Annotated in this window: 58 protein-coding genes, 1 pseudogene and 1 riboswitch (1 of these 60 running past the window's edge); of the genes and pseudogenes, 54 read left to right on the forward strand and 5 right to left on the reverse strand. The window is 66.7% G+C overall.

The genetic code is table 11. The features are described from left to right. The 3 genes and pseudogenes from C7H84_RS12215 to msrQ form a co-directional block, all read left to right on the forward strand. Positions 1–136 (forward strand): annotated as a pseudogene (locus C7H84_RS12215) (c-type cytochrome biogenesis protein CcsB); the annotation flags it as partial. 158 nt (positions 137–294) lie between these two features. Then, a complete protein-coding gene (gene msrP, locus C7H84_RS12220) occupies positions 295–1,290 on the forward strand; it encodes a protein-methionine-sulfoxide reductase catalytic subunit MsrP (protein ID WP_121859043.1) in 996 nt (331 codons plus the stop codon). Between the two features lie 20 nt (positions 1,291–1,310). Beyond that, positions 1,311–2,000, forward strand: a complete 690-nt coding sequence (gene msrQ, locus C7H84_RS12225; protein ID WP_121859044.1) for a protein-methionine-sulfoxide reductase heme-binding subunit MsrQ — start codon at positions 1,311–1,313, stop codon at positions 1,998–2,000. Between the two features lie 95 nt (positions 2,001–2,095). Here the strand turns inward: msrQ and C7H84_RS12230 are convergent, their stop codons facing one another. Then, a complete protein-coding gene (locus C7H84_RS12230; protein ID WP_121859045.1) occupies positions 2,096–2,374 on the reverse strand; it encodes a lipoprotein in 279 nt (92 codons plus the stop codon). 36 nt (positions 2,375–2,410) lie between these two features. Between C7H84_RS12230 and cyaY the strand changes: the two genes are divergently transcribed. Next, positions 2,411–2,737 (forward strand): iron donor protein CyaY, encoded by a 327-nt coding sequence (gene cyaY, locus C7H84_RS12235; RefSeq protein ID WP_121859046.1) that lies wholly within the window; start codon positions 2,411–2,413, stop codon positions 2,735–2,737. Positions 2,738–2,871: 134 nt separating this feature from the next. Here the strand turns inward: cyaY and C7H84_RS12240 are convergent, their stop codons facing one another. Further along, the gene (locus C7H84_RS12240; RefSeq protein ID WP_205611423.1) at positions 2,872–5,265 is read right to left on the reverse strand and encodes a penicillin-binding protein 1A; all 2,394 of its coding nucleotides are present in this window, start codon (positions 5,263–5,265) and stop codon (positions 2,872–2,874) included. 220 nt (positions 5,266–5,485) lie between these two features. Between C7H84_RS12240 and C7H84_RS12245 the strand changes: the two genes are divergently transcribed. From C7H84_RS12245 to ugpQ, 12 genes are all read left to right on the forward strand, one after another. Next, on the forward strand, positions 5,486–6,409 hold the full coding sequence (locus C7H84_RS12245; protein ID WP_121859048.1) for a competence protein ComA: 924 nt from the start codon (positions 5,486–5,488) through the stop codon (positions 6,407–6,409). Continuing rightward, positions 6,406–7,041: a fimbrial protein gene (locus C7H84_RS12250; RefSeq protein ID WP_121859049.1), complete on the forward strand. Its 636-nt coding sequence runs from the start codon at positions 6,406–6,408 to the stop codon at positions 7,039–7,041. The genes C7H84_RS12245 and C7H84_RS12250 overlap by 4 nt, the downstream gene beginning before the upstream one ends. Beyond that, entirely contained in the window at positions 7,038–7,907 is an 870-nt protein-coding gene (locus C7H84_RS12255; RefSeq protein WP_121859050.1) for a pilus assembly protein, read from the forward strand. The genes C7H84_RS12250 and C7H84_RS12255 overlap by 4 nt, the downstream gene beginning before the upstream one ends. After that, positions 7,904–9,577: a type IV pilus secretin PilQ gene (pilQ, locus tag C7H84_RS12260; RefSeq protein WP_121859051.1), complete on the forward strand. Its 1,674-nt coding sequence runs from the start codon at positions 7,904–7,906 to the stop codon at positions 9,575–9,577. The genes C7H84_RS12255 and pilQ overlap by 4 nt, the downstream gene beginning before the upstream one ends. Positions 9,578–9,617: 40 nt before the next feature. Further along, the gene (locus C7H84_RS12265; RefSeq protein ID WP_121859052.1) at positions 9,618–10,172 is read left to right on the forward strand and encodes a shikimate kinase; all 555 of its coding nucleotides are present in this window, start codon (positions 9,618–9,620) and stop codon (positions 10,170–10,172) included. Beyond that, positions 10,169–11,251: a 3-dehydroquinate synthase gene (gene aroB / locus C7H84_RS12270; RefSeq protein WP_121859053.1), complete on the forward strand. Its 1,083-nt coding sequence runs from the start codon at positions 10,169–10,171 to the stop codon at positions 11,249–11,251. The genes C7H84_RS12265 and aroB overlap by 4 nt, the downstream gene beginning before the upstream one ends. 40 nt (positions 11,252–11,291) lie before the next feature. Next, the gene (locus tag C7H84_RS12275) at positions 11,292–12,500 is read left to right on the forward strand and encodes a deoxyguanosinetriphosphate triphosphohydrolase (RefSeq protein WP_121859054.1); all 1,209 of its coding nucleotides are present in this window, start codon (positions 11,292–11,294) and stop codon (positions 12,498–12,500) included. Positions 12,501–12,590: 90 nt separating this feature from the next. Continuing rightward, positions 12,591–13,925 carry a sn-glycerol-3-phosphate ABC transporter substrate-binding protein UgpB gene (ugpB, locus tag C7H84_RS12280; protein ID WP_121859055.1) on the forward strand — a complete coding sequence of 445 codons (1,335 nt, stop codon included), beginning with the start codon at positions 12,591–12,593 and terminating at the stop codon, positions 13,923–13,925. 98 nt (positions 13,926–14,023) lie between these two features. Then, positions 14,024–14,908, forward strand: coding sequence for a sn-glycerol-3-phosphate ABC transporter permease UgpA (gene ugpA, locus C7H84_RS12285; protein WP_121859056.1), 885 nt, complete (start codon positions 14,024–14,026; stop codon positions 14,906–14,908). Further along, positions 14,905–15,750 carry a sn-glycerol-3-phosphate ABC transporter permease UgpE gene (ugpE, locus tag C7H84_RS12290; protein ID WP_121859057.1) on the forward strand — a complete coding sequence of 282 codons (846 nt, stop codon included), beginning with the start codon at positions 14,905–14,907 and terminating at the stop codon, positions 15,748–15,750. The genes ugpA and ugpE overlap by 4 nt, the downstream gene beginning before the upstream one ends. A gap of 31 nt (positions 15,751–15,781) precedes the next feature. Continuing rightward, entirely contained in the window at positions 15,782–16,867 is a 1,086-nt protein-coding gene (locus tag C7H84_RS12295) for a sn-glycerol-3-phosphate import ATP-binding protein UgpC (RefSeq protein ID WP_121859058.1), read from the forward strand. A 28-nt stretch (positions 16,868–16,895) separates the two neighbouring features. Further along, positions 16,896–17,666, forward strand: coding sequence for a glycerophosphodiester phosphodiesterase (ugpQ, locus tag C7H84_RS12300; protein WP_121859059.1), 771 nt, complete (start codon positions 16,896–16,898; stop codon positions 17,664–17,666). A 182-nt stretch (positions 17,667–17,848) separates the two neighbouring features. Here the strand turns inward: ugpQ and C7H84_RS12305 are convergent, their stop codons facing one another. Further along, a complete protein-coding gene (locus C7H84_RS12305; protein ID WP_121859060.1) occupies positions 17,849–18,574 on the reverse strand; it encodes an OmpW family outer membrane protein in 726 nt (241 codons plus the stop codon). A gap of 193 nt (positions 18,575–18,767) precedes the next feature. Between C7H84_RS12305 and C7H84_RS12310 the strand changes: the two genes are divergently transcribed. The 7 genes from C7H84_RS12310 to thpR all read left to right on the forward strand — a co-directional run bounded on the left by C7H84_RS12310 (position 18,768) and on the right by thpR (position 29,486). Continuing rightward, the gene (locus tag C7H84_RS12310) at positions 18,768–19,481 is read left to right on the forward strand and encodes a transposase (protein WP_006477151.1); all 714 of its coding nucleotides are present in this window, start codon (positions 18,768–18,770) and stop codon (positions 19,479–19,481) included. A gap of 289 nt (positions 19,482–19,770) precedes the next feature. Further along, positions 19,771–24,474 carry a glutamate synthase-related protein gene (locus tag C7H84_RS12320; RefSeq protein WP_121859062.1) on the forward strand — a complete coding sequence of 1,568 codons (4,704 nt, stop codon included), beginning with the start codon at positions 19,771–19,773 and terminating at the stop codon, positions 24,472–24,474. Between the two features lie 85 nt (positions 24,475–24,559). Continuing rightward, entirely contained in the window at positions 24,560–26,026 is a 1,467-nt protein-coding gene (locus C7H84_RS12325) for a glutamate synthase subunit beta (RefSeq protein ID WP_121859063.1), read from the forward strand. A 280-nt stretch (positions 26,027–26,306) separates the two neighbouring features. Then, entirely contained in the window at positions 26,307–26,801 is a 495-nt protein-coding gene (locus C7H84_RS12330; RefSeq protein ID WP_162999265.1) for an RICIN domain-containing protein, read from the forward strand. A gap of 72 nt (positions 26,802–26,873) precedes the next feature. Beyond that, entirely contained in the window at positions 26,874–27,260 is a 387-nt protein-coding gene (locus C7H84_RS36335) for a hypothetical protein (RefSeq protein ID WP_162999266.1), read from the forward strand. A gap of 139 nt (positions 27,261–27,399) precedes the next feature. Further along, positions 27,400–28,926, forward strand: a complete 1,527-nt coding sequence (locus C7H84_RS12335; RefSeq protein ID WP_121859065.1) for an alanine/glycine:cation symporter family protein — start codon at positions 27,400–27,402, stop codon at positions 28,924–28,926. Then, on the forward strand, positions 28,923–29,486 hold the full coding sequence (gene thpR / locus C7H84_RS12340) for an RNA 2',3'-cyclic phosphodiesterase (protein ID WP_121859066.1): 564 nt from the start codon (positions 28,923–28,925) through the stop codon (positions 29,484–29,486). Before C7H84_RS12335 ends, thpR begins: the two co-directional genes overlap by 4 nt. Positions 29,487–29,544: 58 nt before the next feature. Here the strand turns inward: thpR and C7H84_RS12345 are convergent, their stop codons facing one another. Continuing rightward, a complete protein-coding gene (locus tag C7H84_RS12345) occupies positions 29,545–31,314 on the reverse strand; it encodes an ABC transporter ATP-binding protein/permease (protein WP_121859067.1) in 1,770 nt (589 codons plus the stop codon). Positions 31,315–31,583: 269 nt separating this feature from the next. Further along, positions 31,584–31,707, forward strand: a riboswitch (TPP riboswitch). 235 nt (positions 31,708–31,942) lie between these two features. On the opposite strand from C7H84_RS12345, the gene C7H84_RS12355 reads away from it, so the two are divergent. The 29 genes from C7H84_RS12355 to tatC all read left to right on the forward strand — a co-directional run bounded on the left by C7H84_RS12355 (position 31,943) and on the right by tatC (position 53,387). Next, the gene (locus tag C7H84_RS12355; RefSeq protein ID WP_121859068.1) at positions 31,943–33,079 is read left to right on the forward strand and encodes an FAD-dependent oxidoreductase; all 1,137 of its coding nucleotides are present in this window, start codon (positions 31,943–31,945) and stop codon (positions 33,077–33,079) included. A gap of 33 nt (positions 33,080–33,112) precedes the next feature. Beyond that, entirely contained in the window at positions 33,113–33,310 is a 198-nt protein-coding gene (gene thiS / locus C7H84_RS12360; protein ID WP_014898319.1) for a sulfur carrier protein ThiS, read from the forward strand. Between the two features lie 37 nt (positions 33,311–33,347). After that, positions 33,348–34,163, forward strand: a complete 816-nt coding sequence (locus C7H84_RS12365) for a thiazole synthase (RefSeq protein WP_121859069.1) — start codon at positions 33,348–33,350, stop codon at positions 34,161–34,163. After that, on the forward strand, positions 34,160–35,284 hold the full coding sequence (gene thiE, locus C7H84_RS12370) for a thiamine phosphate synthase (RefSeq protein WP_121859070.1): 1,125 nt from the start codon (positions 34,160–34,162) through the stop codon (positions 35,282–35,284). Before C7H84_RS12365 ends, thiE begins: the two co-directional genes overlap by 4 nt. A gap of 84 nt (positions 35,285–35,368) precedes the next feature. Continuing rightward, on the forward strand, positions 35,369–36,190 hold the full coding sequence (locus C7H84_RS12375) for an ABC transporter ATP-binding protein (protein ID WP_121859071.1): 822 nt from the start codon (positions 35,369–35,371) through the stop codon (positions 36,188–36,190). Beyond that, positions 36,187–36,954, forward strand: a complete 768-nt coding sequence (gene mlaE, locus C7H84_RS12380) for a lipid asymmetry maintenance ABC transporter permease subunit MlaE (protein WP_044845965.1) — start codon at positions 36,187–36,189, stop codon at positions 36,952–36,954. Before C7H84_RS12375 ends, mlaE begins: the two co-directional genes overlap by 4 nt. A 24-nt stretch (positions 36,955–36,978) precedes the next feature. After that, entirely contained in the window at positions 36,979–37,539 is a 561-nt protein-coding gene (mlaD, locus tag C7H84_RS12385) for an outer membrane lipid asymmetry maintenance protein MlaD (protein WP_121859072.1), read from the forward strand. A 32-nt stretch (positions 37,540–37,571) separates the two neighbouring features. Continuing rightward, a complete protein-coding gene (locus tag C7H84_RS12390) occupies positions 37,572–38,555 on the forward strand; it encodes a VacJ family lipoprotein (protein WP_121859164.1) in 984 nt (327 codons plus the stop codon). 110 nt (positions 38,556–38,665) lie between these two features. After that, positions 38,666–39,295, forward strand: coding sequence for an ABC transporter substrate-binding protein (locus C7H84_RS12395; RefSeq protein WP_044846000.1), 630 nt, complete (start codon positions 38,666–38,668; stop codon positions 39,293–39,295). Then, positions 39,292–39,567, forward strand: a complete 276-nt coding sequence (locus tag C7H84_RS12400) for an STAS domain-containing protein (RefSeq protein ID WP_121859073.1) — start codon at positions 39,292–39,294, stop codon at positions 39,565–39,567. Before C7H84_RS12395 ends, C7H84_RS12400 begins: the two co-directional genes overlap by 4 nt. Positions 39,568–39,759: 192 nt before the next feature. Then, complete coding sequence (locus C7H84_RS12405) at positions 39,760–40,686, forward strand: ABC transporter ATP-binding protein (RefSeq protein WP_121859074.1); 927 nt, start codon at positions 39,760–39,762, stop codon at positions 40,684–40,686. Next, positions 40,683–41,438 (forward strand): ABC transporter permease, encoded by a 756-nt coding sequence (locus C7H84_RS12410; RefSeq protein WP_121859075.1) that lies wholly within the window; start codon positions 40,683–40,685, stop codon positions 41,436–41,438. The genes C7H84_RS12405 and C7H84_RS12410 overlap by 4 nt, the downstream gene beginning before the upstream one ends. Before the next feature lie 50 nt (positions 41,439–41,488). Continuing rightward, positions 41,489–41,728 (forward strand): BolA family protein, encoded by a 240-nt coding sequence (locus C7H84_RS12415; protein WP_006477131.1) that lies wholly within the window; start codon positions 41,489–41,491, stop codon positions 41,726–41,728. 14 nt (positions 41,729–41,742) lie between these two features. Continuing rightward, the gene (murA, locus tag C7H84_RS12420) at positions 41,743–43,092 is read left to right on the forward strand and encodes a UDP-N-acetylglucosamine 1-carboxyvinyltransferase (protein ID WP_121859076.1); all 1,350 of its coding nucleotides are present in this window, start codon (positions 41,743–41,745) and stop codon (positions 43,090–43,092) included. Continuing rightward, a complete protein-coding gene (gene hisG / locus C7H84_RS12425; RefSeq protein WP_121859077.1) occupies positions 43,089–43,742 on the forward strand; it encodes an ATP phosphoribosyltransferase in 654 nt (217 codons plus the stop codon). The genes murA and hisG overlap by 4 nt, the downstream gene beginning before the upstream one ends. A 24-nt stretch (positions 43,743–43,766) precedes the next feature. Beyond that, positions 43,767–45,083: a histidinol dehydrogenase gene (gene hisD, locus C7H84_RS12430; RefSeq protein WP_121859078.1), complete on the forward strand. Its 1,317-nt coding sequence runs from the start codon at positions 43,767–43,769 to the stop codon at positions 45,081–45,083. A 117-nt stretch (positions 45,084–45,200) separates the two neighbouring features. Continuing rightward, on the forward strand, positions 45,201–46,274 hold the full coding sequence (hisC, locus tag C7H84_RS12435) for a histidinol-phosphate transaminase (protein ID WP_121859079.1): 1,074 nt from the start codon (positions 45,201–45,203) through the stop codon (positions 46,272–46,274). A gap of 62 nt (positions 46,275–46,336) precedes the next feature. Continuing rightward, the gene (hisB, locus tag C7H84_RS12440) at positions 46,337–46,924 is read left to right on the forward strand and encodes an imidazoleglycerol-phosphate dehydratase HisB (protein WP_006765368.1); all 588 of its coding nucleotides are present in this window, start codon (positions 46,337–46,339) and stop codon (positions 46,922–46,924) included. Between the two features lie 60 nt (positions 46,925–46,984). Beyond that, positions 46,985–47,605 carry a YchE family NAAT transporter gene (locus tag C7H84_RS12445; RefSeq protein ID WP_121859080.1) on the forward strand — a complete coding sequence of 207 codons (621 nt, stop codon included), beginning with the start codon at positions 46,985–46,987 and terminating at the stop codon, positions 47,603–47,605. Next, complete coding sequence (gene hisH / locus C7H84_RS12450) at positions 47,602–48,243, forward strand: imidazole glycerol phosphate synthase subunit HisH (protein WP_121859081.1); 642 nt, start codon at positions 47,602–47,604, stop codon at positions 48,241–48,243. Before C7H84_RS12445 ends, hisH begins: the two co-directional genes overlap by 4 nt. 164 nt (positions 48,244–48,407) lie before the next feature. After that, on the forward strand, positions 48,408–49,163 hold the full coding sequence (hisA, locus tag C7H84_RS12455) for a 1-(5-phosphoribosyl)-5-[(5-phosphoribosylamino)methylideneamino]imidazole-4-carboxamide isomerase (RefSeq protein ID WP_121859082.1): 756 nt from the start codon (positions 48,408–48,410) through the stop codon (positions 49,161–49,163). A gap of 106 nt (positions 49,164–49,269) precedes the next feature. Then, positions 49,270–50,043, forward strand: a complete 774-nt coding sequence (hisF, locus tag C7H84_RS12460) for an imidazole glycerol phosphate synthase subunit HisF (protein ID WP_121859083.1) — start codon at positions 49,270–49,272, stop codon at positions 50,041–50,043. Continuing rightward, positions 50,043–50,459, forward strand: coding sequence for a phosphoribosyl-AMP cyclohydrolase (gene hisI / locus C7H84_RS12465; protein ID WP_121859084.1), 417 nt, complete (start codon positions 50,043–50,045; stop codon positions 50,457–50,459). Before hisF ends, hisI begins: the two co-directional genes overlap by 1 nt. Then, complete coding sequence (locus C7H84_RS12470) at positions 50,456–50,821, forward strand: phosphoribosyl-ATP diphosphatase (protein WP_121859085.1); 366 nt, start codon at positions 50,456–50,458, stop codon at positions 50,819–50,821. Before hisI ends, C7H84_RS12470 begins: the two co-directional genes overlap by 4 nt. A 71-nt stretch (positions 50,822–50,892) precedes the next feature. Further along, positions 50,893–51,285 (forward strand): membrane protein, encoded by a 393-nt coding sequence (locus C7H84_RS12475; RefSeq protein WP_040143134.1) that lies wholly within the window; start codon positions 50,893–50,895, stop codon positions 51,283–51,285. Between the two features lie 28 nt (positions 51,286–51,313). After that, positions 51,314–51,679 carry a histidine triad nucleotide-binding protein gene (locus C7H84_RS12480; RefSeq protein WP_121859086.1) on the forward strand — a complete coding sequence of 122 codons (366 nt, stop codon included), beginning with the start codon at positions 51,314–51,316 and terminating at the stop codon, positions 51,677–51,679. 93 nt (positions 51,680–51,772) lie between these two features. Next, positions 51,773–52,003 (forward strand): Sec-independent protein translocase subunit TatA, encoded by a 231-nt coding sequence (gene tatA, locus C7H84_RS12485; protein ID WP_121859087.1) that lies wholly within the window; start codon positions 51,773–51,775, stop codon positions 52,001–52,003. A gap of 26 nt (positions 52,004–52,029) precedes the next feature. Beyond that, positions 52,030–52,560, forward strand: a complete 531-nt coding sequence (gene tatB / locus C7H84_RS12490; protein WP_121859088.1) for a Sec-independent protein translocase protein TatB — start codon at positions 52,030–52,032, stop codon at positions 52,558–52,560. A 41-nt stretch (positions 52,561–52,601) separates the two neighbouring features. Beyond that, on the forward strand, positions 52,602–53,387 hold the full coding sequence (gene tatC, locus C7H84_RS12495) for a twin-arginine translocase subunit TatC (protein ID WP_121859089.1): 786 nt from the start codon (positions 52,602–52,604) through the stop codon (positions 53,385–53,387). Between the two features lie 136 nt (positions 53,388–53,523). On the opposite strand, the gene C7H84_RS12500 is transcribed toward tatC, so the two are convergent. After that, positions 53,524–54,729 carry a Do family serine endopeptidase gene (locus tag C7H84_RS12500; protein WP_121859090.1) on the reverse strand — a complete coding sequence of 402 codons (1,206 nt, stop codon included), beginning with the start codon at positions 54,727–54,729 and terminating at the stop codon, positions 53,524–53,526. Positions 54,730–54,750: 21 nt separating this feature from the next. On the opposite strand from C7H84_RS12500, the gene C7H84_RS12505 reads away from it, so the two are divergent. Continuing rightward, complete coding sequence (locus C7H84_RS12505; RefSeq protein WP_121859091.1) at positions 54,751–55,497, forward strand: Nif3-like dinuclear metal center hexameric protein; 747 nt, start codon at positions 54,751–54,753, stop codon at positions 55,495–55,497. Positions 55,498–55,715: 218 nt separating this feature from the next. After that, positions 55,716–56,261, forward strand: partial view of a ubiquinol-cytochrome c reductase iron-sulfur subunit gene (gene petA, locus C7H84_RS12510; protein WP_121859092.1) — the 5' portion only. It continues 75 nt past the right edge of the window; only the first 546 of its 621 coding nucleotides appear in the window; it begins with the start codon at positions 55,716–55,718; its stop codon lies beyond the right edge, outside the window.

Raw genomic sequence — 56,261 nt, forward strand, 5'->3', positions numbered from 1 at the left:
GCACATGCGCCTGATGAAGGGCCTGCGCGGCGCGGTCGCCGCGTGGTGGGCGCTGACGGGCCTGCTCGTGACGACGTTCGCGTTCCTTGGCGTCAACATGTTCCTGTCCGGGCTGCACAGCTACGGCAAGCTGTAAGATTTCCGACGCTGGTCCGACAAAAGACCGCCGGCGCACTGCGTGCCCGGCGGTTTTGTTTTGTAACGGGCGGGCGAGCCGGGCGTCGAACGGCGCAGGACGGGCCGGGTCGAACGCTCATGAAGCGTGCGCGCCGCGCATGCAGGAGGAGCAGCACGATGTGGATCAAACACCCTTTGCGCACCGTACTGACCGGCGGTGATATCGCGCAGAGCCAGATTACGCCGCGCGCCGTCTTCGAGAACCGGCGGCGCGTATTGCAGGCCGCCGGCGTCGCGGCGGCGGGCGGATTGCTCGGCGGCAGCGGCGCCGCGTTCGCTGCGTACGCGTCGCCCGACGCGCGCGCCGCGAAGCTCGCGGCCAAGACCAATCCGAAGTTCGTCGCGGCCGACAAGGTGACGCCGTTCAAGGACATCACGTCCTACAACAACTTCTACGAATTCGGCACCGACAAGGGCGACCCCGCGCAGAACGCGGGCACGCTGCGGCCGCGTCCGTGGCGCGTGAGCGTCGAGGGCGAGGTGCTGCACCCGAAGGTGTTCGATCTCGACGAACTGCTGAGGCTCGCGCCGCTCGAGGAGCGCGTGTACCGGCTGCGCTGCGTCGAGGGCTGGTCGATGGTGATTCCGTGGATCGGCGTGCCGTTCTCGGAACTCGTCAAGCGCGTCCAGCCGACCGGCAACGCGAAATACGTGCAGTTCGTCACGCTGGCCGATCCGTCGCAGATGCCCGGGCTGTCGACGCCGGTGCTCGACTGGCCGTATTCAGAAGGGTTGCGGATGGACGAGGCTATGAATCCGCTGACGCTGCTCACGATGGGCGTCTACGGCCAGGTGCTGCCGAATCAGAACGGCGCGCCGGTGCGGATCGTCGTGCCGTGGAAATACGGCTTCAAGAGCGCGAAGTCGATCGTGAAGATCCGCTTCGTCGACAAGCAGCCGAAGACGAGCTGGAACACCTATGCGGCGAACGAATACGGCTTTTATTCGAACGTGAATCCGAACGTCGATCACCCGCGCTGGAGCCAGGCGACCGAGCGCCGGATCGGCGACGACGGCTTCTTCACGCCGAAGCGCAAGACGCTGATGTTCAACGGCTACGGCGATCTCGTCGCGTCGATGTATCAGGGCATGGACCTGAAAAAGAACTTCTGAGTGCGACGGTGAGAGACGACATGCGTCCTTCGACGTTCACGCCCGCGCGCGCGTCGGGCACGCGCGCGGCCGCCGCGGGTACGTCGCGGCCGGGCGCGGTGCGCGCCGCCACGCCGCGCTGGCTGGTGCCTGCCAAGGTATTGGTTTTCGCGGCCGGCTTGTATCCGCTCGCACGTCTCGTGCTGTTCGGGCTGACCGACCGGCTCGGCGCGAACCCGATCGAATTCATCACGCGGTCGACGGGCCTCTGGACGCTGGTGATGCTCTGCATCACGCTCGCCGTCACGCCGCTGCGGCGTCTGACGGGCGTGCCAGCATTGCTGCGCTTTCGCCGGATGATCGGCCTGTTCGCATTCTTTTATGCGACGCTGCATTTCACGACGTATCTGTGGTTCGACAAGTGGTTCGACGTGCTCGCGATCCTGAAGGACGTCGGCAAGCGGCCGTTCATCACGGTCGGCTTCGCGGCGTTCGTGCTGCTGATCCCGCTGGCCGCGACCTCTCCGCGCGCGATGGTGCGCCGGCTCGGCCGTCACTGGGCGACGCTGCATCGCGCGATTTATGCGATCGTGCTGTTCGGCGTGCTCCATTTCTGGTGGATGCGGGCCGGCAAGCACGATCTCGCGCAGCCGAAGCTTTACGCGACGATCGTCGCGGCGCTGCTCGGCTGGCGATTGCTGGGATGGGGCTGGCGGCGTATCCGCGCGTGATGATGGGGGCTTGAAATGCAAAAGGCGATGACCGAGGTCATCGCCTTTTTGTCTCGGTGAACGAACGGCGGAGCGGCGCGAGCGGCGGCGCGCGATTACTGAACGGCGGCCGAGCCGGATGCCGGTGTCGCAGCCTTCGATGCATCGCTCGACAGTTCGGGCGACAGCATGAGCGGTGTGCCGGAAGAATCGGGAATGTCGGACGACGCGTTTTCATCGGTCGGCGTGACGTCCGACGGCGGCGTGTCCTGCTGCTGGATGGGCTTCGCCGGCAACGGAGGCACGGTAGGCAGATAGAGCGGACCGCGTTGCCCGCAGCCGGCAAGAATCGCCAAAGCCGCTACAATCGCGCTCATCCGGAAAACGACTCGCATGATCGTTCCTGAACAATTTAACCGATAGAGTTTAGCATGTCCGATACTGAATACCTGGCCCGTGCCGAGGCCGTGCTGGCGTCCGTCGAGCGTACCGTGGATGCCGCAAATGACGGCGACCACGACATCGATCTCGAGCGCAACGGCAGCGTGCTGACGCTCACGTTCGAGAACGGCTCGAAGATCATCATCAACCTGCAGCCGCCGATGAAGGAACTGTGGATCGCCGCCAAGGCGGGCGGTTTCCACTACCGCTTCATCGACGGCGAATGGCGCGATACGCGCACCGGCACCGAGTTCTTCTCGGCGCTTACCGATTTCGCGACCCAGCAGGCCGGCCTGCCGATCACGTTCGCCGCGTAACGACCGGTACGTTCGGGCGCTTGCCCGGTCGGGCGCCGATACGTGCGATACGTCGGATACGTCCGAAACGCCGGATCCAAACGCAAAGAAAAAGCGCCCCGCGGGGCGCTTTTCTCATGCTCGTGCGGTGCGTGTCAGTGGCCGCGGAACAGGTTCATGATGTCCTGCTTCTCCTGCTCGTCGACGTGCGGCACCGGTTCGTCGGTGTTTTCTACCGCCGGCGCCTGCGGCACGCCGACCGTCGACACGAAGCCGTGCCCCGGCGTGAATTCGGTGAAGTAGAGCTCGCCGCCGAGCGACTGGACGTCGTCGGGCATCGCCGGCTTGAACTCCGGCACGCCCTTCAGCGCCGCGCCCATGTAGTCGACCCACACCGGCAGCGACAGGCCGCCGCCGGTTTCGCGATCGCCGAGGCTGCGCGGATTGTCGTAGCCGATCCACGCGATCGCCGCGAGCGAGTGCTGGTAGCCGGCGAACCACGCGTCGTGCGAGTCGTTCGTCGTGCCGGTCTTGCCCGCGAGGTCGGTGCGCTTCAGCACGTTGGTGCGTGCGCCCGTGCCGCGCTGCGCGACGCTCTGCAGCAGGCTGTTCATCACGTATGCGTTGCGTGGGTCGATCGCGCGCGGCGCGTTCTGCTCGGCAATGAGCGGCTGCGCGCGGGCGACGATCGCGCCGCTCGGATCGGTCACTTCGGCGATCAGGTACGGATTCACGCGGAAGCCGCCATTCGCGAACACCGAGTACGCGCCGGCCATCTGCAGCGCCGTGACTTGCCCCGCGCCGAGCGCCATCGGCAGGTAGGCCGGATGGCGATCTGCGTCGAAGCCGAAGCGCGTGATGTACTGCTGCGCGTACTTGGTACCGATGTGGTTCAGGATCCGGATCGACACGAGGTTGCGCGAGCGCTGCAGCGCCGTGCGCATCGACATCGGGCCTTCGAAGCCGCCGCCGTAGTTCTTCGGTTCCCACGGCTGGCCGCCGGTTTCCGCGGCGCTGAAATACAGCGGGCCGTCGTTGATGACCGTCGCCGGCCCGAGGCCCTTGTCGAGCGACGCCGAGTAGATGAACGGCTTGAACGACGAACCCGGTTGCCGCCACGCCTGCGTGACGTGGTTGAACTTGTTCTTGTTGTAGTCGAAGCCGCCGACGAGCGAACGGATCGCGCCGTCCTGCGGGATGATCGAGATGAACGCGCCTTCGACCTGCGGCAGCTGCGTGATCGACCAGTTGCCGGCGTCGTTCTTCACGACCCGGACGATTGCGCCCGGGCGGATGCGGCGGTTCGGCTGTGCGTTGGCGGACAGCGCGCTCGATGCGAAACGCAGGTTGTCGCCTTCGACCGTCGCGCTGCTGCCATCGATGAACGCAACCGTGATCTGGCGCGGGGTTGCCGCGGTGACGACCGCCGCGATCAGCTCGCCGTTGTCGGGATGTTCGAGCAGCGCGTCGTCGATCGCCTGCTCGCGGTCGTCGGCGCCGGCCGGCAGCTCGATGAAGCCTTCCGGCCCGCGATAGCCGTGGCGGCGCTCGTAATCCATGATGCCCTTGCGCAGCGCGGTGTACGCGACCTGCTGGTCGGCCGAATCGATCGTCGTGACGACGTTGAAGCCGCGCGTGTAGGTTTCCTCGCGGTACTGCGCATACATCATTTGTCGGACCATTTCGGCGACGTACTCGGCGTGCACGCTGAACTCCCGCCCGGCGCCCTTGACGACGAGCCGCTGCGCGACGGCTTCGTCGTACTGCTCGCGCGTGATGAAGTTCAGCTCGAGCATCCGCTGCAGGATGTACTCCTGGCGCACTTTCGCGCGCTTCGGATTGACGACCGGGTTATACGCGGACGGCGCCTTCGGCAGGCCCGCGAGCATCGCCGCTTCGGCGAGCGTGATGTCCTTCAGGTCCTTGCCGAAATACACGTGCGCGGCGCTCGCGAAGCCGTACGCACGCTGGCCGAGATAAATCTGATTCATGTAGACCTCGAGAATCTGATCCTTCGTCAGCGCGCGCTCGATCCGGTACGCGAGCAGCATCTCGTAGATCTTGCGCGTGTAGGTCTTTTCGCTCGACAGGAAGAAGTTGCGCGCGACCTGCATCGTGATCGTGCTCGCACCCTGCGACGCATGGCCGTTCGTCAGCGCGACGAAGCCGGCGCGCGCGATGCCGGTGAGATCGACGCCGCCGTGATCGTAGAAGCGCGCGTCCTCGATCGCGAGGATCGCCTTCTTGAGCGAGTCGGGCACCTCCTTGAAATGGACGATGTCGCGGCGCTCCTCGCCGAATTCGCCGATCAGCACGTGATCGGACGTGTAGATCCGCAGCGGCACCTTCGGACGATAGTCGGTCAGCGCGTCGAGCGACGGCATGTTCGGCCACGCGACGACGAGCGCGTAGCCGAGCACGAGGCCGCCGGCCACGACGAGGGCCACGCACATCGCGGCGAGGCCGATCAGGACCTTCAGCCACCAGGGCCGCTTCTTCGGCTCGGGCGCGGGAGGCGGGGACGTAGGAGACGTGGATTGCATAGGCATACCGGAAAACAGTCCCGCGATTATAGCTGCCCGGTAAGACCGGTCCTGACGCGGGGGGCGCCCGCCGGAAAGCGGCGGATCGCGGTGTCATCCACACAGTGTCCGCGCGGCCGCCACGCGCCACAACTAGCCGTTCGGCTGACTGTCGGTCGCGCGCGCCGCTTTGCAGAATCAGGCCTCGGAAACGCGGCGTGGGCCGCAACGATCGCGGGAGGCTGGGATGGCAGCACGATGGGCGGCGCGGTTCGCGCCAGGCAGGCACCGTTCGACGGGCATCGACGTCGGGGCGGACGAGGTGAGGGTGGCCGTGCTGAGCCGGCGCGGCCGCGTCGCGGATGTGCGGGTCGAAGGGCTCGAGCGGGAGCCGGTGGGCTTGGCGGGCGGGCCGGAGGATGCGCGCTGGGCCGCGGTCGCGCGCGCGTTGTCCGCTGCCGTGTCGCGGCTGTCGGCGGCGGGCGTGCGCTGCGACACACGCGGCGTGATGGCGCTGCGCGACGACGAGATGCGGACCGCGACGCTCGATCTGGCCGGGCGCGACGACGTCGCGGACGCTGCCCGCCAGGCGGCCGAGCGCATCTCGGGGCTGGCGCCGGACAGCCTCGCGTTCGACTGGCGGCAGGACGATGGCGCACGCGCGGGCGAGATCGCGGTCGCCGTGGCGCCGCAGGCTTTGCTCGAACGACGGATCGACGTGGCCGCGCAGGCCGGCATCGACCTGACTGCGGTCGATGGCGAGTCGGCCGCCGCGCTGCGCGCGTTGCGCTATGCCGCGCAGTTCGAACTCGGCGCGCACGGCCCGTACGCCGCGTTCTGGTTCTGCGACACAGGCGTGCGCGGCTGGCGGATCGACGGCTCGGTCGCCGCGCCGGTGCTCGCGGTGTCCGGCGACGTGCAGGCGGCGTTCCCCGATGCCTTGCGCCAGTGCGTGTTCGAGCCGGTGCGCTGCGTGCTCGTGGCCGGTGACGAGCGCTGCATCGCCCGCTGTGGCACGTCGGTCGCCGACATCGGCGATGCGCTGGGCGTGGCCGCGGTGCCGTTCGACTGCACCGGATGGGACGGGCTTCCTGGCGGGCCCAACGGCGTGCCAGGCGGGCCGGCATTTGCGCTCGCGCTCGGGCTGGCGCTGCGCGGGGTATGGGAATGATGGCCGCGATCGGGTTCGGGCCGCGCGCCGTCGGCCATCCCGCACTCGACGGCTTCAATCTGCTGCCATATCGGGAGCGGCTGGCGCAAGCGTTGCGCCGCCGGCGCGCGACGCAGTGCGGGGCGGCAATCGCGCTCGGCATGCTCGGAGTCGTCCTTTGGACGAGCGCGGCGACTGCGTGGCGATGGCGCGTGGATGCCGAGCGCACGCAAGTGGAGGCGCAACTGCGGCAATTGCAGCCGCAGGCGGATGCGGCCCGGCGCGCCGCCGGCGCGGCGGCCGACCTTGCGCAACGCGATGCGCGGGCGGTCGCGCTTGTCGCGCCTTACCGGCGTGTCGCGGGGCTCCTCGCGACGCTGGCGCAGGCACGCGACGACACGATCCGGCTCGACGCATTGCGCGCGACTTCGTCGGGCGCCGTGCTCGACGCGCGCGCGACGAGTTACCGGGCGGCCGCGCGGTGGCTCGAGCGGATTGCGGCCGCGCAGCGCGACTGGCGGTTCGATATCGCTGCGCTGACACCGGCTTCGCCCAAGCACGCCGCGGGTTCGGCCGCGCCACTCCGGTTCTCCGTGCAGGTGCGCTGGCACGACGCGGCGCCGCGACAGAAAACGGCCGGAGGCGGCGCATGATGACCTTCGTGCATCGGTCCTTGCCTGGTGGAACCGAGTGGCTCGGCCGTGTGACGCGGGTGTCGCCGGCGACGGCGCATGCCGTCGGCTGCGTGGCCGCATTCGCGTCCGTGATGACGGGTGGCATTCATCTGACGGATGCCGCTGACTGGAGCGGTCTCGCACGCAGTCGTGCATTGCTCGCAACAGCAGAGGCGCATGCCGCCGACGCACGGCGGCTGATCGCGGCTGCCGCGCAGCGACGCGAAGCGGGGCCGCCCACCGGGCGCGACGCCAGCTCGGCACGTGCGCAGATGTGGCCCGCGCTGATGCTGGAGCTGGCCGACCTGGCCGGGGAAAGCGGATTGCAGATCGCATCGCTCGAACCGCGCCACGCAGAGGATCCCGCGCCGGATGGCCGGCGCACGGTGAAGGTCGTCGCGGATGGCAATTTTCCGGCGCTGCTGCGATTGATGGACGGGCTGGCGAGTTTCTCCGCGTTGGCGGTGCCTTCAGCGGTGCATGTCGAGCGGACACCGCGCGCGTCTCGGATCGACATGACGATCGATGTGTATCCGGCGTTGTCCGGGGCCCGTGTGCTGGGCGGCACGGCACGGCCGCTTGCCGGCGCGCGACGCGGCGATCCATTCGGCGGTGCGGATTCGTCGGCGATGGTCGACGATGCGGTGCCGCGTCTGGCGGGCACGATTCGCGACGCACGCGCCGGGCTCGCGCTGTTCGATGCGGGCGATGGCGCATTTTCGACCGTCGCGCCGGGTGAAGCGCTCGGGGTGTCGCGTGTGGTGACCATCGGCACCGATGCCGTGACGCTTGCGACAGCCGACGGCATACGCCGGTTCGTCGTGGACGACGGAGGCCGCCCATGACGAAGTGCGGACGATGGGCGATCGCCTGCTGGATCGGCTTGCGCATGGCCGCGTCGCACGCGGCGCTGCCGCCTTTGCCGCCTCTGCCCCCGTTGCCATCCTTGACGTCGGCCGGCTCGTCGCCGATCGCATCGATGCAGGCGCAGGCCGAAGATACGCCGCTGCCGCAGGGCGCGCTCGATGGCGTGGGAAACATGGACGCTGCCGCGCGCGAACAGGCCGCCCCACCGCCATTCGAGCAGGCGGCACGCGCAGCGCTGCAGACGGACACAACCGCACCCGTGCCGCTGCTGGAAGGGCCGCCGATTCCGCTACCGCCGCCCACCCGCATGAACGACGCCGCCGCACGGCACGCCGGCGATGTGGACGACGCGCGGCGAATCTCGCTGAATCTACAAGGCGCCGGGCTCGCCGCCGCGTTCGATGCGCTCGCGCGCTTCACGGGGCTCAACATCATCGTCGGCGAGCAGGTGCGCGGCACCGTGACGTTACGTCTGAACAATGTCCGCTGGCGCGATGCGTTCGATACGCTGCTCGATACGCACGGGCTCGCGATGTCCCGGCGCGGCAATGTGATCTGGGTCACGCCGGCAGCCGAGCTCGCCGCGCGGGAGCGCGAGCGCTTCGAGACGCATGCCCGCGCGGCCGAACTGGAGCCGCTCGCAAGCCGTACTTTCGCGCTGCACTATCCCCGCGCGCAGGAGGTGCAGCGGCTGCTGGCCGGTGCGACCGGCCAGCGCCTGCTGTCCAAACGCGGCGCCGCGGCGGCCGATCCGCGCACGAACCTGTTGTTCGTCACCGATCTCGCGCCGCGCATCGCGCAGATTGCGGGCCTGATCGACGCGATCGACCGCCCGTCGCGACAGGTGCGGATCGAGGCGCGCATCGTCGAAGGCGAACAGGGTTTCTCCCGCAACCTCGGCGCACGCGTTGCGCTGCGCGCGCAGGGGCGACCGCCGGCCTCCGACGGCCCATCATCCGCGCCCGACGCGCGCAACCTGCTCGACCTGGCTGCGCGGCCGCTGGGCGGATTCGAGGCGGCGACGGCCGGCTTCACGCTGTTTGCCGCGCCGCTCAGCCGCGTGCTCGACGTCGAGCTGAGCGCACTGGAGGCGCAGGGGCGGGGCCAGATCGTTTCCAGCCCGCGCGTGGTGACGGCCGACCGGGTGAAGGCGATCGTCGAACAGGGCTCGGAGCTGCCGTACCAGGCGAAGGTCGGCAACGGCGTGAGCGGCGTACAGTTCCGCCGCGCGACGCTGAAGCTCGAGGTTGAACCGCAGATCACGCCCGACGGGCGTGTCGTGCTGGATCTGGACGTCACCAAGGACAGCATCGGCGAGCCGACCGCGGCCGGTCCGGCAATTCATACGAAGCACGTGCAGACGCGGGTGGAGGTCGAGGACGGCGGCACCGTCGCCATCGCCGGGATTTACGAGCAGTTGAACCGGGACGATGTGACGCGCGTGCCGCTCTTGGGCAAAATACCGGTATTGGGCGCGCTGTTCCGGCATCGCGCGCGGCGCGACCAGCGCAGCGAACTGGTCGTATTCATCACGCCGACGGTCGTCGGCAAGCGTTGCGAGACGGCCGCCGCAGGCGGCGCGGATGCGGGAAAAACGGGGCCGGAAGGCGGCGGCGCAGGCTCGACAAGGCAGCCGCTTTGCCAGTAAGCTGCGCCACACACCAGCAAGATTCAAGCAGAGGAAGCCGTTGCAAGCGCGGGACCCACATGCAAACGTATTTTTCGTCGGCCTTATGGGAGCGGGTAAGACCACCGTGGGCCGTGCGGTCGCGCGCCGGCTCGACAGGACGTTCTTCGACTCCGACCACGAAATCGAGGTCCGCACGGGTGCGCGCATTCCGGTGATCTTCGAGATGGAGGGCGAGGCCGGGTTTCGCGACCGCGAATCGCAGGTGATCACCGATCTCACGCAGCGCGAGAACATCGTGCTCGCGACGGGCGGCGGCGCGGTGCTGCGCCCCGAAAATCGCGATTGCCTGAAAGGCAACGGCATCGTCATCTATCTGCGCGCCAATCCGCACGATCTGTGGCTGCGCACCCGCAAGGACAAGAACCGCCCGCTGTTGCAGACAGACGATCCGAAGGCGCGTCTCGAAGCGCTCTACGAAGTGCGCGACCCGCTGTACCGCGAATGCGCGGACTTCATCATCGAGACCGGCCGCCCGTCGGTCAACGGCCTCGTCAACATGGTGCTGATGCAACTCGAACTCGCAGGCGTCATCGCCAAGCCGCTACAAGCATGATTACCGTCAACGTCGATCTGGGCGACCGCGCCTACCCGATTCATATTGGTGCCGGCCTGATCGGCCGCACCGAGCTATTCGCTCCTCATATCACCGGTTCGTCGGTCACGATCGTCACGAACACGACGGTGGAGCCGCTCTACGGCGATGCGCTGCGCGCGGCGCTTGCGCCGCTCGGCAAGCGCGTGTCGACGATCGTGCTGCCGGACGGCGAGGCCTACAAGAACTGGGAAACGCTGAACCTGATCTTCGACGGCCTGCTGACCCAGCGCGCCGACCGCAAGACCACGCTCGTCGCCCTGGGCGGCGGCGTGATCGGCGACATGACCGGTTTCGCCGCCGCGTGCTACATGCGCGGCGTGCCGTTCATCCAGGTGCCGACGACGCTGCTGTCGCAGGTCGATTCGTCGGTCGGCGGCAAGACGGGCATCAACCACCCGCTCGGCAAGAACATGATCGGCGCGTTCTACCAGCCGCAGGCGGTGATCGCCGATATCGGCGCGCTGAACACGCTGCCCGATCGCGAACTGGCGGCCGGCGTGGCCGAGGTCATCAAGACGGGCGCGATCGCCGATGCCGAGTTCTTCGACTGGATCGAGGCGAACGTCGATGCGCTGAACCGCCGCGACCCGGCCGCGCTCGCGCACGCGGTCAAGCGCTCGTGCGAGATCAAGGCCAGTGTGGTCGCGGCCGACGAACGCGAAGGCGGGCTGCGCGCGATCCTGAACTTCGGCCACACATTCGGCCATGCGATCGAAGCCGGGCTCGGCTATGGCGAGTGGCTGCACGGCGAAGCGGTCGGCTGCGGAATGGTGATGGCGGGCGACCTGTCGGTGCGGCTCGGCTTGCTCGACGACGCGTCGCGGCAGCGGCTGGACGCGGTGATTGCCGCCGCGCATTTACCCGTGCGCGGGCCGGCGCTCGGCGATGCGCGCTACATGGACCTGATGCGCGTCGACAAGAAGGCCGAGGCCGGTGCGATCAAGTTCATCCTGCTGAAGCGATTCGGCGATACGCTGATCACGCAGGCGCCCGACGAAGCGGTGTTCGCTACACTGGCGCAGACGACGACCCGGTAACGGCGCCCGGATGCCCCGGCGCCCCTGACATGGAGGAGACGTGAGCGAGACATCCAGCAGCAAACTGTCCGAAGCCGGCCGCGCATCCGTCGCGGTGCTGGCCGAGCCGCCGACCCTGGCGGCGCTGGAAACCCATCTCGCTCCGTATGCCGCCCACGCATTGCAGTCGCGCGGCCGCCGCTATCCGGAAACGCCGCCGGCGGCGCGCACCGAGTTCCAGCGCGACCGCGACCGCATCGTTCATTCGACCGCCTTTCGCCGGCTCGAATACAAGACGCAGGTCTTCGTCAATCACGAAGGCGACCTGTTCCGCACCCGCCTCACGCACAGCCTCGAAGTCGCGCAGATCGCGCGGTCGGTCGCGCGCAACCTGCGCCTGAACGAGGATCTCGTCGAAGCAATTTCGCTCGCGCACGATCTCGGCCATACGCCGTTCGGCCATGCCGGGCAGGACGCATTGAACGCATGCATGCGCGAGCACGGCGGCTTCGAGCACAACCTGCAGAGCCTGGCCGTCGTCGACGAGCTCGAAGAGCACTACGGTGCATTCAACGGCCTGAATCTGTGCTTCGAGACGCGCGAAGGCATCCTCAAGCACTGCTCGCGCGAGAACGCGCGCAAGCTCGGCGCGCTCGGCGAGCGTTTCCTGCAAGGGCGTCAGCCGTCGCTGGAGGCGCAGCTCGCGAACATCGCGGACGAAATCGCGTACAACAACCATGACGTCGACGACGGCCTGCGCTCCGGCCTGATCACGATCGAGCAGCTCGCCGAAGTCGAGCTGTGGCAGCGCCACTACGATGCCGCGCTCGCCGAATTCCCGCATCTCGAAGGCCGCCGCCTCGTGCACGAGACGGTGCGCCGCATCATCAACACGCTGATCGTCGACCTGATCGACGAGACCACGCGCAATCTCGTGCGCGTCGCGCCCGCGTCGCTCGACGACGTGCGCGCCGCGCCGCCGCTCGTCGCGCACAGCGAAGCAATCGCCGCGCAGGCGGCCGCCCTCAAGCGTTTCCTGTTCAAGAACCTGTACCGCCACTACAAGGTGATGCGCATGGCGAACAAGGCGCAGCGCGTCGTCACGGGGCTGTTCGACGCGTTCATCGACGATCCGCGCCTGCTGCCGCCGCCGTACCAGTCGGACGACGAAGCGCAGCAGCCGCGCCTCGTCGCGCACTACATCGCCGGCATGACGGACCGCTTCGCGCTGAAGGAATATCAGCGGCTGTTCGTCATCAACGACAACTGACTGTCACAAACGATCACTAGACTTCGCCGGTTCAATGGCGACGGGAATGTTGCACACGCTGTTGGTAACGTTTTCACAGGAGAGAGGTCGATGAAGAAGAAGCCCGCGGGGACCATGATTCGCTCGATCGCGCTGGGCGGCGCGTTGATGTTCGGTGTGCAGCATGCGGCATTCGCCGTGACGGAGATCCAGTTCTGGCATGCGATGGAGTCGGCGCTCGGCGAGCGCGTGAACGAGATCGCCACGCAGTTCAACGCGTCGCAGAGCGACTACAAGATCGTGCCGGTCTTCAAGGGCACCTACGACCAGGCGCTCGCGGCGGGCATCGCCGCCTATCGCAGCGGCAACGCGCCGGCGATCCTGCAGGTCTATGAAGTCGGCACCGCGACGATGATGCAGGCGAAGAAGGCGGTCGTGCCGGTCTACGACGTGTTCAAGCAGGCCGGCGTGCCGCTCGACGAAAAGGCCTTCGTGCCGACCATCGCGAGCTACTACAGCGACGCGAAGACGGGCCATCTGGTGTCGATGCCGTTCAACAGCTCGACGCCGGTGCTGTACTACAACAAGGACGCGTTCAAGAAGGCCGGGCTCGATCCGAACCAGCCGCCGAAGACGTGGGCCGACGTGAAGGCCGACGCCGAGAAGCTGCGCAAGTCCGGGATGACCTGCGGCTTCACGACCGGCTGGCAGGGCTGGATCCAGCTCGAGAACTACAGTGCGTGGCATGCGCTGCCGTTCGCGAGCCACAACAACGGCTTCGACGGCGCCGACGCGGTGCTCGAATTCAACAAGCCGCAGCAGGTCGCCCATATCGCGTTCCTGCAGCAGATGCAGAAGGACGGCACGTTCACGTATGCGGGCCGCAAGGACGAAGCGTCGGCGAAGTTCTACAGCGGCGACTGCGGGATCCTGACGACGTCGTCGGGCGCGCTCGCGAACGTGCAGAAGTTCGCGAAGTTCAGCTACGGCACCGGCATGATGCCGTACGACGCGAACGTGAAGGGCGCACCGCAGAACGCGATCATCGGCGGCGCGAGCCTGTGGGTGCTGGGCGGCAAGGACGCGGCGACCTACAAGGGCGTCGCGAAATTCCTCGCGTTCCTGTCCTCGCCGCCGGTCGCCGCGAAGTGGCACCAGGAAACGGGCTACCTGCCGGTCACGACGGCCGCGTACGACCTCACGCGCCAGCAGGGCTTCTATGACAAGAACCCGAGCGCGGAGACCGCGATCAAGCAGATGATGAACAAGCCCCCGCTGCCTTATACGAAGGGGCTGCGTCTCGGCAACATGCCGCAGATCCGCACGGTCGTCGACGAAGAGCTCGAGCAGGTGTGGTCGCAGAAGAAGTCGCCGAAGGACGCGCTCGACTCGGCGGCGTCGCGCGGCGACGAGCTGCTGCGCCGCTTCGAGAAGTCGGGCGGCTGATCCGCATCGCATGCGTGCCGCCGGCCGTCGCGTCGCTCCTGCGCGCGCGCGGCCGGCGGCGCGCTTTCCTTTCCGTTTTGCCTGACCGGATGCCCGCGATGCAATCCCGTTCCCGTTTCGGCACGAGCCTGGTGCCGTACCTGCTGATCGCGCCGCAGCTCGCGATCACCGCCGTGTTCTTCCTGTGGCCGGCCGGCGTCGCGCTGTGGCAGTCGACGCAGATGCAGGATGCGTTCGGCACCTCGAGCGAATTCGTCGGCCTCGCGAACTTCACGCACCTGTTCGCCGACCCGCTGTATCTCGACTCGTTCCGCACGACGCTGGTGTTCAGCTCGCTGGTGACGATCAGCGGGCTCGTCGTGTCGCTGCTGCTCGCCGCGTGCGCCGACCGCGTGACCCGCGGCGCGCGCGTGTACCGCACGCTGCTGATCTGGCCGTACGCGGTCGCACCGACGATCGCGGCCGTGCTGTGGGCGTTCCTGTTCAACCCGAGCATCGGCCTCGTCACCTATGCGCTCGCGAAGGGCGGCATCGTGTGGAATCACGCGCTGAACGGCAACCAGGCGATGTTCCTCGTCGTGCTCGCGTCGGTGTGGAAGCAGGTGAGCTACAACTTCCTGTTCTTCTACGCGGGGCTGCAGGCGATTCCGCGCTCGCTGATCGAGGCGGCGGCGATCGACGGCGCCGGCCCGGTGCGGCGCTTCTTCAACATCGTGCTGCCGCTGCTGTCGCCGACGAGCTTCTTCCTGCTGGTCGTGAACCTGGTCTACGCGTTCTTCGACACGTTCCCGGTGATCGACGCGGCCACCGCCGGCGGCCCCGCGCAAAGCACCAAGACGCTGATCTACAAGATCTTCACGGAAGGCTTCCAGGGGCTCGACATCGGCAGTTCGGGTGCGCAGTCGGTCGTGCTGATGATCATCGTCGTCGGGCTCACGGTGATCCAGTTCCGCTTTGTCGAACGCAGGGTGCAATACGCATGATCGAGAATCGCAAGGGCTTCGACCTGTTCTGCCACGCGGTGCTGATCGCGGGCGTCGTGCTGATCGTGTTCCCCGTCTACGTCGCATTCTGCGCGGCGACGATGAACGCGCAGGAAGTGTTCACGATCCCGCTGTCGCTGGTGCCGAGCACGCACCTGCTGGAGAACATCGCGTACATCTGGGGGCACGGCAGCGGCGGCACGACGGCGCCGTTCGGCCGGCTGCTCGTCAACAGCTTCGCGATGGCGCTCGGGATCGCGGTCGGCAAGATCGCGGTGTCGATCCTGTCCGCGTACGCGATCGTCTATTTCCGCTTCCCGTTCCGCAACACCGCGTTCTGGCTGATCTTCATCACGCTGATGCTGCCGGTCGAGGTGCGGATCTTCCCGACCGTGCAGGTCGTGTCGACGCTGCACATGACGAACGCCTACGCGGGGCTCACGCTGCCGCTGATCGCATCGGCGACCGCGACGTTCCTGTTCCGCCAGTTCTTCATGACGCTGCCCGACGAGCTGATGGATGCCGCGCGCATCGACGGCGCGGGGCCGATGCGCTTCTTCTGGGACGTCGTGCTGCCGCTGTCGAAGACGAGCATCGCGGCGCTGTTCGTGATCACGTTCATCTACGGCTGGAACCAGTATCTGTGGCCGATCCTGATCACGACGGAGGCATCGCTGTCGACGGCGGTGGTGGGCATCAAGACGATGATCGCGAGCGGCGACGCCGCGACCGAATGGCAATACGTGATGGCGGCGACGCTGCTGGCGATGATTCCGCCGCTCGTCGTCGTGCTGGCGATGCAGCGCTGGTTCGTGCGCGGCCTCGTCGATTCCGAGAAATAACCACGGACGGCAACCGGGAGAAGGACCAAGTATGGCTGCGCTGAGCTTGAAGGGCGTCAGGAAATCCTACGACGGCAAGCAGCATGTGCTGCATGGCATCGACGTGGAGATCGCCGACGGCGAATTCATCGTGCTGGTCGGCCCGTCGGGCTGCGGCAAATCGACGTTGCTGCGGATGATCGCGGGGCTCGAGACGGTGACGGACGGCGAGATCGCGATCGGCGAGCGCGTCGTCAACACGCTGGAGCCGAAGGATCGCGACATCGCGATGGTGTTCCAGAACTATGCGCTGTATCCGCACATGACGGTCGCGCAGAACATGGGTTACGGGCTGAAGATCCGCGGCATCGAGCGCGCGACGATCGACGCACGGGTGGCCGCGGCCGCGAAGATCCTCGAACTCGAGCCGCTGCTCGCACGGCGTCCGCGCGAATTGTCCGGCGGCCAGCGGCAGCGCGTCGCCATGGGGCGCGCGATCGTGCGCGAGCCGTCGGTGTTTCTGTTCGACGAGCCGCTGTCGAACCTCGATGCGAAGCTGCGCGTGCAGATGCGGCTCGAGATCCAGCGGCTGCATGCGCGGCTCGCGACGACGAGCGTGTACGTGACGCACGACCAGATCGAGGCGATGACGCTCGCGCAGCGCGTGATCGTGATGAACCGGGGTTACGCGGAGCAGATCGGCGCGCCGGTCGACGTGTACGAGAAGCCGGCGACGGTATTCGTCGCGGGCTTCATCGGCTCGCCGGCGATGAACCTGCTGCACGGCCGGCTGTCGGAGGATGGCACGACGTTTACGGTCGCGGGCGGCGGCCCGGCGCTGCCGGTTGCCGGCTCGCCCGCCATCGGCACGACGATCGCCACCGGGCGCGACTGGGTGCTCGGCGTGCGGCCGGAGCACATGACGCCGCAGCCGGGCGTCGCGCAGGCGACGCTGCCGGTCGATTCGTGCGAGCTGCTCGGCGCGGACAACCTCGCGCACGGCCGCTGGGGCAACCACGACGTCGCGGTGCGCCTGCCGCACGCGGATCGTCCGGCGCGCGGCACGGCGCTGGGGGCCGCGCTGCCCGCGCACCGGCTGCATTTCTTCGATCCCGAGACCGGCAAGCGTGCCGGCTGACTCTGACGACCCTGCTGCGAGGCTCGCGATGACAACCCGCCCCGACTGGCCCTATCCGCGCGTCGTCGCCCATCGCGGCGGTGGCACGCTGGCGCCGGAGAACACGCTTGCCGCGCTCGACGAGGGCGCGCGGCGCGGTCACCGGATGGTCGAGTTCGACGCGAAGCTGTCGGCCGACGACGTGACGTTCCTGCTGCACGACGACACGGTCGACCGGACGTCGAACGGCCACGGAGCGGCAGCGGGCATGCGCTATGCGGCGCTGGCCGCGCTCGACGCGGGCGCGTGGCGCGACGCACGCTTCGCGGGCGAGCGGATGCCGACGCTCGAGGCAGCGGCGGCGCGCTGCATCGCACACGGGCTGGCCGCGAACGTCGAGATCAAGCCGTGCCCGGGGCGCGAGCGCGAAACCGGCCAGCGCGTGGCGGCCGACGCGGCCGCGTACTGGCGCGATGCCGCCGTTGCGCCGCTCCTGTCGTCGTTCTCGTTCGACGCGCTGCAACAGGCGCGCGCGACCGTGCCCGCGCTGCCGCGCGGGATGCTCTACGAAGTCGTGCCGGACGACTGGCGTGCGCAGGTTATCGACGCACTCGGCTGCGTATCGTTGCATGCAGACCACAGCCGGCTCGACGAAACGCTCGTGCGCGCGATCAAGGCCGCCGGGTTGCGCATGCTGGTTTACACGGTGAACGACCTCGAACGGGCGCGCGAACTCGCGCGCTGGGGCGTCGATGCCGTCTGCACGGACCGCATCGACCTGATCGCGCCCGATGCGCTGGACGACATCGACGTCGTCTGACGGCCGCGGCCACGGCCGGGGCGAGCGCCGGTGAAACCCTTGCCCGGAACGTGCCCGACGCGAAAAAACGACGCCCCGACGGGATTCCCGCCGGGGCGTTTTGCATCGTGGAGACGTTACCCCAGGAAAAATCCGCTACAAATTGCAGCAGGATTAACCATTCCCCAAATATTCGACTACGCTTAGAAGCGGTAGCCGAGGTTCAGGTACGTGACGATCGGGTTCAGCGAGATCTTCGCTTTCGACGTTTCGGTCAGGGTGCCGACGGGCGTCCGGCGGGCCGTCGTGAAGGTGGCGGTCACGCTGACAGGGATGTACGAGAGCGACAGCCCCGCGAACCAGTGTTTCGTGAAGTTGTACGTGAAGCCGGCGTTGAAGACGGGCGCCCACTGGTTGCTGGTCGTCGCGCTGGTCGGGCCGCCGAGCACGCCGTTCTCGAACGCGCTGTTGGTGATCTTGGCGCCGGTGAACCAGACGTACGTGGCGCCGACGCCGACATACGGACGGAACTTCGCATTGGCGTCGTTGAAGTGGTAGCGAAGCAATACGGCGGGGCTCCACTGGTACGCACGGCCGAGTACGCCGAACTTTTCGAACTGACCCTTGCCGGTAATGTCGAACTTCGGTGGAATCCCCATCACAAGCTCGGTGGAGATATGGTCGGTGACGAAGTAACCCGCTGCGAGCCCCAGCGTATCGGCGTCGTTGATCCCGGCGCCGGTGTTGGGAATCGACTGGTTGATGGGCGTGCCGCCTACGCGGTACAGAAACAGCGGGTCGCTGCTGTCCTGCGGCGAAAGGTGGAACCAGCCGGTGCTGACGTAGAAATCACCTGCAGATTGTGCGTGTGCCGTACCGCCCGCGAATGCGAGCGCTGCGGCCCCCGTAATGGCCAGTTTTCGTTTCATTGTGTCTCCTCCGATCAAAGGCGTGCTCATTATGACGACTGCGTTTAAAACCAAACAAGCTCGCAAGTTAGAGCTTTCTCCCTAGGATTCGCACGACCGTACGCTTCCGCGCCCCGCAGGGACAGGCATTCTACGCAGGTGCGCAATTTCGGACCTCCGGGTATTTCCTAACGCGTTCAAACGGACATTCAGCATGGCACGGTTAGCACGACTCTACGTTCCCGACCAGCCGCAGCACGTGATACTGCGCGGCCTGGATCAGCAACCCGCGTTCGTCGACGACCAGGACTACGAGCTCTTCATCGATTGTCTGAAGGCCGCGGCACGCGATCACCATCTTTCGGTGCATGCCTACGTGCTGCTCCCGCGTCAGGTGCAGTTGCTCGTGACGCCGAGCGACGAGGCGAGCCTGCCGAAGGCGATGCAGGCGGTCGGCCGCCGCTACGTCGCGCATTTCAACCGGCGTTACTCGCGCCGCGGCACCCTGTGGGAAGGCCGCTATCGCGCGACCGTCATCGAAGGCGAGCGCTATTTCCTGCTCGCGAGCCGCGTGGTCGAGATGAGCCCGGTGCGCGCGCAGCTGGTCGCGACGCCCGAGGCCTATCGCTGGTCGAGCTACCGGCACCACGTCGGGCTCACCGTCGACAGCCTGATCACCGACCATCCGCTCTACTGGGCGCTCGGCAACACGCCGTTCGACCGGCAGCGGGCGTACAAGGAACTGTGCGAACAGCCGCTCGACGAGCGGCAGGCCGACCAGCTCCAGCAGGCGACGCTCAAGGGCTGGGTGCTCGGGGGCGAGAACTACCGCGAGTGGGCGGCGCGCACCGCGAACCGGCGCGTGTCGCCGCTGCCGCGCGGACGCCCCAGAAAGGTGCGTGAAAACACGCCGCCGATCCAGCAGTAACGCTGGAAAGGCGGACCACGAGGCGGCGCTGCGGGCGCCGCTTCTTTCTGCACCATAACGATACGGCCCCAATAAAGCAGCACCGAATAAGGGCGCGTGTTTAATTGGGGTTCGATCATCGGGTTTTTGTTGCTATTCCTTTGATTCGTCGCGTATATTCCGAATTCCGGTGGCCCGGGTGAAGCTCGCCCAACCACCGTCGGCCGTGCCGTCTCCCGTCGGGAGCGGGATCGACGGCAACAAAAAAATGGTTCAACGGCCCTCGCGGCCCCTTTACGACGGTGTCCCCATGAACGACCACCAGCAGCCGCTCGCCGCGGTGCCCGCCGCACAAGGTCTGTACGACCCGCAAAACGAACACGACGCCTGTGGCGTCGGCTTCGTCGCTCACATCAAGGGCAAGAAGAGCCACGAGATCATTCAGCAGGGTCTGAAGATCCTCGAGAACCTCGACCATCGCGGTGCGGTCGGTGCCGATCCGCTGATGGGCGACGGCGCGGGCATCCTGATCCAGATTCCGGACGCGTTCTATCGCGAGGAAATGTCGAAGCAGGGCGTGACGCTGCCGCCGGCCGGAGAATATGGGGTCGGGATGATCTTCCTGCCGAAGGAAAACGCGTCGCGTCTCGCGTGCGAGCAGGAGCTCGAGCGGACGGTGCGGGCCGAAGGCCAAGTCGTGCTCGGCTGGCGCGACGTGCCGGTCGACCATGCGATGCCGATCTCGCCGACGGTCAAGGCGAGCGAGCCGCTGATCCGCCAGATCTTCATCGGCCGCGGCAAGGACATCATGGTCACGGACGCGCTCGAGCGGAAGCTGTACGTGATCCGCAAGACCGCGAGCCACCGCATCCAGGCGCTGAAGCTCAAGCACGGCAAGGAATACTTCGTGCCGTCGATGTCGGCGCGCACGGTCGTCTACAAGGGGCTGCTGCTGGCGGGCCAGGTCGGCGTGTATTACCGCGACCTGCAGGACGAGCGCGTCGTGTCGGCGCTCGCGCTCGTGCACCAGCGCTTCTCGACCAACACGTTCCCGGCGTGGGAACTGGCTCACCCGTACCGGATGATCGCGCACAACGGCGAGATCAACACCGTGAAGGGCAACGTGAACTGGCTGAACGCGCGTACCGGCGCGATCGCGTCGCACGTGCTCGCCGATGATCTGCCGAAACTGTGGCCGCTGATCTATCCGGGCCAGTCGGACACCGCATCGTTCGACAACTGTCTCGAACTGCTGGTGATGGCCGGCTACCCGCTCGTGCACGCGGTGATGATGATGATCCCGGAAGCGTGGGAGCAGCACACGCTGATGGACGAGAACCGCCGCGCGTTCTACGAATACCACGCCGCGATGATGGAGCCGTGGGACGGCCCCGCCGCGATCGCGTTCACCGACGGCCGCCAGATCGGCGCGACGCTCGACCGTAACGGCCTGCGTCCGGCACGCTACATCGTGACCGACGACGACCTGGTCATCATGGCGTCGGAAGCCGGCACGCTGCCGATCCCCGAATCGAAGATCGTCAAGAAGTGGCGCCTGCAGCCGGGCAAGATGTTCCTGATCGACATGGAACACGGCCGCATCATCGACGACAAGGAGCTCAAGGACAACCTTGCGAACGCGAAGCCGTACAAGAGCTGGATCGACGCCGTGCGCATCAAGCTCGACGAGATCGAGCCGAAGGCCGAGGACGTCGCGGCCGGCCGCACGCAGGGCGCCGCGCTGCTCGATCGCCAGCAGGCGTTCGGCTACACGCAGGAAGACCTGAAGTTCCTGATGGCGCCGATGGCGCAGCAGGGTGAGGAAGCCGTCGGCTCGATGGGCAACGACTCGCCGCTCGCGGTGATGTCGAACAAGAACAAGACCCTCTATCACTACTTCAAGCAGCTGTTCGCGCAGGTCACGAACCCGCCGATCGACCCGATCCGCGAGAACATGGTGATGTCGCTCGTGTCGTTCATCGGCCCGAAGCCGAACCTGCTCGATACGAACAACATCAACCCGCCGATGCGCCTCGAAGTGTCGCAGCCGGTGCTCGACTTCAAGGACATCGCGAAGATCCGCGCGATCGACCAGTACACGGGCGGCAAGTTCAGCGCCTACGAACTGAACATCTGCTACCCGGTCGCGTGGGGCAAGGAAGGCATCGAGGCACGCCTCGCGTCGCTGTGCGCGGAAGCCGTCGACGCGGTCAAGTCGGGCTACAACATGCTGATCGTGTCGGACCGCAAGACGGACGCCGAGCATGTCGCGATTCCCGCGCTGCTCGCCACGTCGGCGATCCACACGCACCTCGTCCAGCAAGGGCTGCGCACGAGCACGGGCCTCGTCGTCGAGACGGGTTCCGCACGCGAGACGCACCACTTCGCGCTGCTCGCGGGCTACGGCGCGGAAGCCGTGCACCCGTATCTCGCGATGGAAACGCTCGCGAAGATGGCCGAAGGCCTGTCGGGCGACCTGTCACCGGAGAAGGCCGTCTACAACTTCACGAAGGCGGTCGGCAAGGGCCTGCAGAAGGTGATGTCGAAGATGGGCATCTCGACGTACATGTCGTACACGGGCGCGCAGATCTTCGAGGCGCTCGGCCTGTCGAGCGACCTCGTCGAGAAGTACTTCAAGGGCACGGCATCGAAGGTCGGCGGCATCGGCCTGTTCGAAGTCGCGGAAGAAGCGATCCGCCTGCATCGCGACGCATTCGGCGACAACCCGGTCCTGCGCGACATGCTCGACGCGGGCGGCGAGTATGCGTACCGCGTGCGCGGCGAAGACCACATGTGGACGCCGGACTCGATCGCGAAGCTCCAGCACGCGACGCGCAGCAACTCGTACCAGACGTACAAGGAATACGCGCACCTGATCAACGACCAGACCAAGCGTCACATGACGTTCCGCGGCCTGTTCGAGTTCAAGGTCGAGCCGACCAAGGCGATCCCGATCGAAAACGTCGAATCGGCGAAGGAAATCGTGAAGCGCTTCGCGACGGGCGCGATGTCGCTCGGTTCGATCAGCACCGAAGCGCACGCGACGCTCGCGGTCGCGATGAACCGGATCGGCGGCAAGTCGAACACCGGCGAAGGCGGCGAGGATCAGAAGCGCTATCGCAACGAACTGCGCGGCATTCCGATCAAGTCGGGCGAGACGCTGAAGTCGGTGATCGGCGACGAGATCGTCAGCGACATTCCGCTGAAGGACGGCGATTCGCTGCGCTCGAAGATCAAGCAGGTCGCGTCGGGCCGCTTCGGCGTCACCGCCGAGTACCTGGCATCGGCCGACCAGATCCAGATCAAGATGGCGCAGGGCGCGAAGCCGGGTGAAGGCGGCCAGCTGCCGGGCCACAAGGTGTCGGAATACATCGGCAAGCTGCGTTACTCGGTGCCGGGTGTCGGCTTGATCTCGCCGCCGCCGCACCACGACATCTATTCGATCGAGGATCTGGCGCAGCTGATCCACGACCTGAAGAACGTGAACCCGAGCTCGAGCATCTCGGTGAAGCTGGTGTCGGAAGTCGGCGTCGGCACGGTCGCGGCCGGTGTCGCGAAGGCGAAGGCCGATCACGTCGTGATCGCGGGTCACGACGGCGGCACGGGCGCATCGCCGCTGTCGTCGGTCAAGCATGCGGGCACGCCGTGGGAGCTCGGCCTGGCAGAAACGCAGCAGACGCTGGTGCTGAACCGCCTGCGCGGCCGGATCCGCGTGCAGGCCGACGGCCAGATGAAGACGGGCCGCGACGTCGTGATCGGCGCGCTGCTCGGCGCGGATGAATTCGGCTTCGCGACGGCGCCGCTCGTCGTCGAAGGCTGCATCATGATGCGCAAGTGCCACCTGAACACGTGCCCGGTCGGCGTCGCGACGCAGGATCCGGTGCTGCGTGCGAAGTTCAAGGGCCAGCCCGAGCACGTCGTGAACTACTTCTTCTTCGTCGCCGAGGAAGTGCGCGAAATCATGGCGCAGCTCGGCGTCGCGAAGTTCGACGACCTGATCGGCCGCGCCGACCTGCTCGATACGCGCAAGGGCATCGAGCACTGGAAGGCGAAGGGCCTCGATTTCTCCCGCGTGTTCTACCAGCCGGAAGACTGCGAGGACGTCGCGCCGCGTCACGTCGACGTGCAGGATCACGGCCTCGAGCGTGCGCTCGACCACGTGCTGATCGAGAAGGCGAAGGCCGCGATCGAGCACGGCGAGCATGTGTCGTTCATCCAGCCGGTGCGCAACGTGAACCGTACGGTCGGCGCGATGCTGTCGGGCGTGATCGCGAAGAAGCACGGCCACGACGGCCTGGCCGACGACGCGGTGCACATCCAGCTGAAGGGCACGGCCGGCCAGAGCTTCGGCGCGTTCCTCGCGAAGGGTGTGACGCTCGACCTCGTCGGCGACGGCAACGACTACGTCGGCAAGGGCCTGTCGGGCGGCCGGATCATTATCCGACCGACCAACGACTTCCGCGGCAAGTCCGAGGAAAACATCATCTGCGGCAACACGGTGATGTACGGCGCGATCGAAGGCGAAGCCTTCTTCCGCGGTGTCGCGGGCGAGCGTTTCTGCGTGCGCAACTCGGGCGCGACGGCGGTCGTCGAAGGCACGGGCGACCACGGCTGCGAATACATGACGGGCGGCACGGTCGTCGTGCTCGGCGAAACCGGGCGCAACTTCGCGGCCGGCATGTCGGGCGGTCTTGCGTACATCTACGATCCGGAAGGCACGTTCGCGGCGAAGTGCAACAAGTCGATGGTCGCGCTCGAGCCGGTGCTGCAGCAGGCCGAGCAGGAGCGTACGGTCGACCGCGCGCTCTGGCACGCAGGCACGACGGACGAAGCGCTGCTCAAGGGGCTCGTCGAGCGCCATTTCCAGTTCACGGGTTCGCCGCGCGCGAAGTCGCTGCTGGAAAACTGGGACGCGGCGCGCCGCCAGTTCGTGAAGGTGTTCCCGCACGAATACAAGCGCGCGCTGGGCGAGATCGGTGCGAAGAAGGCGGCGAAGGAAGTGCTGGCCGCCTGAGCGACGAACGACATAGCGACTGCCGCGCGCGCCTGATGGCCGCGCGCGGCTCCCCCACCCGATACACCGAACAGAAGAGCACCTTATGGGCAAGGCAACCGGTTTTCTGGAGTTCGAACGCCGCCACGAGGCGTACGAAGCACCGCTCACGCGCGTGAAGCACTACAAGGAATTCGTCGCGGCACTGACCGACGCGGACGCGAAGGTCCAGGGCGCGCGCTGCATGGATTGCGGCATCCCGTTCTGCAACAACGGCTGCCCGGTCAACAACGTCATTCCGGATTTCAACGATCTCGTTTACCGCCAGGACTGGCAGCAGGCGATCGAAGTCCTGCATTCGACCAACAACTTCCCCGAGTTCACGGGCCGCATCTGCCCGGCGCCGTGTGAAGCGGCGTGCACGCTCGGGATCAACGACGATCCGGTCGGCATCAAGTCGATCGAGCACGCGATCATCGACAAGGCCTGGGCGGAAGGCTGGGTGAAGCCGCAGCCGGCCGAGCACAAGACCGGCAAGAAGGTCGCGGTCGTCGGTTCGGGCCCCGCGGGCCTCGCCGCCGCGCAGCAGCTCGCGCGCGCCGGCCATGACGTGACGGTGTTCGAGAAGAACGATCGCGTTGGCGGCCTGCTGCGTTACGGGATCCCTGACTTCAAGCTCGAGAAGTGGCTGATCGATCGCCGTATGCGCCAGATGGAAGCGGAAGGCGTGACGTTCCGCACCAGCGTGTTCATCGGCAAGGATCCGTTGCCCGAATCGATCGGCAGCCTCGCGAAGGAAACCATTTCGCCGGACAAGCTGAAGGAAGAATTCGACGCGGTCGTGATCGCCGGCGGTTCGGAAACGCCGCGCGACCTGCCGGTGCCGGGCCGCGAGCTTGCCGGCGTCCATTTCGCGATGGACTTCCTGCCGCAGCAGAACCGCGTGAACGCGGGCGACAAGCTCGTCGACCAGCTGCTCGCGAAGGGCAAGCACGTGATCGTGATCGGCGGCGGCGATACGGGTTCGGACTGCGTCGGCACGTCGAACCGTCACGGCGCGAAGCAGGTCACGCAGTTCGAACTGCTGCCGCAGCCGCCGGAAGAGGAAAACAAGCCGCTCGTGTGGCCGTACTGGCCGATCAAGCTGCGGACGTCGTCGTCGCACGAAGAAGGTTGCGAGCGCGACTGGGCGGTCGCGACGAAGCGTCTCGAAGGCAAGAACGGCAAGGTCGAGAAGCTGATCGCCGCGCGCGTCGAGTGGAAGGACGGCAAGATGCAGGAAGTGCCGGGCTCCGAGTTCGAGCTGAAGGCCGACCTGGTGCTGCTCGCGATGGGCTTCACGCAGCCGGCAGCCACCGTGCTCGAGGCATTCGGTGTCGCGAAGGACGCTCGCGGCAATGCGCGTGCGGCGACCGAAGGCGATCGCTCGTACTACACGTCGGTGGACAAGGTGTTCGCGGCAGGCGACATGCGTCGCGGCCAGTCGCTCGTCGTCTGGGCGATCCGCGAAGGCCGCCAGTGCGCGCGCTCGGTCGACGCGTACCTGATGGGGCATTCGGAACTGCCGCGCTGAGCTGAAGTGCGAGGCGGTTTCGATCAAAACCGGACGTCCGAAAGGGCTTCCGGTTTTTTTATGGGGCGCGAGTCTGCGACGATTGGCTGGCAGGGGTTTTCCGTGAGTTTCCAGTGATTAATTGGGCATCAATTAAATCGACCATTTATAAAATCAAAAATATCGATATGTATCTCGAAAACAGAGGTTGAATCGAGATCTGCCGCCGCCTATAGTGACTTTGGTCCGATTAATTCGGGCATATTGAATGGTCAGGTTTTCATACCCTTTGGAGAAAATCATGGCGTATGTATCGATGTCATTTCAGTTTACGCAGGATCCGACGCGTGTCCTCGGTGTTGCCCAGAACAATACCAACGGCAGCGTGATCGGCCCCAATGCCCCGGTGCAGCTGCGTTACTTCACCGACCCGAATGTGCAGACCTTGTGGGACTACGATCCCACCCACGGTTTCATCATTCTCGACTTCAGCGAATCGAACGGCGGGGGCAAGCTGGCGGTCGATTTCGCCGACGGCAAGGTCGCCCCCGAAACCCCGCTGGTCCTGCGCCCGTTCACGGGAGCGCCTTCGCAGCGGTGGAGTATCTCGATTCGCCCCGGCTACATCACGTCACTCGCCAACACCGGCCTCGTGATCGACGATCATTACGATAGCCTGCAAGCCAACAACCTCGTCTGGGCGTTCCCCTACAACGGGACCCACGCACAGCAATGGACGCCGGTTCATGCCTTCCAGGCAGTCGCCGAAAGAGCGCCCCAATCGCTACGAGCATAAGGATTGTTTGCGGTCGCCGCGGGTAGAGTGTGCCCGTGGCGATCCGCGCCGACTGACTCCGACGCATGCGCGTTGTCGACCGTCGAATTCTTTAACGGCAATCAACCGGCATCGCCGGAAACTGCATTGGATCTGCACGATTTATCTCTATTTTTCGTGATCGGGCATTTTGGTTGGTCTGTCGTGATTAATGGATATCAAAAAATTCTGCTTAAAGGACAATTTCGTTTTTCATCACTATTTCTGTCTGGTGATTCACTATTGCGACTGTTTTCGGGTGTCGCAAATCGCGAATCGCCCGCTGCGGCATCCGCTTCGGATCGCTGCTCGGCGCCGAGCCAGCCTCGCCGTGTGACGAAGAGCAGGACTCGGGGCATGACGCAAGTCCCAGGCATGCGCGTGTCGCCCGCCCTCCCGCCGCGTACCCCCGCCATTTTCCCGAAGCGTCGCCTAACCTGATCGCATCGGGCATTGATTTCCCGCGATTCCGTTTTCTTTCATTTTGTAATATTCCTTGGAAACTGTCATATCATGTCGCCCCTCCGGCCGCGTTCGCGCGCAGGCCGCACATGACCGACCCAATTTACAAGGACTCTGGATGGAAGCATTCATGCATGGGCTGATCGACGCCGTCAACGGCGTGCTGTGGAACTATGTGCTGATCGCGCTGCTGCTCGGCTCCGGCGCGTGGTTCACGTTGCGGTTCCGGATGATCCAGCTGAAGGCGCTGTTCCTCAGCATCAAGCTGGTCGGCAGCAAGGGCGAGCCGGGCAGCATCTCGTCGTTCCAGGCGTTCGCGACCGGGCTCGCGAGCCGCGTCGGCACCGGCAACATCGCCGGCGTCGCGGTCGCGCTGACGGTCGGCGGCCCGGGCGCGATCTTCTGGATGTGGATGACGGCGCTCGTCGGGATGTCGTCGGCGTTCGTCGAGGCGACGCTCGCGCAGATCTTCAAGGTGTCGCACCCGGACGGCAGCTATCGCGGCGGCCCCGCGTACTACATCCAGACGGGCCTGCGTTCGCGCGCATTCGGCGTGCTGTTCTCGCTGTCGCTGATCCTCGCGTTCGGCTTCGTGTTCAATGCGGTGCAGGCCAATGCGATCGCCGACGCATTCCACACGTCGTTCGGCTGGAGCCGCGAGACGGTCGGCCTCGGCCTCGTGCTGCTCACCGCACCGCTCATCTTCGGCGGAATTCGCCGCATCGCGTCGGTCGCGCAGGTGATCGTGCCGGTGATGGCGATCGGCTACCTCGCGCTGGCGGTCTATGCGGTCGCGACACACATCGCGCTGGTGCCGGACGTGCTCGCGCTGATCGTGAAGAGCGCGTTCGGGCTCGAGCAGGCGGCCGGCGGCCTGACCGGCTTTGCGGTCAGCCAGGCGGTCGCGATGGGCGTGAAGCGCGGGCTGTTTTCGAACGAGGCCGGCATGGGCAGTGCGCCGAACGCAGCCGCGACCGCGAGCGTGCGCCATCCGGTCGTGCAGGGGCTGATCCAGATGCTCGGCGTATTCGTCGACACGATCGTGATCTGCAGCGCGACCGCGTTCGTGATCCTGCTGTCGGGCCAGTACGAACTCGGCACCGGCATGGAAGGCGCGGCGCTCACGCAGCGCGCGATCGCGAGCCACGTCGGCGGCTGGGGCGGCATCTACATGGCCGTCGCGATCTTCTTCTTCGCGTATTCGTCGGTGATCGGCAACTACGCATATGCGGAAGGCAACGTCGAGTTCATCACGAAGCGGCGCGGCGTGCTGCCGCTGTTCCGCGTCGCGGTGCTCGGGATGGTGATGTTCGGCAGCGTCGGGCAACTGCCGCTCGTGTGGGCGATGGCCGATACGAGCATGGGGCTGATGGCGATCGTCAACCTGGTCGCGATCCTCGCGCTCGGCAAATATGCGCATGCCGCGTGGCACGACTATCGTCGCCAGCGCGCGCAGGGCATCGCCGATCCGGTATTCACGCGCAATACGATTCCCGAACTTGCCCGCGTGCTGCCGGCCGACGTGTGGGGCGAGCACGGCCCGGTGCCGCGGCGCCAGGCGTCGGCCGAAGCCGCGGGTGGGGCAGAGGCAGAAGCGGCGGCAGAAGCGGTGGCTGAAACACGCGTGGCGGTGCGCGAGTCATGAATGGCGACCGGCTCCGTGCGTTCGTCGCACTGATGCCGGATCCGGCATCGCGCGACGCGCTGCATGCGTTGCCGGTCACCCGCGGCGCGCGCCGTACGCTGCCCGCGCAACTGCATGTGACGCTCGCGTTCATCGGCGCGATCGAACGCGCACGCTGCGACGCGCTGGCCGCACACCTGCCGGCGCTCGCGGCCGCGCACGCGCTGCCGTTGCAGCCGGTCGAGCGGATTGCGTGGTGGCCGAGCCTGCCGCGTGCGCGGCTGATCGTCGCGGAACTCGCTGCCGAGCCGGCCTGTGCGGCGCTGAATGCCGACTTGTCCGCGCTGCTGCGCGAATTGGGCGTGCCGGCCGACCGCCGGCCGTTCCGGCCGCACGTGACGCTCGCGCGGCTGCCGCACGATGCTGACGGACAACCCGCGCACGGCGGCGCCACCGGCCGGCCGGTCGCGCTGCGCTTCGTCGCGCTGACGCTGTTCGAAAGCCGGCTGTCGCACGACGGCGTGTCGCATGTGCCGATCGTGTCGGCACCGGTCGCGCCGGCGGTGCGAGAGGACGGGTAGGGGCGGGAGAGGAGGCCGGCGCAGCGCGCGCCGGCCTTGTGCTGCTGACCGTTGGCCGTTACGCGGCGACCTTGTCGTTATCGGTCACGCGCTCGACGTTGATCGTGCCGACGTGGAACGCGGAGAGCGACTCGCGGTGCGCGATGCTGACGATCGCGGCCTGCGGCAGCCGTTCGGCGAACAGATGATAGAGCCGTGCTTCGTTGTCGGCGTCGAGCGCGCTGGTCGCTTCGTCGAGGAACAGGAAGTCCGGCTTGTGCAGCAGCACGCGCGCGCCGGCGAGACGCTGCTGTTCGCCCGGCGACAGCACGCGCGTCCAGTGGCCGGTTTCGTCGAGGCGCTCGACGTAGTCAGCGAGGTGGCACGCGCGCAGCGCGTCGCGGCACGCGTCGTCGGTGAACGCGTCGGGCGCGGCCGGGTAAGTAAGGGCGGCCTTCAGCGTACCGATCGGCAAATAGCTGGTTTGCGGCACGAACATCATCCGCGCGCCGACGGGCGCGTCGATCGCGCCGTCGCCGAACGGCCAGAGGCCCGCGAGCGCGCGCATGAACGTGCTCTTGCCGGAGCCCGACTTGCCGATCACGAGCCAGCGCGAGCCGGGCTCGATCGTCACGTTGCCGATGTTCGCGAGCGCGTTGCCGTTCGGCAGCGCGAGCTTCAGCGCCGACGTCGACAGCTTCGCGGCATCGACGTAGTGCAGGTTGATGCCGCCGTGCTCGGTCGCGGGCGACAGGCTTTCCTTCAGGTGCGACGTGCCCATCACGCGCTTGAATTCACGCAGACGGTTGACGGTGGCGCGCCATTCGACGAGGGTCGAGTAACTGTTGATGAACCACGAGAACGAATCGCTGACGGTGCCGAACGCGGACGAGATCTGCATCAGCACGCCGAACGAGAACGCACCGGCGAAATAGCGCGGCGCCGCGACGACGAGCGGGAAGATGATCGCGATCTGCCCGTAGAAGCTCAGCACGAACGTGAGGCGCTTCGTGTACTTCATCACGCGCCACCAGTTGTCGCGAATGCGCGTGAACAGGCTCTGCGCATTGACCGTCTCGGTCTTTTCGCCGTCGTAGAACGCGATCTGCTCGGCGTTCTCGCGCACGCGGATCAGTCCGAAGCGGAAGTCCGCCTCGACGCGCTGCTGCTGGTAGTTGATCGACACGAGCGGGTGCCCGACCTTCTGGATGATCAGCGAGCCGACCACCGCGTACAGCGCGGCGGCCCAGACCATGTAGCCGGGGATCGTGATCGGCGTCGCGCCGAGCGAAAACGTCAGCGCGCCGGCGAGCGACCACAGGATCGTGATGAACGACACGAGCGTGACGACCGTCGACAGCAGGTCGAGCGACAGCGCGAGCGTCGTCGTCGCGAACGACTGGAGATCGTCGGTGATCCGCTGGTCGGGGTTGTCGGCGAGCCGGTCGCGTTCGATCCGGTAGAACGCGCGATCGCCGAGCCACTGGCCGAGAAAGCGGTCGGTGAGCCACTGGCGCCAGCGGAACCCGAGCATCTGGCGCAGGTAGCGGCCGTACACCGCGAGAATGATGAAGCCGAACGCGAGCGCGGAGAACTGCATCAGCAGGTTCGGAAAGTCGTGGACGTTCTTCGACTGCAGCGCGTTGTAGAACGCCGCGTTCCACTTGTTCAGCTGCACGTTGATCCAGACGACGCAGAGATTGATCACGATGATCGTGACGAGCAGCGTCCACGCGATTTTCCATTCGGACGACACCCAGTAGGGCTTGATGAGGCTCCATGCGGATACCGGGCGCTCGTCCTGCGGCGCGTCGGAGGCGGAGCGGACGGGATCGATCGATTGGGTCATGTGCTTCCTGATGAGTAGCCGGCGCGCGGGCCGGGCGTAGCCGGGCGCGCGCCGCGATAAGGCATGCCGGGACGAGGTGCCGACTGACGGCGGGCGTCCGGATGGTCGCCCGCCCGTCTTAAACGGCACTTAAGGCCGGCGGTGATGCGGCAACCGGCAGCTTGTGCGACCGGCCTGCGGGCATTGTGCCAGAGCGGCGCAGCGCGACGTCGAATTTGCCGCAAGGGGGACAGTTTGCGGCGCTTTCCGCTTTTATGGTCTAATGGCCGACGACGAAACAGGGGTGCTTCGAGCGCGGCCGACGGACAATTCCGGGCGACGCGGCGAGGCTGAGAAAGACCCTTCGCACCCGATCCGGGTAATACCGGCGAGGGAAGTTTCTGATCCCGCCGGGTCGCGCTGGCTGCCATCCCACATGGTCAGCGCCCGAGTCCCGCCCGGCCGGCCTTTGCTGCCGGTTTCGTCCTTTTGGGTACGCGCATTTGCGCGTTACGGAAGGAATGATGACCGCACAATCTTCAGTCTTTTGCGCTGTTCCCGATCCGCTGTCGCGTGTGTCTGCACGAGGCGGCGCGCGCACGTCGGCGTCCGTCGCACGGGCCCGCGCGGTTCGCGGGGAGGACGCGCGATGAACATCCACGCTTCCCGGCCGGATTTCGCGGTGCTCGGCGGCGGCCTCGTCGGCCGCCTGATCGCGTGGCGGCTCGCCGGCGACGGGCATCGCGTCGCACTGTACGAGCGCGGCGGCCCGGACGGCGAGCAGTCGGCCGCGTGGATCGCGGCCGCGATGCTCGCACCGCTCGCCGAGGCCGCAAGCGCCGAACTATTGATCACCGAGCTCGGGGCCGCGTCGCTCGCGCGCTGGCCGCAATGGCTCGCGGAACTGCCCGAACCGGTGTTCTTCCAGCATCACGGTACGCTCGTCGTCTGGCATCACGCAGATCGCGCGGAGGCGCCGCTGTTCGAGCGGCGCCTCCGCGCGAACGCGCCGGCCGAGCTGTTCGACGGCGGCTTCGTCGCGCTGGCCGGCGCGCAGGTCGACGCGGCCGAGCCCGCGCTCGCCGGGCGCTTCGCGCGCGGGCTGATGCTGCCGCGCGAAGGGCAGCTCGACAACCGGCAGGCGCTGCACGCGCTTGCGGCGGGCCTCGCGCAGCGCGGCGTCGAGCTGCACTGGCACGCGACCGTCGACGACGCGAACCGTCCTGACGCGCATTTCACGATCGACTGCCGCGGGCTCGGCGCCAAATCCGCATTGCCGGCGCTACGCGGCATCCGCGGCGAAGTCGCGCGCGTGCGGGCGCCCGGAATCGGGCTCACGCGGCCCGTGCGGCTGCTGCATCCGCGTTATCCGCTGTACATCGCGCCGAAGCAGGACGACCTGTACGTGATCGGCGCGACCGAGGTGGAGGGCGAGGACATGTCGCCCGTCAGCGTGCGCTCGGCGCTCGAACTGCTGAGCGCGGCATTCTCCGTGCACCCGGCGTTCGGCGAGGCGCGCATCCTCGAACTCAATGCACAGTGCCGCCCGACGCTGCCCGATCATCGCCCGGCGGTGATCTGGGACGGCGCGACGACGCTCGCCGTCAACGGCCTGTACCGGCACGGCTTCATGATCGCGCCGGAAGTCGCGCATGCGGCGGTCGCGTTCGCGCGAGCCGCGCTCGGCGGCGCGTTCGCCGATGCCGACGCGTTCGCCGCGTGGCGCGATGCCGCGCGCTGGCCGACGCTTCTTCATCACCGCGACGACGCGCGCCAGCCGGCCTGAGCGCGCGCCGCCGACCGAATTCGATCAAGCTCCATGGACATCCAGATCAATCAACAGACGCTGACGCTGCCTGACGGCGCGACGGTGGCCGACGCGCTCGCCGCGTACGGCGCGCGTCCGCCGTACGCGGTCGCGCTGAACGGCAATTTCGTCGCGCGCACGCAGCATGCGGCGCGCGCGCTCGCGACGGGCGACAAGCTCGACGTGGTGCACCCCGTCGCGGGCGGCTGAGCGCCGCCGGTTCGCCCCGCTCTTCCAGGAAAACGACATGACGTCCCTCACTTCCGCCGACGCGCTCACGCTGTACGGCGAAACCTTCGCAAGCCGCGTGCTGCTCGGCACGTCGCGTTATCCATCGCTGCAGTCGCTGTCCGATTCGATCGCGGCGTCGCGTCCCGGGATGGTGACGGTCGCGCTGCGCCGCCAGATGACCGGCGGCACGGCCGAGGCCGGCTTCTTCGACCTGCTCAAGCGTCACGCGGTGCCGCTGCTGCCGAACACGGCCGGCTGCCAGACCGTCGCCGAGGCCGTGACGACCGCGCACATGGCGCGCGAGGTGTTCGACACCGACTGGATCAAGCTCGAGCTGATCGGCGACGACTACACGCTGCAGCCCGACCCGGTCGGGCTGATCGAGGCGGCTGCGCAACTGGTCAAGGACGGCTTCAAGGTGCTGCCGTACTGCACCGAGGATCTCGTGATCGGCCGGCGCCTGCTCGATGTCGGCTGCGAGGCGCTGATGCCGTGGGGCGCGCCGATCGGCACCGGCAAGGGCGTCGTGAATCCGTACGGGCTGCGCGTGCTGCGCGAGCGGCTGCCGGACGTGCCGCTGATCGTCGATGCGGGGCTCGGCGTGCCGTCGCACGCGTGCCAGGTGATGGAGTGGGGCTTCGACGGCGTGCTGCTGAACACCGCCGTGTCGCAGGCCACGCATCCGGAAATCATGGCGCGGGCGTTCGCGCAGGGCGTGGAGGCCGGCCGCGCGGCCTACCTCGCCGGGCCGATGGATGCGCGCGAGACCGCGCACGCGAGCACGCCGGTCGTCGGAATGCCGTTCTGGCATCAGGACGGGAGCGGCGCATGAGCGCGCGCTTCGCCGATGCGTTCTGGCCGCCGGCCGACGAACTGGCCGAAGCGGCCGAACGGATTCGTGCGCGCCTGGGCGACTGGCCGGCCGCCACGGCGTCGTGGCGGCTCTGCGTCGCGACGCCCGACGTGCCGGCCGACGGCGACGTGCTGATCGTGTCGGCTGGCGACCATATCGCGCAGGCACGCGCGTCCGCCGCGTCGCGGCCCGCGTCGCCGGACACGATCGCGATCGAATTCGACGAGCGCGGCGCGGCACTGCATGCCGCGGGCGTGCGCCACGCGCTGGAGGCCGCGCATCCGCTCGCCGACGACTGGATCGCGGCCCTTGCCGCGTTCCTCGACTGCGGCTTCGCGCCGATCGACGCGCTGGTGCTCGCGCTGGCGTGGCGCGACGGCGACGAAACGCGCGCCGCCGACGCATGGCCGGTCGATGCCGCACGGTTCCCGCGCGTTACCGGTCTGGCCGCGGCCCCGGAACCGGCATTTCCACCGTGCCCGGCGCAACTCGGCCTCTATCCGGTCGTCCCCGATGCCGAATGGGTCGAGCGCGTGCTCGATTGCGGCGCGCGGACCGTGCAGCTGCGCGTGAAGGGCGCGAGCCCCGACGCGCTGCGCCGGGAAATCGCGCGCGCGGTCGCGGCAGGGCGCAGGTATCCCGATGCGCGCGTGTTCATCAACGATCACTGGCAGATCGCGGTAGAAGAGGGCGCGTACGGCGTACATCTGGGTCAGGAAGACCTGGAAACGGCCGACCTCGCCGCAATCGCGCGCGCCGGCCAGCGGCTCGGGCTGTCGAGCCATGGTTATTACGAGATGTTGCGGGCATTGCACGAGCGCCCGAGCTATCTGGCGCTCGGTCCGGTGTATGCGACCGCGACCAAGGCGGTCGCGGCACCGCCGCAGGGTCTCGCGCGGATTGCCCGCTATGCGCGCTTCGCGGGCGCTCGGGCGCCGCTCGTCGCGATCGGCGGCGTGGGGCTCGATGCGCTGCCGGACGTCCTGGCGACGGGCGTGGGCAGCGTGGCGGTAGTCAGCGCGATCACCGGTGCCGGCGATTATCGGGCGGCGGTTGTTGCGTTGCAGCAATGCTTTGCCCGACAATTTGACAATCATTGACCGCAGGGCCCGGAACGCCGTCACGACATCATTCCAATGCAGGCCCTATAATTCGGCGTTCTGCGTAAAAGGACTGTCAGCTCCGTGAGCCCCACTCCTACCGACACATTGCTGGAACTTCGCGACGTCGACTTTGGCTATGGCGAGCGCCTCGTCCTGTCGAACCTGAACCTGCGCTTCGGGCGCGGCCAGGTCGTCGCCGTCATGGGCGGGTCCGGTTGCGGCAAGACGACCGTGCTGCGCCTGATCGGCGGCCTGGTGCGCGCGAGCCGCGGCCAGGTTCTGTTCGACGGCGCCGACGTCGGCGCGCAGACGCGCGACGGCCTGTACGCGCTGCGCCGCAAGATGGGCATGCTGTTCCAGTTCGGCGCGCTGTTTACCGACATGTCGGTGTTCGAGAACGTCGCGTTCACGCTGCGCGAACACACCGACCTGCCCGAAGACCTGATCCGCGACCTCGTGCTGATGAAGCTGAACGCGGTCGGGCTGCGCGGCGCGCGCGACCTGATGCCGTCCGAGGTATCGGGCGGGATGGCGCGCCGGATCGCGCTCGCGCGCGCGATCGCGCTCGACCCGCAGCTCATCATGTACGACGAGCCCTTCGCGGGCCTCGACCCGATCTCGCTCGGCATCACCGCGAACCTGATCCGCACGCTGAACCAGGCGCTCGGCGCGACGTCGATTCTCGTCACGCACGACGTGCCGGAATCGTTCGCGATCGCCGATTACGTGTATTTTCTGGCCAATGGCGGCGTGCTCGCGCAGGGGACGCCCGACGAGCTGCGCGCATCGACCGACCCGAGCGTGCGCCAGTTCATCGACGGCGCGCCGGACGGCCCGTTCAAATTTCATTACACGAGCCCGCCGCTGGCGGCGGACTTCGGGCTCGGCGGAGGGCGCGCATGATCAGCGCGATCGGACGTTACGTCATCGGCGGCCTCGTGCGCGCGGGCTACGGCACGCGGCTGTTCGTGCGCCTCGTGCTGGAATTCTTCCCGCTGCTGCGCCGGCCGCGGCTGGTCACGAAGCAGATTCACTTCCTCGGCAACTATTCGTTCGTGATCATTGCCGTGTCGGGCCTGTTCGTCGGCTTCGTGCTCGGCCTGCAGGGCTACTACACGCTGAATCGCTACGGCTCCGAGCAGGCGCTCGGCCTGCTGGTCGCGCTGTCGCTCGTGCGCGAGCTCGGGCCGGTCGTGACCGCGCTGCTGTTCGCGGGCCGCGCGGGCACGTCGCTCACGGCCGAGATCGGCCTGATGAAGGCCGGCGAGCAACTCACCGCGCTCGAGATGATGGCCGTCGACCCGGTCAAGACCGTGATCGCGCCGCGCCTGTGGGCCGGCATCATCGCGATGCCGCTGCTCGCGGCGATCTTCAACGCGGTCGGCGTGCTCGGCGGCTATTTCGTCGGGGTCGTGCTGATCGGCGTCGATCCGGGCGCGTTCTGGTCGCAGATGCAGGGCGGGGTCCAGGTGTGGGCCGACGTCGGCAACGGCGTGATCAAGAGCATCGTGTTCGGGTTCGCCGTGACCTTCATTGCGCTGTTTCAAGGGTATGAAGCGAAGCCCACGCCCGAAGGCGTGTCGCGCGCGACGACCAAGACGGTCGTGTTCGCGTCGCTCGCCGTACTCGGCCTCGATTTCCTGCTGACCGCGCTGATGTTCAGCTAAGCCTCAGCCAAGCCAAATTTTGGGATGACGATGAAAAAGACTGCTCTCGACTTCTGGGTCGGCCTGTTCGTGGTGGTGGGCTTCCTTGCGGTGCTGTTCCTGGCGCTCAAGGTCGGCAACATGAGCTCGCTGTCGTTTCAGCCGACCTACTCGGTGCGGATGAAGTTCGACAACATCGGCGGGCTGAAGCCGCGCGCGGCCGTGAAGAGCGCCGGCGTGGTGGTCGGCCGCGTGAAGACGATCGGCTTCGACACGAACACCTACCAGGCGCTCGTGACGATCGACGTCGACGGCCAATACCAGTTCCCGAAGGATTCGTCGGCGAAGATCCTGACGTCCGGCCTGCTCGGCGAGCAATACATCGGCCTCGATCCGGGCGGCGACACCGAAATGCTGAAATCGGGCGATACGATCACGATGACGCAGTCGGCGATCGTCCTCGAGAACCTGATCGGCCAGTTCCTGTACAGCAAGGCGGCCGACGCGGGCGGGGCGAAGCCGGCGTCAGGGGCATCGGCCGCGCCTGCCGCGCCCGCACCGGTGGCGGTGCCGGCGTCCGCGGTGTCCGGGTCGGCCGGCCAATAACCACACGAGAGAACGACAAGAGGGTAATGACCATGCAGACGATCCGCATCAGGCACGCCGCGCTCGCCGTGGCGGCAGTAGCCGCGTTGAGCGGTTGTGCGACCGTGCAGACGCCGACCAAGGGCGATCCGCTCGAAGGCTTCAACCGGACGATGTACACCTTCAACGACAAGGTCGACACGTACGCGCTGAAGCCGGTCGCGAAAGGCTACCAGTACGTGGTGCCGCAGCCGGTGCGCGACAGCGTGACGAACTTCTTCTCGAACATCGGCGACGTCTACATCGCGGCGAACAACATCGTGCAGCTGCGGATCGCGGACGGGGTCGGCGACATCATGCGCGTCGTGATCAACACGGTGTTCGGCGTCGGCGGCCTCTTCGACGTCGCGACGGTCGCGAAGCTGCCGAAGCACACGGCCGACTTCGGGGTCACGATGGGCCGCTACGGCATGCCGTCGGGCCCGTATCTCGTGCTGCCGCTGCTCGGCCCGAGCACGGTGCGCGACACGGCCGGCCTCGGTGTCGACTACGTCGGCAACCCGCTCACCTACGTGAAGCCGGATAGCCTGAGCTGGGGCCTGTTCGGCGTGAACCTCGTCAACACGCGTGCGAACCTGCTGGGCGCCGGCGACGTGCTGGATGCCGCGGCGCTCGACAAATATTCGTTCGTGCGCAACGCGTACCTGCAGCGTCGCCAGATGCTCATCAACAACGCGCGCGGCGAGGCTGCGACGACGTCGAGCAACGACGCGCTGCCGCAGTACGAACTGCCGGACGACGGCGCGGCTGCGCCGGCAGCGGGAGCAACCGGCGCAGCCGGTGCGGCTGGCGCTGCGGCAGTCGGCGGCGCGACGGCGCCGGCGGCGCCCGCGGGCGCATCGGGTGCGGCGGTTGCCGTACCGGCGTCGGGCAGTGCCGAAGCGCCGAACCCGGCGAGTGCAACCAATGTGCCGGCGATGCAGATGACGCCGCCGTCGCCGGGCGGGTTCCGCTTCCCGAGCATCAAGCTGCACTGACGAGCTTACATTCGTTACAGCCGGAAACGATTCAGTCGGTAGCGCACGCGAACTTGCGCGTAAGCTACCGTCTCCAACCTTCGCATCGACTCTTCATGCAGGTCACTATGATGAAAAAACTGTTCCTGATTCCCGTTTTCGCGGCGCTGTTCTCGTTCGGCAGCGCGGCTCACGCGCAAGTCGACCAGTCGAACCCGCAGGCGCTGATCAAGACGGCGACGCAGCAGGTGCTCGACGAGGTCAAGCAGCAGACGATCAAGCAAGGCGACACCAATCGCATCATCACGATCGTCAATAAGGACATCCTGCCGTACACCGATTTCCGCCGCACCACGCAGCTCGCAATGGGCCGCAACTGGCGCACGGCGTCGGCCGAGCAGCAGCAGCAGGTCCAGGAGCAGTTCAAGCTGCTGCTGATCCGCACGTACTCGGGCGCACTCGCGCAGCTCAAGCCGGACCAGCAGATCCAGTACCCGCCGTTCCGCGCCGATCCGGCCGACACCGACGTCGTCGTGAAGACGGTCGCGATGAACAACGGCCAGCCGGTCCAGATCGACTACCGCCTGTACAAGACGGCCAACGGCTGGAAGGTGTATGACCTGAACGTGCTCGGCGCGTGGCTGATCCAGACGTACCAGCAGCAGTTCAACGAGAAGATCCAGCAAAGCGGCGTCGACGGCCTGATCAAGTTCCTGACGCAACGCAACCAGGAACTTGCCGCCGGCAAGCAGGCGTCGTGAGCGGCTTCGCAGCCGGCTCCTCGCTGACCGTCGCGAGCGCGAAGTCCGCGCTCGCGGACGGCGTCGCGCGCATCAACGCGGGTGCGACCGCCGTCGATTGCGCGGCGCTGACGCAGTTCGACTCGTCCGCGCTCGCCGTGCTGCTCGCATGGCAACGTGCCGCCAAAGCGCGCGGCACGACCCTCGACATCCTCAATCTCCCTCCGAAGCTCGCCAGCCTCGCGCACGCCTACGGCGTCAACGCGCTCATCGACGGCACCGGGCGACATTGACCCTGTCCGACCGAAGCCTGCCGCGCCCGCCGGCGCGCGCACGCTTCCGGGCGCGCGCCTGCGGCGCCCGCTCCGCCAGCCGGTTTGCCCTATAATCAAGCGTTTTGCGGGGCAGCCAATCGGCGTCCGGCCCCCATTTTCATTCGCAGCAAGCACAGAATAGGCGTCGCGGCCGTTGCGCCGCGCACAGTCATGTCAGCCATAGAAATCCGTCACGTCAAGAAGCGCTACAAATCGCTTCAGGCGCTCAAGGGCGTCAGCCTGTCGGTCGAGGAAGGCGAGTTTTTCGGTCTGCTCGGCCCGAACGGCGCAGGCAAGACCACGCTCATCAGTATCCTCGCCGGGCTTGCCCGGGCCGATGAAGGCAGTATCTCGGTGCGCGGCCACGACGTCGTCAAGGACTTCCGCGGTGCGCGCCGTGCGCTCGGCATCGTGCCGCAGGAACTCGTGTTCGACCCGTTCTTCACCGTCCGCGAGACGCTGCGGATCCAGTCCGGCTATTTCGGGCTGCGCCGCAACGACGACTGGATCGACGAAGTGATGGCCAATCTCGACCTCACCGAGAAGGCCGACGCGAACATGCGCGCGCTGTCGGGCGGGATGAAGCGCCGTGTGCTGGTCGCGCAGGCGCTCGTGCACCGGCCGCCCGTGATCGTGCTCGACGAGCCGACCGCCGGCGTCGACGTCGAACTGCGCCAGACGCTGTGGCAATTCATCTCGCGGCTGAACCGCGAGGGCCACACGATCGTCCTGACCACCCATTACCTCGAGGAAGCCGAGTCGCTGTGCGACCGCATCGCGATGCTGCGTCGCGGCGAAGTCGTCGCGCTCGACCGCACCGACGCGCTGCTGCGCCGCTTCGCGGGGCTGCAGCTGTACCTGCGGCTCGCGACGGGCGCACTGCCTGCCGAGCTGCGCGGGCTGGAGACCGATCCGGCCGCGCGCGCGCCGGGCGAGCATCTGCTGCGCCTCGCGAGTTACGACGATGTCGAACGCATCCTCGCGCAATGTCGCGCGGCGGGCTGCACGTTCGACGAGATCGAAGTTCGCAAGGCGGATCTCGAGGATGTGTTCGTCCAGGTGATGAACGGGGCAGAAGTCGTCGAGGGATTGGCATGAACGGTTTTCAAACGCTGTTCTACAAGGAACTCCTGCGTTTCTGGAAGGTGTCGTTCCAGACGGTGTGCGCACCCATCGTCACGGCGCTGCTGTACCTGACGATCTTCGGCCACGCGCTGTCGGGCCGCGTCGAGGTGTATCCGGGTGTCGAGTACGTGAGCTTCCTGGTGCCCGGCCTCGTGATGATGAGCGTGCTGCAGAACGCGTTCGCGAACAGCTCGTCGTCGCTGATCCAGTCGAAGATCACCGGCAACCTCGTGTTCGTGCTGCTGCCGCCGTTGTCCTACAAGGACTTCTTCGGCGCATACGTGCTCGCGTCCGTCGTGCGCGGGCTCGCGGTCGGCACGGGCGTGTTCGTCGTGACGATCTGGTTTGTCCCGATGCATTTCGCGGCGCCGTTGTTCATTATCGCGTTCGCGCTGCTCGGCTCGGCGATCCTCGGCACGCTCGGGCTGATCGCCGGGATCTGGGCCGAAAAGTTCGACCAGCTCGCCGCGTTCCAGAACTTCCTGATCATGCCGCTGACGTTCCTGTCCGGCGTGTTCTATTCGACGCACTCGCTGCCGCCCGTGTGGCGCGAGATCTCGCGTCTCAATCCGTTTTTCTACATGATCGACGGCTTCCGTTACGGGTTCTTCGGCGCGTCCGACATCAACCCGCTCGCGAGCCTCGCGATCGTCACCGGTTTCTTCGTGCTGCTCGCGATATTCGCGATGCGGCTGCTCGCGACCGGCTACAAACTGCGTCATTGATATCGAAGGCCGCGGCCGCCACGGGCGCCGCGCGCCGACAGGAGCCCCTCATGTTGCCGACTCCCGAACAGGTCAAGCAATACATCGCCGGCGGTCTCGCCTGCACTCATCTGGAAGTCGAAGGCGACGGCCAGCATTTCTTCGCGACGATCGTGTCGGCGGCCTTCGAAGGCAAGCGGCCGATCCAGCGGCACCAGCTCGTCTATGCGGCGCTCGGTGATCGCATGAAGCAGGAAATTCACGCGCTCAGCATGAAGACGCTGACGCCCGCCGAATGGCAGAACGCATAAACCGGAACCACTGAGTGCAAGTCACCGTCAACGAGCGCGACGCCGTCCAGAGCGTCGCCACGGCACACCCGGCCGCCAACGGGCAATCGCAGGGACAGGGGATGGACAAGCTGGTGATCGAAGGCGGTCGCCGGCTGTCGGGCGAAATCGTCGTGTCGGGCGCGAAGAATGCCGCGCTGCCGATTCTGTGCGCGGGGCTGCTGAGCGCCGAGCCGGTCGAGCTCGACAACGTGCCGAACCTGAAGGACGTGCGCACCACGCTGAAGGTACTGGGCCAGATGGGCGTGAAGAGCGAAACCGACGGCTGCCGCGTGCAGCTCGATGCATCGCGTGTCGACAACCTCGTCGCGCCGTACGAGCTCGTCAAGACGATGCGCGCGTCGATCCTCGTGCTCGGGCCGCTGCTCGCGCGCTTCGGCGAGGCGAAGGTGTCGCTGCCGGGCGGCTGCGCGATCGGCGCGCGTCCGGTCGACCAGCACATCAAGGGCCTGCAGGCGATGGGCGCCGAGATCAGCATCGAGCACGGCTTCATCGAAGCGCGCGCGAAGCGCCTGAAGGGCGCGCGCATCGTGACCGACATGATCACGGTGACGGGCACGGAAAACCTGCTGATGGCCGCGACGCTGGCCGACGGCGAGACGGTGATCGAAAACGCGGCGCGCGAGCCGGAAGTGAGCGATCTCGCACACTTGCTGGTCGCGATGGGCGCGAAAATCGACGGCATCGGCACCGACCGCCTCGTGATCCAGGGCGTCGAGCGGCTGCACGGCGCACGTCACTCGGTGATTCCCGACCGCATCGAGGCCGGCACGTTCCTGTGCGCGGTCGCGGCGGCGGGCGGCGACGTGATGCTGACGGGCGTGCGCCCGCACATCCTCGACGCGGTGATCGACAAGCTGCGCGAGGCCGGCGTGTCGATCGAGGAAGGCGACAGCTGGCTGCGCGTGAAGATGGACCGCCGCCCGCAGGCGGTGACGATCCGCACGTCGGAATACCCGGCGTTCCCGACCGACATGCAGGCGCAATTCATGGCCCTCAATTCGGTCGCGACGGGCACCGCGCAGGTCGTCGAAACCATTTTCGAGAACCGTTTCATGCACGTGCAGGAGCTGAACCGGCTCGGCGCGAACATCACGGTCGACGGCAACACGGCGCTCGTGACGGGCGTCGACAAGCTGTCCGGCGCGAACGTGATGGCGACCGATCTGCGCGCATCGGCGAGCCTCGTGATCGCCGCGCTGCGCGCCGAAGGCGAAACGCTCGTGGATCGCATCTATCACCTGGACCGCGGTTACGACCGCATGGAAACCAAACTGACCGCCGTCGGCGCGAACGTGCGCCGCCTCTCCGGGAGCCAAGCATGACCGCGCCGCTGACCCTCGCCCTGTCGAAGGGCCGGATTTTCGAGGAAACCCTGCCGCTGCTGGCAGCCGCCGGCGTGCAGGTGACCGAGGATCCGGAAACGTCGCGCAAGCTGATCCTGCCGACCACCAATCCCGACCTGCGCGTGATCATCGTGCGCGCGAGCGACGTGCCGACCTATGTCGAATACGGCGCGGCCGATTTCGGCGTGGCCGGCAAGGACGTGCTGGTCGAGCACGGCGGCTCGGGCCTGTACCAGCCGATCGACCTGAACATTGCGCGCTGCCGGATGTCGGTGGCCGTGCCGGCCGGTTTCGACTACGAGAACGCGGTGCGCCAGGGTGCGCGCCTGCGGGTCGCGACCAAGTACGTCGAAACGGCACGCGAACACTTCGCCGCGAAGGGCGTGCACGTCGACCTGATCAAGCTGTACGGCTCGATGGAGCTGGCGCCGCTCGTCGGGCTGGCCGACGCGATCGTCGACCTCGTCAGCTCGGGCGGCACGCTGAAGGCGAACAATCTGGTCGAGGTCGAGGAGATCATGGCGATCTCGTCGCGCCTCGTCGTGAACCAGGCTGCGCTGAAGTTGAAGCGCGCCGCGCTCAAGCCGATTCTCGACGCGTTCGAACGCGCGTCGCAGAATGGCAATTGAGCGCATCACCGTAACGGAACTCCCATGGCCATCACCATCCGCAAACTCGATTCGACCAGCGACGGCTTCGACGCCGCGCTGCGTGCGGTGCTCGCGTTCGAGGCGAGCGAGGACGAAGCGATCGAGCAGTCGGTCGCGAAGATTCTCGCCGACGTGAAGTCGCGCGGCGACGCCGCGGTGCTCGAGTACACGAATCGCTTCGACCGGCTGGACGCGAAGAGCGTCGCCGCGCTGGAGCTGCCGCAGGATGCGCTGCAGACGGCGCTCGACGGCCTCGCGCCGAAGGCGCGTGCGGCGCTCGAAGCCGCTGCCGCCCGCGTGCGGGCGTATCACGAGAAGCAGAAGATCGAGTGCGGCACCCATAGCTGGCAGTACACGGAAAGCGACGGCACGGTGCTCGGCCAGAAGGTCATGCCGCTCGACCGCGTCGGCCTGTACGTGCCGGGCGGCAAGGCGGCCTATCCGTCGTCGGTGCTGATGAATTCGATTCCGGCGCGGGTCGCGGGCGTCGGCGAGATCGTGATGGTCGTGCCGACCCCGGACGGCGTGAAGAACGACCTCGTGCTCGCCGCGGCGCTGCTCGGCGGCGTCGATCGCGTGTTCACGATCGGCGGCGCGCAGGCGGTCGGCGCGCTCGCGTACGGTACGGAGACGGTGCCGGCGGTCGACAAGATCTGCGGGCCCGGCAACGCCTATGTCGCGTCGGCGAAGCGCCGCGTGTTCGGCACGGTCGGCATCGACATGATCGCCGGCCCGTCGGAAATCCTGGTGCTGTGCGACGGCACGACCGATCCGAGCTGGGTCGCGATGGACCTGTTCTCGCAGGCCGAACACGACGAGCTCGCGCAGTCGATCCTGCTGTGCCCGGACGCCGCGTTCATCGAGCGCGTCGAGAAGGCGATCGCCGAGCTGCTGCCGACGATGCCGCGCCAGGACGTGATCCGCGCGTCGCTCGAAGGCCGCGGTGCGCTGATCAAGGTGCGCGACATGGCCGAAGCGTGCCGGATCGCGAACGACATCGCGCCGGAGCATCTGGAAATTTCCGCGCTGGAGCCGCAGCAATGGGGCCAGCAGATCCGCCATGCCGGCGCGATCTTCCTCGGCCGCTACACGAGCGAAAGCCTCGGCGACTACTGCGCGGGCCCGAACCACGTGCTGCCGACGTCGCGCACCGCGCGCTTCTCGTCGCCGCTCGGCGTGTACGACTTCATCAAGCGCTCGAGCCTGATCGAAGTCAGCGCGGAAGGCGCGCAGACGCTCGGCGAGATCGCGTCCGAGCTCGCTTACGGCGAAGGGCTGCAGGCGCACGCGCGCAGCGCCGAACTGCGGATGAAGGGGTGACACGCGCCGGAGCCGATACCGACGTATCGCTCCGGTCGACGAGGAGACCCCGCGCAAGGCGGCAGCCGCCGCCTTGCCACCATTTGACGCCGGCGCGACGCACGCCGGCTTGAGACCATGACGACGCCACAAGACATCATCCGCCGCGACGTGCTCGCGATGACGAGCTACCCGGTGCCCGACGCGAGCGGGTTCGTGAAGCTCGACGCGATGGAGAACCCGTATTCGCTGCCCGCGCCGCTCGCGGCGGCCCTCGGCGAGCGCCTCGCGCAGGTCGCGCTGAACCGCTACCCGGCGCCGCGCCCGGGCGCGCTGCTCGACAAGCTGCGCCGCACGATGGGCGTGCCGGCCGCGTGCGACGTGCTGCTCGGCAACGGCTCCGACGAAATCATCAGCATGATGTCGATGGCGTGCGCGAAGCCGGGCGCGAAGGTGCTCGCGCCGGTGCCGGGCTTCGTGATGTACGAGCTGTCCGCGAAGTTCGCGCAGCTCGAATTCGTCGGCGTGCCGCTCAAGGCCGACCTGACGCTCGACGCCGACGCGATGATCGCGGCGATCGCCGAGCACCGGCCCGCGCTCGTCTATCTCGCGTACCCGAACAACCCGACCGGCACGCTGTACGACGAAGCCGACGTCGAGCGGATCATCGCGGCCGCGCAGCACAGCCTGATCGTGATCGACGAGGCGTACCAGCCGTTCGCGGAGCGCTCGTGGCTGCCGCGCGCGGCCGAGTTCGACAACGTCGTCGTGATGCGCACGGTATCGAAGCTGGGCCTGGCAGGCATCCGCCTCGGCTATCTCGCCGGGCTGCCCGCGTGGCTCACCGAATTCGACAAGGTGCGCCCGCCGTACAACATCAACGTGCTGACCCAGGCGAGCGCCGACTTCCTGCTCGACCACCTCGACGTGCTCGACGCGCAGGCGGCCGAACTGCGTGCGGAACGCACGCGCCTCGCGCAGGCCGTGGCCGCGCTGCCGGGCGCGACGGTGTTCCCGAGCGCCGGCAATTTCCTGCTGGTGCGCGTGCCGGATGCGGCGGCCGTGTTCGATGCGCTGCTCACCGAGCGGGTGCTGGTCAAAAACGTGAGTAAAATGCATCCGTTGCTGGCCGAATGCGTGCGGCTGACCGTCGGTTCTCCCGACGAAAACGCGCGCCTGCTGGCTGCCTTGAAACTCGCGCTGCCCGGTTGAGCCCAGGGCGCGGCGCGCGACGATCAATCCCCATTTACATCAGACTCAATCAAGGAATTGCCATGCGTGTGGCGGAAGTCGTTCGCAATACCAGCGAAACGCAGATCCGTGTGAAGCTCGATCTCGACGGTACGGGCCGGCAGAAGCTGGCCACCGGCGTGCCGTTTCTCGACCACATGCTCGACCAGATCGCGCGACATGGTCTGATCGATCTCGAGGTCGAAGCGCATGGCGATACGCATATCGACGACCACCATACGGTCGAGGACGTCGGCATCACGCTTGGCCAGGCCGTCGCGAAGGCGGTCGGCGACAAGAAGGGCATCCGCCGTTACGGCCATTCGTACGTGCCGCTCGACGAGGCGCTGTCGCGCGTCGTGATCGATTTCTCGGGCCGGCCGGGTCTCGAATTCCACGTGCCGTTCACGCGCGCGCGGATCGGCACGTTCGACGTCGACCTGTCGATCGAATTCTTCCGCGGGTTCGTGAACCACGCGGGCGTCACGCTGCACATCGACAACCTGCGCGGGATCAACGCGCACCACCAGCTCGAAACGGTGTTCAAGGCCTTCGGCCGGGCGCTGCGTGCGGCGGTGGAGCTCGACGAGCGCGCGGCGGGGCAAATTCCGTCGACGAAGGGCAGCCTCTAACCTCCGAACGGGCAACGCCAAGGACAACCTCACGGCTTCGGCGCGGCGCGCCGGCTTGCGATGGATCTGCTCAAATCGTTCATTTCGCTGCTCGCGCTGATCAACCCGGTCGGCGCGGTGCCGTTCTTCCTGAGCCTGACGGCGCAGCAGACGGACGACGAGCGGCGCCGCACGATCCGGATCGCGTCGGTGTCGGTGTTCTGCGTGATGACGGTGACGACGCTGCTCGGGCAGCAGATCATCGACTTCTTCGGCATTTCGGTCGGCTCGCTCGAAGTGGGCGGCGGGATCATCATGCTGCTGATGGCGATCAACATGCTGAACGCGCAGATCGGCAACACGCGATCGACGCCGGAGGAGCGCCACGAAGCCGAGATGAAGGACAACATCGCGGTCGTGCCGCTGGCGATTCCGCTGCTCACGGGCCCCGGCTCGATCAGCACGGTGATCATCTACGCGGCGAACTCGCATCACTGGTATGAGCGAGCCGGGCTCGTCGCGATCGGCGCGATCCTGGCTCTGTTGTGTTTCCTCGCGATGCGGCTTGCCGAGCCGATCGCGAACTGGATCGGCCGCACCGGCATCAACATCGCCACGCGGCTGATGGGTTTGATGCTGTCGGCGCTGGCGGTGGAATTCATCGTCAATGGACTGAGGGCGCTACTGCCTGCACTGAGATGAAAACTTCGATTGCGATTGTGGATTATGGGATGGGCAACCTGCGCTCGGTCGCGCAGGCGCTCAAGAAGGCCGAACCGGCCGCCGACGTGGCGATCGTCGACACGCCGGCCGCGATTCGCGCGGCCGACCGCGTCGTGCTGCCCGGCCAGGGCGCGATGCCGGACTGCATGCGCTGCCTCGGCGAATCGGGGTTGCAGGACGCGGTGCTCGAGGCGTCGCGCACGAAGCCGCTGCTCGGCGTGTGCGTCGGCGAGCAGATGCTGTTCGACTGGAGCGCGGAAGGCGACACGAAGGGTCTCGGCCTGCTGCCCGGCAAGGTCGTGCGTTTCGACCTCGCCGGCCAGCTGCAGGACGACGGCTCGCGCTTCAAGGTGCCGCAGATGGGCTGGAACCGCGTGCGCCAGTCGCAGCCGCACCCGCTGTGGGACGGCGTGCCCGACGACGCGTATTTCTACTTCGTACACAGCTATTACGTGACGCCGGACAACCCGGCGCATACGGTAGGCGAAACGGCCTACGGCGCGCCGTTTACGTCCGCGGTCGCGCGGGACAACCTCTTCGCGACCCAATTCCACCCGGAGAAAAGCGCGGAGGTCGGGTTGCGTCTGTATCGCAACTTCGTACACTGGAAGCCGTAAAACGTGGTGCGCGAGCCACAGTCGACCAGGCCGAACGGCCTGTCGCGCGTGGCACGCGAGCTTGGGCGCCGAAAGAGTTGTACTAAACTAGCGAGACGGCGCGGCACCGGTTTGGCCGGGACGCGCCTGATTCTTTTCATTTTCCACGACGACACCCGATTGCTATGCTGCTGATTCCGGCCATCGATCTCAAAGACGGTCAGTGTGTGCGCCTTAAACAGGGCGATATGGACCAGGCCACGATTTTCTCCGAGGACCCGGCGGCGATGGCCCGCAAGTGGGTCGATCTCGGCGCCCGGCGGCTGCATCTCGTCGACCTGAACGGCGCGTTCGCCGGCAAGCCGAAGAATCTCGAGGCGATCGAAGCGATCCTCGACGAAGTCGGCGACGAAATCCCCGTGCAGCTCGGCGGCGGCATTCGCAGCCTCGAGACGATCGAGAAGTATCTCGACGCCGGCCTGTCCTACGTGATCATCGGCACCGCTGCCGTGAAGAATCCGGGCTTCCTGCAGGACGCGTGCACCGCGTTCGCCGGCAGCATCATCGTCGGGCTGGACGCGAAGGACGGCAAGGTCGCGACCGACGGCTGGAGCAAGCTGACCGGTCACGAGGTGATCGATCTCGCGCGCAAGTTCGAGGACTACGGCGTCGAATCGATCGTCTACACCGACATCGGCCGCGACGGGATGCTGCAGGGCATCAACATCGACGCGACCGTGAAGCTCGCGCAGGCGGTCGGCATTCCGGTGATCGCAAGCGGCGGCCTGTCGAACCTCACCGACATCGAGAATCTCTGCGAAGTGGAGGAGCATGGCGTCGAAGGCGTGATCTGCGGCCGCGCGATCTACTCCGGCGATCTCGATTTCGCGGCCGCGCAAAAGCGCGCGGACGAACTGAACGGCGAACTCGACGACGCGTAAGCGGCGTCGTTCCGCTCGCCGGGGCTGCCAGCAGGCGGCTCCCACCGGGCGCCTCGCACGAGGCGTCCGAAACCGGCCGTCCCACCGCGGCCCATGGCGCAACATCATGGCTCTAGCTAAACGCATCATCCCCTGCCTGGACGTGACTGCCGGGCGTGTCGTCAAGGGCGTCAACTTCGTCGAACTGCGCGATGCCGGCGATCCCGTCGAAATCGCGCGTCGCTACGACGACCAGGGCGCCGACGAACTGACGTTCCTCGACATCACCGCGACCTCCGACCAGCGCGACCTGATCCTGCCGATCATCGAGGCCGTCGCATCGCAGGTCTTCATTCCGCTGACCGTCGGCGGCGGCGTGCGCGCCGTCGAGGACGTGCGGCGCCTGTTGAACGCGGGCGCGGACAAGGTCAGCATGAACTCGTCGGCGGTCGCGAACCCGCAACTCGTGCGCGACGCGGCCGACAAGTACGGCTCGCAGTGCATCGTCGTCGCGATCGACGCGAAGCGCGTGTCGGCCGATGGCGAAGCGCCGCGCTGGGAAGTCTTCACGCACGGCGGCCGCAAGAACACGGGCCTCGACGCGATCGAATGGGCGCGCAAGATGGCCGAGCTCGGCGCGGGCGAAATCCTGCTCACGAGCATGGACCGCGACGGCACGAAATCGGGCTTCGACCTCGCGCTCACGCGCGGCGTGTCGGACGCGGTGCCCGTGCCGGTGATCGCGTCGGGCGGTGTCGGCTGCCTGCAGGATCTGGCGGACGGCATCAAGGACGGCCGCGCGGACGCAGTGCTGGCCGCGAGCATCTTCCACTACGGCGAGCACACGGTCGGCGAGGCAAAGCGCTTCATGTCCGACCAGGGCATCCCGGTGAGGCTGTGATGAATACCGAAACGAAATCCCTGCCCGCGTGGCTCGAGAAGGTCCGCTGGGACGATAACGGCCTCGTGCCGGCGATCGCGCAGGAAGCGTCGACGAACGACGTGCTGATGTTCGCGTGGATGAACCGCGAAGCACTGGCGAAGACGATCGAGACGCAGCGCGCGGTCTACTATTCGCGTTCGCGCAAGCGCTTGTGGTTCAAGGGCGAGGAGTCGGGCCACGTGCAGCATGTGCATGAGGTGCGGCTCGACTGCGACGAGGACGTCGTGCTGCTGAAGGTCGAGCAGGTGTCGGGCATCGCGTGCCACACCGGCCGGCATTCGTGCTTCTTCCAGAAATTCGAAGGCAACGTGGACAGCGGCGACTGGGTCGCGGTCGATCCGGTGCTGAAAGACCCCGAACACATCTACAAATGACGCAATCGACCGAAGATACGCTGCTGCGCCTCGCGGCCGTGATCGATAGCCGCAAGGGCGGCGACCCCGACCAATCGTATGTATCGCGCCTGTTCCACAAGGGCGACGACGCGGTGCTGAAGAAGATCGGCGAAGAGGCGACCGAAGTCGTGCTGGCCGCGAAGGACGTGCGCCAGGGCGGCGCGCCGACCGCGCTGGTCGGCGAAGTGGCCGATCTGTGGTTCCACTGCCTCGTGATGCTGTCGCATTTCGAACTGAGCCCGGCCGACGTGATCGCCGAGCTCGAGCGCCGCGAAGGGCTGTCGGGCATCGAGGAAAAGGCGCTGCGCAAGCGTCGCGAGCGCGAGGAAAACGGCGGCTGACCTGCATGGGCCCGCCGCGGTGGCAACAGTGCGGTAAGCTGTAAGAATTGTCATCTAACGGGGGTAGCATCATGACCGATACGCCGAGCCAGTTCCCGACGCCGTCGGTGCCGGGCGCCGCGGACGCCGAGCGACTGAATGGTCTGCGTACGCTTACGCACGTGCTGTACGGCCTCTACGCAATTCATTGGCTGACGGGCGGCGTCACCGGCATCATCGCGATCATCATCAACTACGTGAAGCGCGGCGACGTGGCAGGCACGCCGTATGCCGACCATTTCGAGTGGCAGATCCGCACGTTCTGGCGCGCGCTGATCGCATACGTGATCGGCTTCGCGCTGATGTTCGTGGTGGTGGGATTCGCGATCATGTTTGTCACGTGGATCTGGACGCTGTACCGTATCATCAAGGGTTGGCTGTACCTGAACGACAACAAGACGCTCGATCCGCAGGCCTGGTTCTGACGGCGCGCGGGCGTTTCGCAGGAGCAACATGAGTCACGATCCGAATTGCCTGTTCTGCAAGATCGCGGCGGGCGAGATCCCGAGCACGAAGGTGCACGAGGACGACGAATTCGTCGCGTTCCGCGACATCCGCCCGGCGGCCGAGACGCACGTGCTCGTGATTCCGCGCCGGCACGTGCCGACGCTGTCGGCGGCCAGTGACGCCGATGCGCCGATGCTGGGCCGGCTGATGCTGCTCGTCGCGCGGCTGGCCGATCAGCTTGGCGTCGCGTACACGGGCGGCGAGACCGGTTTTCGCACGGTGATCAACACGGGGCCGGGCGGCGGGCAGGAGGTCTACCACCTGCACGCGCATATCCTCGCCGGCCCGCGCCCGTGGCAGCGGATGGGTTGACGCAGCGGGGCGTTTCCCCGCATCGATAGTCGAAGCCGGCGTGCCGCCGGCGATTTGCGCCGCGACGCGGCGTGGTTGAGGAGAGGTTTCATCATGGGTGGATTGAGCATTTGGCACTGGCTGATCGTGCTGCTGATCGTCGCGCTGGTTTTCGGTACGAAGAAGTTGCGCAACATCGGCAACGACCTCGGCAGCGCCGTGAAGGGTTTCAAGGACGGCATGAAGGACGGCGAGACGCCGGCGGACGCGCAGCAGCTGCCGCGTTCGGGCACGGTCGACGTCAACGCGAAGGAAACGACGCGTTCCGACTCGAACAAGGCGTAACGCCGGCACGCTGACAGGCATTCGCGATGCTGGATCTCGGTCTTTCGAAGATGGCGCTGATCGGCGTCGTCGCGCTCGTGGTGCTCGGCCCCGAGCGCCTGCCGCGCGTCGCGCGCACGGCAGGCGCGCTGTTCGGCCGTGCGCAGCGGTACATCAACGACGTGAAGGCCGAGGTCTCGCGCGAAATCGAGCTCGACGCATTGCGGACGATGAAGACCGATTTCGAGACGGCCGCGCGCAATGTCGAGACGACGATTCACGACAACCTGCGCGAGCACGAGAAGGAACTGAACGACACGTGGCATTCCGCGGTCGGCGGTCTCAACGAAGGCTCGGTCGATGCCGGCCTGTACGGCTCCGACACGTCCGCCGCGCCGTCGTGGCGCGGCAGCACGGCCGCGCTCGCGCGCAAGCGTCGTAACTGGCGTGTGAAACAGGCGGCGACGCCTGTCTGGTACAAGCGCGCGACGACCCGCCGCACGCACGTGCAGTCGGGCGCCGCGCGTGTCGCGCGCCACCAGCCGGCCAGCCTGCGCCGGCCGACGCGCTTCTTCTGAGCCGAGCGCATGCTCGCTCGTCAATCCTACCGAGGGCCGGTGTGAGCGACCCCCAGCAGAATCCGGGCGATGCCCCGGAAGAAACCTTCATTTCCCATCTCGTCGAGCTTCGCGATCGCATCATTCGCGCGGGGCTGGCCGTGATCGTCGTGTTCCTCGGGCTCGTGTACTGGGCGCCCGACATCTTCCGGCTGCTCGCGCGGCCGCTGATGGAGAACCTGCCGAAGGGCGGCAGGATGATCGTCACGGACGTCACCGGCTCGTTCTTCGTGCCGATGAAGGTCACGATGCTCGTCGCGCTCGTGATCGCGCTGCCGATCGTGCTGTACCAGATCTGGGCGTTCGTCGCGCCGGGGCTGTACCAGCATGAGAAGAAGCTCGTCATGCCGCTCGTCGGCAGCAGCTACTTCCTGTTCCTGTGCGGGATGGCGTTCGCGTACTTCCTCGTGTTCCCGACGATCTTCCGCGTGATGGCGCACTACAACGCGCCGCTCGGTGCGGAGATGTCGACCGATATCGACAACTACTTGAGCTTCGTGCTCGGGATGTTCATCGCGTTCGGGGTCACGTTCGAGGTGCCGATCATCGTCGTGCTGCTCGTCCGGATGGGCGTGCTCTCGCTGCAGAAGCTGAAGGAGATGCGGCCGTACGTGATCGTCGGCGCGTTCATCGTCGCGGCGGTCGTCACGCCGCCGGACGTGTTCTCGCAGTTGATGCTCGCGCTGCCGCTCGTCGTGCTGTTCGAGGTCGGGCTGCTCGCCGCGCGATTCTTCGTGCCGAAGCCGACAGAAGAACCCGAGGCCGAGAACAACGGTGCCGCGAGCTGATTAACGCGCAAACGGTGACGCAGAACGCGCCCTCACCGTGGAGCATCCTCGGCACAAGGTAAAAAGGGCAGCTCGATCTCGAGCTGCCCTTTTGCTTTCCGGCAGCGGGCGGCGCAGACGCGCCGGCCGCCCGGTGTCATTCGGAGTCGCCGTCCTGTTCGTCGACCGCCTGCTTCGGCGGCGGCGGGCGCTTGCCGATCACGACACTCACGTCGAACTGCTTGCCCTTGCGCACGACGTGCACCTTGGTCGCCGTGCCCGGCTTGATCTGCGCCACGGTGTTCAGCAGCTTCGTCGTGTCGGTGATTTCGTCGCCGTTCACGCTCACGAGGATGTCGCCGGGCTTGATGCCGGCCTTGTCGGCCGGGCCGCCCTGGAGCACGCCCGCGACGATCGCGCCCGACTTCTGCTGGAGCCCGAACGACTCGGCGATTTCCGGCGTGACGTCCTGCGGCTCGACGCCGATCCACCCGCGCGTGACCGAGCCCGTCGTGATGATGCTTTCGAGCACGGTGCGCGCGGTCGACACCGGAATCGCGAAGCCGATGCCGAGCGAGCCGCCCGAACGCGAGTAGATCGCCGTGTTGATGCCGAGCAGGTTGCCGTTCACGTCGACCAGCGCGCCGCCCGAGTTGCCGGGGTTGATCGGCGCGTCGGTCTGGATGAAGTTCTCGAACGTGTTGATGCCGAGGTGATTGCGGCCGAGCGCGCTGATGATCCCCATCGTGACCGTCTGGCCGACGCCGAACGGGTTGCCGATCGCGAGCACGACGTCGCCGACCCGCGACTGGTCCGAACGGCCGAGCGTGATCGTCGGCAGGTTCGTCACGTTGATCTTCAGCACGGCGAGGTCGGTTTCCGGGTCGCTGCCGATCACTTTCGCGGTGGCCGTGCGGCCGTCGGGGAGCGCGACTTCGATCTGGTCGGCGCCGTCCACGACGTGCTGGTTCGTTAGAATGTAACCTTCCGGGCTCACGATAACGCCGGAGCCGAGGTTGGCGGCCGGTTCGTCCTGCTGCTTGCGCGCGTTGCGGTCGCCGAAGAAGTAGCGAAACAGCGGATCTTTCGCGCGCGGATCGGGCGGCAGCGAGCCGTCCTTGCTGGAGAATACGTTGACGACGGCCGGCATCGCCTTTTGCGCGGCTTCGGCGTACGACGTGGTCGCGGGTGCGCCACCGATGCCCGGCGCGACTTCCCGCAGCGCGACGATCGGCGTGGCAAGCTGCTTGCCGAGCTGTCCTTGCCGTTGCAGCCATTGCGGCTTGAGCGTCACGACGATGAACATCAGCGCAAGCAGTACGGTCACCGCCTGCGCGAAGAACAGCCAGAAGCGTCTAAGCATCTGAATGGATTAGAGGTTTATATGGATCGGATCGAACTTGAATTGTACTTGAACAATACCCTTGAAACCGCGCGCTTCAAGGACTATTGCCCGAACGGCCTGCAGGTCGAGGGGCGCCGCAAGATCGAAAAGATCGTCACCGGCGTGACGGCCTCGGTCGCGTTGCTCGAGGCCGCGCTCGAATGGGGGGCGGATGCGGTGCTCGTCCATCACGGCTATTTCTGGCGCAACGAGGCACCGCAGATCACCGGTCGCAAGTATCAGCGGCTGAAGCTGCTGCTCGCGAACGATCTGAACCTGTTCGCGTTCCACCTGCCGCTCGACGCGCATCCGGAGTTCGGCAACAACGCGCAGCTCGGCAACAAGCTCGGCCTGATCGGCGAACAGCGGTTCGGCGACGGCGACCTCGGCTGGATGGCCACGCTGCCGATGGCCGTCACGCTCGAGCACTTCGTCGCGAAGGTCGAGCGCACACTCGGCCGCACGCCGCTCGTGCTGGGCGATCCCGACATGCAGCTGCGCCGGATCGCGTGGTGCACGGGCGCCGCGCAGAGCTATTTCGATGCGGCGATCGACGCGGGCGCCGACGTCTTTCTGACCGGCGAGGTGTCGGAATCGGTCACGCACGCGTCGGCCGAGAGCGGCGTCGCGTTCGTTGCGGCGGGGCACCATGCGACCGAACGGTACGGAATCCAGGCACTTGGGCGTCACTTGTCCGAAGAATTCGATATCGAACACCTTTTTATCGATATCCATAATCCGGTCTGAACGCGGGATTTGCGGCGGCGCATCGAGATTTCGCAATGTAGCGAATGCTTAAAAGCGAAATGATTTAATCGCTCCGATAGTGGGGGAAAACCCTTAACTATCAACTACTTCGAAGGGATTTTCATCTCCGGGCCTTGTAAATGGCGACTCCATTCGCGCAAACTAGCGGCGGAATGGAAAGTCGTGACGGAAAATCCAACTCAGAAGTGGGGCGTGTGATGCGAGACAAGGAAGAGAAACGCGTCGACAGCGGCCGCCGTACCTGGCTGATTGCGACATCCGTAGCAGGTGGCGTGGGAGGCGTAGCCACCGTCATACCTTTCGCGGCGTCGCTTGCGCCGTCCGCGAAAGCGAAAGCGGCCGGAGCCCCGGTCGAGGTCGACATCAGCGGCCTGAAGCCCGGCGAGATGGTCACCGTGCCGTGGCGCGGCAAGCCGGTCTGGATCCTGAACCGCACCGACGACATGCTGTCCGACATCGTCAAGGCCGACAAGGAAGTGGCCGATCCGACCAGCAAATCCCCGTATTCGATGCCGTTGCCCGCGTATTGCGCGAACGAATATCGCGCGCGGGCCGATCGCAAGAACATTCTCGTCGTGATGGCCGTGTGTACCCACCTCGGGTGCACGCCTAGCCAACGCTTCTCGCCGGGTCCGCAGCCGAACCTGCCGGACGACTGGCCGGGCGGTTTCCTGTGCCCGTGCCACGGTTCGACCTACGACCTCGCCGGCCGCGTGTTCAAGAACAAGCCGGCGCCTCAGAAT

The sequence above is a fragment of the Burkholderia sp. Nafp2/4-1b genome (assembly GCF_003635165.1).
Lineage (GTDB): Bacteria > Pseudomonadota > Gammaproteobacteria > Burkholderiales > Burkholderiaceae > Burkholderia.

Coding starts and splice junctions, on each gene's coding strand:
- C7H84_RS12295 (WP_121859058.1), top strand. CDS start 15,782: ATGGCTGCGCTGAGCTTGAAGGGCGTCAGGAAATCCTACGACGGCAAG.
- ugpB (WP_121859055.1), top strand. CDS start 12,591: ATGAAGAAGAAGCCCGCGGGGACCATGATTCGCTCGATCGCGCTGGGC.
- C7H84_RS12240 (WP_205611423.1), bottom strand. CDS start 5,265: ATGCCTATGCAATCCACGTCTCCTACGTCCCCGCCTCCCGCGCCCGAG.
- C7H84_RS12255 (WP_121859050.1), top strand. CDS start 7,038: ATGATGACCTTCGTGCATCGGTCCTTGCCTGGTGGAACCGAGTGGCTC.
- ugpQ (WP_121859059.1), top strand. CDS start 16,896: ATGACAACCCGCCCCGACTGGCCCTATCCGCGCGTCGTCGCCCATCGC.
- C7H84_RS12330 (WP_162999265.1), top strand. CDS start 26,307: ATGGCGTATGTATCGATGTCATTTCAGTTTACGCAGGATCCGACGCGT.
- mlaD (WP_121859072.1), top strand. CDS start 36,979: ATGACGATGAAAAAGACTGCTCTCGACTTCTGGGTCGGCCTGTTCGTG.
- C7H84_RS12415 (WP_006477131.1), top strand. CDS start 41,489: ATGTTGCCGACTCCCGAACAGGTCAAGCAATACATCGCCGGCGGTCTC.
- C7H84_RS12325 (WP_121859063.1), top strand. CDS start 24,560: ATGGGCAAGGCAACCGGTTTTCTGGAGTTCGAACGCCGCCACGAGGCG.
- C7H84_RS12410 (WP_121859075.1), top strand. CDS start 40,683: ATGAACGGTTTTCAAACGCTGTTCTACAAGGAACTCCTGCGTTTCTGG.
- hisB (WP_006765368.1), top strand. CDS start 46,337: ATGCGTGTGGCGGAAGTCGTTCGCAATACCAGCGAAACGCAGATCCGT.
- hisG (WP_121859077.1), top strand. CDS start 43,089: ATGACCGCGCCGCTGACCCTCGCCCTGTCGAAGGGCCGGATTTTCGAG.
- thiS (WP_014898319.1), top strand. CDS start 33,113: ATGGACATCCAGATCAATCAACAGACGCTGACGCTGCCTGACGGCGCG.
- C7H84_RS12355 (WP_121859068.1), top strand. CDS start 31,943: ATGAACATCCACGCTTCCCGGCCGGATTTCGCGGTGCTCGGCGGCGGC.
- hisC (WP_121859079.1), top strand. CDS start 45,201: ATGACGACGCCACAAGACATCATCCGCCGCGACGTGCTCGCGATGACG.
- C7H84_RS12405 (WP_121859074.1), top strand. CDS start 39,760: ATGTCAGCCATAGAAATCCGTCACGTCAAGAAGCGCTACAAATCGCTT.
- ugpA (WP_121859056.1), top strand. CDS start 14,024: ATGCAATCCCGTTCCCGTTTCGGCACGAGCCTGGTGCCGTACCTGCTG.
- thiE (WP_121859070.1), top strand. CDS start 34,160: ATGAGCGCGCGCTTCGCCGATGCGTTCTGGCCGCCGGCCGACGAACTG.
- C7H84_RS12475 (WP_040143134.1), top strand. CDS start 50,893: ATGACCGATACGCCGAGCCAGTTCCCGACGCCGTCGGTGCCGGGCGCC.
- tatA (WP_121859087.1), top strand. CDS start 51,773: ATGGGTGGATTGAGCATTTGGCACTGGCTGATCGTGCTGCTGATCGTC.
- C7H84_RS12500 (WP_121859090.1), bottom strand. CDS start 54,729: ATGCTTAGACGCTTCTGGCTGTTCTTCGCGCAGGCGGTGACCGTACTG.
- cyaY (WP_121859046.1), top strand. CDS start 2,411: ATGTCCGATACTGAATACCTGGCCCGTGCCGAGGCCGTGCTGGCGTCC.
- aroB (WP_121859053.1), top strand. CDS start 10,169: ATGATTACCGTCAACGTCGATCTGGGCGACCGCGCCTACCCGATTCAT.
- msrQ (WP_121859044.1), top strand. CDS start 1,311: ATGCGTCCTTCGACGTTCACGCCCGCGCGCGCGTCGGGCACGCGCGCG.
- C7H84_RS12395 (WP_044846000.1), top strand. CDS start 38,666: ATGAAAAAACTGTTCCTGATTCCCGTTTTCGCGGCGCTGTTCTCGTTC.
- C7H84_RS12445 (WP_121859080.1), top strand. CDS start 46,985: ATGGATCTGCTCAAATCGTTCATTTCGCTGCTCGCGCTGATCAACCCG.
- ugpE (WP_121859057.1), top strand. CDS start 14,905: ATGATCGAGAATCGCAAGGGCTTCGACCTGTTCTGCCACGCGGTGCTG.
- msrP (WP_121859043.1), top strand. CDS start 295: ATGTGGATCAAACACCCTTTGCGCACCGTACTGACCGGCGGTGATATC.
- C7H84_RS12505 (WP_121859091.1), top strand. CDS start 54,751: ATGGATCGGATCGAACTTGAATTGTACTTGAACAATACCCTTGAAACC.
- hisH (WP_121859081.1), top strand. CDS start 47,602: ATGAAAACTTCGATTGCGATTGTGGATTATGGGATGGGCAACCTGCGC.
- hisI (WP_121859084.1), top strand. CDS start 50,043: ATGAATACCGAAACGAAATCCCTGCCCGCGTGGCTCGAGAAGGTCCGC.
- tatB (WP_121859088.1), top strand. CDS start 52,030: ATGCTGGATCTCGGTCTTTCGAAGATGGCGCTGATCGGCGTCGTCGCG.
- C7H84_RS12245 (WP_121859048.1), top strand. CDS start 5,486: ATGGCAGCACGATGGGCGGCGCGGTTCGCGCCAGGCAGGCACCGTTCG.
- C7H84_RS12305 (WP_121859060.1), bottom strand. CDS start 18,574: ATGAAACGAAAACTGGCCATTACGGGGGCCGCAGCGCTCGCATTCGCG.
- C7H84_RS12470 (WP_121859085.1), top strand. CDS start 50,456: ATGACGCAATCGACCGAAGATACGCTGCTGCGCCTCGCGGCCGTGATC.
- C7H84_RS12310 (WP_006477151.1), top strand. CDS start 18,768: ATGGCACGGTTAGCACGACTCTACGTTCCCGACCAGCCGCAGCACGTG.
- hisA (WP_121859082.1), top strand. CDS start 48,408: ATGCTGCTGATTCCGGCCATCGATCTCAAAGACGGTCAGTGTGTGCGC.
- C7H84_RS12335 (WP_121859065.1), top strand. CDS start 27,400: ATGGAAGCATTCATGCATGGGCTGATCGACGCCGTCAACGGCGTGCTG.
- C7H84_RS12365 (WP_121859069.1), top strand. CDS start 33,348: ATGACGTCCCTCACTTCCGCCGACGCGCTCACGCTGTACGGCGAAACC.
- C7H84_RS12320 (WP_121859062.1), top strand. CDS start 19,771: ATGAACGACCACCAGCAGCCGCTCGCCGCGGTGCCCGCCGCACAAGGT.
- thpR (WP_121859066.1), top strand. CDS start 28,923: ATGAATGGCGACCGGCTCCGTGCGTTCGTCGCACTGATGCCGGATCCG.
- C7H84_RS12390 (WP_121859164.1), top strand. CDS start 37,572: ATGCAGACGATCCGCATCAGGCACGCCGCGCTCGCCGTGGCGGCAGTA.
- C7H84_RS12250 (WP_121859049.1), top strand. CDS start 6,406: ATGATGGCCGCGATCGGGTTCGGGCCGCGCGCCGTCGGCCATCCCGCA.
- pilQ (WP_121859051.1), top strand. CDS start 7,904: ATGACGAAGTGCGGACGATGGGCGATCGCCTGCTGGATCGGCTTGCGC.
- C7H84_RS12480 (WP_121859086.1), top strand. CDS start 51,314: ATGAGTCACGATCCGAATTGCCTGTTCTGCAAGATCGCGGCGGGCGAG.
- hisF (WP_121859083.1), top strand. CDS start 49,270: ATGGCTCTAGCTAAACGCATCATCCCCTGCCTGGACGTGACTGCCGGG.
- C7H84_RS12345 (WP_121859067.1), bottom strand. CDS start 31,314: ATGACCCAATCGATCGATCCCGTCCGCTCCGCCTCCGACGCGCCGCAG.
- mlaE (WP_044845965.1), top strand. CDS start 36,187: ATGATCAGCGCGATCGGACGTTACGTCATCGGCGGCCTCGTGCGCGCG.
- hisD (WP_121859078.1), top strand. CDS start 43,767: ATGGCCATCACCATCCGCAAACTCGATTCGACCAGCGACGGCTTCGAC.
- C7H84_RS12230 (WP_121859045.1), bottom strand. CDS start 2,374: ATGCGAGTCGTTTTCCGGATGAGCGCGATTGTAGCGGCTTTGGCGATT.